The 57671-nt window shown below is 37.7% G+C and carries 41 protein-coding genes and 1 tRNA gene (2 of these 42 running past the window's edge); 19 read left to right on the top strand and 23 right to left on the bottom strand.

What is annotated here, in order from left to right; genetic code table 11:
* Positions 1-540: the final stretch of a glycine-rich protein gene (locus XYLOR_RS13360; protein WP_154655704.1), read on the top strand. Its footprint begins 2229 nt before the window's first position; the window shows 540 of its 2769 coding nt (coding positions 2230-2769); its start codon lies beyond the left edge, outside the window; it ends in the stop codon at positions 538-540.
* Positions 541-706: 166 nt separating this feature from the next.
* The gene (locus tag XYLOR_RS07875) at positions 707-1717 is read left to right on the top strand and encodes a tyrosine-type recombinase/integrase (protein ID WP_084608558.1); all 1011 of its coding nucleotides are present in this window, start codon (positions 707-709) and stop codon (positions 1715-1717) included.
* A 4-nt stretch (positions 1718-1721) separates the two neighbouring features.
* Here XYLOR_RS07875 and XYLOR_RS07870 read toward each other — a convergent pair whose 3' ends face one another.
* Positions 1722-2753, bottom strand: a complete 1032-nt coding sequence (locus tag XYLOR_RS07870) for a DUF4906 domain-containing protein (protein ID WP_154655703.1) — start codon at positions 2751-2753, stop codon at positions 1722-1724.
* A gap of 573 nt (positions 2754-3326) precedes the next feature.
* Between XYLOR_RS07870 and XYLOR_RS07865 the strand changes: the two genes are divergently transcribed.
* From XYLOR_RS07865 to XYLOR_RS07815, 11 genes are all read left to right on the top strand, one after another.
* A complete protein-coding gene (locus tag XYLOR_RS07865; protein WP_036880925.1) occupies positions 3327-3863 on the top strand; it encodes a DUF3575 domain-containing protein in 537 nt (178 codons plus the stop codon).
* A gap of 24 nt (positions 3864-3887) precedes the next feature.
* The gene (locus XYLOR_RS07860) at positions 3888-5351 is read left to right on the top strand and encodes a DUF3868 domain-containing protein (protein ID WP_084608557.1); all 1464 of its coding nucleotides are present in this window, start codon (positions 3888-3890) and stop codon (positions 5349-5351) included.
* A 20-nt stretch (positions 5352-5371) separates the two neighbouring features.
* Positions 5372-6481, top strand: coding sequence for a fimbrial protein (locus XYLOR_RS07855; RefSeq protein ID WP_036878276.1), 1110 nt, complete (start codon positions 5372-5374; stop codon positions 6479-6481).
* A 229-nt stretch (positions 6482-6710) separates the two neighbouring features.
* Positions 6711-7880, top strand: coding sequence for a fimbrial protein (locus XYLOR_RS07850; protein ID WP_084608556.1), 1170 nt, complete (start codon positions 6711-6713; stop codon positions 7878-7880).
* A 13-nt stretch (positions 7881-7893) separates the two neighbouring features.
* On the top strand, positions 7894-8769 hold the full coding sequence (locus XYLOR_RS07845) for a FimB/Mfa2 family fimbrial subunit (RefSeq protein ID WP_036878272.1): 876 nt from the start codon (positions 7894-7896) through the stop codon (positions 8767-8769).
* Between the two features lie 85 nt (positions 8770-8854).
* Positions 8855-10144, top strand: a complete 1290-nt coding sequence (locus XYLOR_RS07840; RefSeq protein WP_036878270.1) for a sensor histidine kinase — start codon at positions 8855-8857, stop codon at positions 10142-10144.
* An 82-nt stretch (positions 10145-10226) separates the two neighbouring features.
* On the top strand, positions 10227-13652 hold the full coding sequence (locus XYLOR_RS07835; protein WP_036878268.1) for a trifunctional glycoside hydrolase family 18/polysaccharide deacetylase/glycosyltransferase family 2 protein: 3426 nt from the start codon (positions 10227-10229) through the stop codon (positions 13650-13652).
* A gap of 117 nt (positions 13653-13769) precedes the next feature.
* A complete protein-coding gene (locus XYLOR_RS07830) occupies positions 13770-19289 on the top strand; it encodes an alpha-2-macroglobulin family protein (protein WP_036878266.1) in 5520 nt (1839 codons plus the stop codon).
* A gap of 49 nt (positions 19290-19338) precedes the next feature.
* A complete protein-coding gene (locus tag XYLOR_RS07825; RefSeq protein WP_051508935.1) occupies positions 19339-20400 on the top strand; it encodes a DUF1573 domain-containing protein in 1062 nt (353 codons plus the stop codon).
* A gap of 4 nt (positions 20401-20404) precedes the next feature.
* Positions 20405-21505, top strand: a complete 1101-nt coding sequence (gene meaB / locus XYLOR_RS07820; protein WP_036880921.1) for a methylmalonyl Co-A mutase-associated GTPase MeaB — start codon at positions 20405-20407, stop codon at positions 21503-21505.
* Positions 21502-22365 (top strand): 4-hydroxy-3-methylbut-2-enyl diphosphate reductase, encoded by an 864-nt coding sequence (locus XYLOR_RS07815; protein WP_036878262.1) that lies wholly within the window; start codon positions 21502-21504, stop codon positions 22363-22365. Before meaB ends, XYLOR_RS07815 begins: the two co-directional genes overlap by 4 nt.
* Here XYLOR_RS07815 and XYLOR_RS07810 read toward each other — a convergent pair.
* Both XYLOR_RS07810 and XYLOR_RS07805 read right to left on the bottom strand, forming a co-directional pair.
* A complete protein-coding gene (locus tag XYLOR_RS07810; protein ID WP_036878261.1) occupies positions 22343-23353 on the bottom strand; it encodes a YqiA/YcfP family alpha/beta fold hydrolase in 1011 nt (336 codons plus the stop codon). The two genes, XYLOR_RS07815 and XYLOR_RS07810, sit on opposite strands and share 23 nt — an antisense overlap.
* 9 nt (positions 23354-23362) lie before the next feature.
* Positions 23363-25342: an OPT family oligopeptide transporter gene (locus XYLOR_RS07805; RefSeq protein WP_036878259.1), complete on the bottom strand. Its 1980-nt coding sequence runs from the start codon at positions 25340-25342 to the stop codon at positions 23363-23365.
* A gap of 130 nt (positions 25343-25472) precedes the next feature.
* Between XYLOR_RS07805 and XYLOR_RS07800 the strand changes: the two genes are divergently transcribed.
* On the top strand, positions 25473-26645 hold the full coding sequence (locus XYLOR_RS07800) for an MFS transporter (protein ID WP_036878257.1): 1173 nt from the start codon (positions 25473-25475) through the stop codon (positions 26643-26645).
* A 617-nt stretch (positions 26646-27262) separates the two neighbouring features.
* Here XYLOR_RS07800 and XYLOR_RS07795 read toward each other — a convergent pair.
* The 3 genes from XYLOR_RS07795 to porQ form a co-directional block, all read right to left on the bottom strand.
* Positions 27263-29551: a TonB-dependent receptor family protein gene (locus XYLOR_RS07795; protein WP_169730561.1), complete on the bottom strand. Its 2289-nt coding sequence runs from the start codon at positions 29549-29551 to the stop codon at positions 27263-27265.
* Between the two features lie 74 nt (positions 29552-29625).
* Complete coding sequence (gene cmk, locus XYLOR_RS07790) at positions 29626-30315, bottom strand: (d)CMP kinase (protein ID WP_036878255.1); 690 nt, start codon at positions 30313-30315, stop codon at positions 29626-29628.
* Between the two features lie 11 nt (positions 30316-30326).
* Complete coding sequence (gene porQ, locus XYLOR_RS07785; RefSeq protein WP_036878253.1) at positions 30327-31274, bottom strand: type IX secretion system protein PorQ; 948 nt, start codon at positions 31272-31274, stop codon at positions 30327-30329.
* Positions 31275-31581: 307 nt separating this feature from the next.
* On the opposite strand from porQ, the gene XYLOR_RS07780 reads away from it, so the two are divergent.
* The 3 genes from XYLOR_RS07780 to XYLOR_RS07770 are packed head-to-tail and all read left to right on the top strand — an operon-like array spanning position 31582 to position 34043.
* Positions 31582-32556, top strand: coding sequence for a polyprenyl synthetase family protein (locus tag XYLOR_RS07780; protein ID WP_036880919.1), 975 nt, complete (start codon positions 31582-31584; stop codon positions 32554-32556).
* Between the two features lie 4 nt (positions 32557-32560).
* On the top strand, positions 32561-33262 hold the full coding sequence (locus XYLOR_RS07775) for a hypothetical protein (RefSeq protein WP_036878251.1): 702 nt from the start codon (positions 32561-32563) through the stop codon (positions 33260-33262).
* A gap of 1 nt (position 33263) precedes the next feature.
* Positions 33264-34043, top strand: coding sequence for a TatD family hydrolase (locus XYLOR_RS07770; RefSeq protein ID WP_036880917.1), 780 nt, complete (start codon positions 33264-33266; stop codon positions 34041-34043).
* A gap of 181 nt (positions 34044-34224) precedes the next feature.
* On the opposite strand, the gene XYLOR_RS07765 is transcribed toward XYLOR_RS07770, so the two are convergent.
* Entirely contained in the window at positions 34225-35421 is a 1197-nt protein-coding gene (locus XYLOR_RS07765) for a trans-sulfuration enzyme family protein (protein WP_036878249.1), read from the bottom strand.
* A 462-nt stretch (positions 35422-35883) separates the two neighbouring features.
* Here XYLOR_RS07765 and XYLOR_RS07760 point away from each other — a divergent pair.
* Positions 35884-35971: transfer RNA gene (locus tag XYLOR_RS07760), tRNA-Ser, on the top strand.
* Between the two features lie 116 nt (positions 35972-36087).
* On the opposite strand, the gene XYLOR_RS13355 is transcribed toward XYLOR_RS07760, so the two are convergent.
* From XYLOR_RS13355 to XYLOR_RS07705, 11 genes are all read right to left on the bottom strand, one after another.
* The gene (locus XYLOR_RS13355; protein WP_051508934.1) at positions 36088-36702 is read right to left on the bottom strand and encodes a hypothetical protein; all 615 of its coding nucleotides are present in this window, start codon (positions 36700-36702) and stop codon (positions 36088-36090) included.
* A gap of 233 nt (positions 36703-36935) precedes the next feature.
* Entirely contained in the window at positions 36936-38390 is a 1455-nt protein-coding gene (locus XYLOR_RS07750; protein WP_154655702.1) for a tetratricopeptide repeat protein, read from the bottom strand.
* Positions 38390-40522, bottom strand: coding sequence for a hypothetical protein (locus tag XYLOR_RS07745; RefSeq protein WP_036878245.1), 2133 nt, complete (start codon positions 40520-40522; stop codon positions 38390-38392). Before XYLOR_RS07745 ends, XYLOR_RS07750 begins: the two co-directional genes overlap by 1 nt.
* Entirely contained in the window at positions 40512-42965 is a 2454-nt protein-coding gene (locus tag XYLOR_RS07740) for an OmpA family protein (protein WP_036878243.1), read from the bottom strand. The genes XYLOR_RS07745 and XYLOR_RS07740 overlap by 11 nt, the downstream gene beginning before the upstream one ends.
* Before the next feature lie 5 nt (positions 42966-42970).
* Entirely contained in the window at positions 42971-43525 is a 555-nt protein-coding gene (locus tag XYLOR_RS07735) for a DUF3575 domain-containing protein (RefSeq protein ID WP_036880913.1), read from the bottom strand.
* A gap of 24 nt (positions 43526-43549) precedes the next feature.
* Positions 43550-44812, bottom strand: a complete 1263-nt coding sequence (locus tag XYLOR_RS07730; RefSeq protein WP_036878242.1) for a fimbrillin family protein — start codon at positions 44810-44812, stop codon at positions 43550-43552.
* Positions 44813-44856: 44 nt separating this feature from the next.
* Positions 44857-46047, bottom strand: a complete 1191-nt coding sequence (locus tag XYLOR_RS07725; protein ID WP_154655701.1) for a fimbrillin family protein — start codon at positions 46045-46047, stop codon at positions 44857-44859.
* A 10-nt stretch (positions 46048-46057) separates the two neighbouring features.
* Positions 46058-47272: a fimbrillin family protein gene (locus tag XYLOR_RS07720; protein WP_084608553.1), complete on the bottom strand. Its 1215-nt coding sequence runs from the start codon at positions 47270-47272 to the stop codon at positions 46058-46060.
* 15 nt (positions 47273-47287) lie between these two features.
* Positions 47288-48601: a fimbrillin family protein gene (locus XYLOR_RS07715; RefSeq protein ID WP_036878239.1), complete on the bottom strand. Its 1314-nt coding sequence runs from the start codon at positions 48599-48601 to the stop codon at positions 47288-47290.
* A gap of 11 nt (positions 48602-48612) precedes the next feature.
* Positions 48613-49746 (bottom strand): hypothetical protein, encoded by a 1134-nt coding sequence (locus XYLOR_RS07710; RefSeq protein ID WP_036878237.1) that lies wholly within the window; start codon positions 49744-49746, stop codon positions 48613-48615.
* Positions 49743-51101 carry a DUF3575 domain-containing protein gene (locus XYLOR_RS07705; protein ID WP_036878236.1) on the bottom strand — a complete coding sequence of 453 codons (1359 nt, stop codon included), beginning with the start codon at positions 51099-51101 and terminating at the stop codon, positions 49743-49745. The genes XYLOR_RS07710 and XYLOR_RS07705 overlap by 4 nt, the downstream gene beginning before the upstream one ends.
* Before the next feature lie 540 nt (positions 51102-51641).
* On the opposite strand from XYLOR_RS07705, the gene XYLOR_RS07700 reads away from it, so the two are divergent.
* Positions 51642-52154, top strand: coding sequence for an Lrp/AsnC family transcriptional regulator (locus XYLOR_RS07700; RefSeq protein ID WP_036878234.1), 513 nt, complete (start codon positions 51642-51644; stop codon positions 52152-52154).
* Positions 52155-52284: 130 nt separating this feature from the next.
* Here the strand turns inward: XYLOR_RS07700 and XYLOR_RS07695 are convergent, their stop codons facing one another.
* The 5 genes in view from XYLOR_RS07695 to XYLOR_RS07675 are tightly spaced (at most 56 nt apart) and all read right to left on the bottom strand, a layout consistent with a single transcriptional unit that may run on beyond the window.
* The gene (locus tag XYLOR_RS07695) at positions 52285-52764 is read right to left on the bottom strand and encodes a dihydrofolate reductase (protein ID WP_036878233.1); all 480 of its coding nucleotides are present in this window, start codon (positions 52762-52764) and stop codon (positions 52285-52287) included.
* A 10-nt stretch (positions 52765-52774) separates the two neighbouring features.
* Entirely contained in the window at positions 52775-53569 is a 795-nt protein-coding gene (locus tag XYLOR_RS07690; RefSeq protein WP_036878232.1) for a thymidylate synthase, read from the bottom strand.
* Positions 53570-53580: 11 nt separating this feature from the next.
* Positions 53581-55014 (bottom strand): methyltransferase RsmF C-terminal domain-like protein, encoded by a 1434-nt coding sequence (locus XYLOR_RS07685; RefSeq protein WP_036878231.1) that lies wholly within the window; start codon positions 55012-55014, stop codon positions 53581-53583.
* Positions 55015-55070: 56 nt separating this feature from the next.
* Positions 55071-57131: a PorE family type IX secretion system protein gene (gene porE / locus XYLOR_RS07680; RefSeq protein WP_036878229.1), complete on the bottom strand. Its 2061-nt coding sequence runs from the start codon at positions 57129-57131 to the stop codon at positions 55071-55073.
* Positions 57132-57180: 49 nt separating this feature from the next.
* Positions 57181-57671, bottom strand: partial view of a DNA topoisomerase 3 gene (locus XYLOR_RS07675; RefSeq protein ID WP_036878228.1) — the end only. It continues 1531 nt past the right edge of the window; 491 of the gene's 2022 nt are visible here — the last part of the coding sequence; its start codon lies off the right edge, out of view; its stop codon occupies positions 57181-57183.

Here is a 57671-nt window from a genome sequence, read left to right as displayed (position 1 = left end):
TGTTTGAGGAGTGAAGGCTATGGTGACGGAAATGGTGGTTATGGAGGAGGACTAACCGGAGGGACTGGACAGTCAATAAACCATACTCAGACTTATGGGTACTCAATATTGACAGGAGGTTCTCAAACATCAGGAGGAGTCGCGAGTTGGGTCGATCTCGGTCAAGGCGTATGGTCAAATGGTTATGTCTTTCAGCCTAATGCAGGTCAGTTTGGATATGCAACAACTGCTAGTAATGGAGCAAACTCTATAAATACGCAAGCAGGTGGGGGTGGCGGATATTATGCGGGTGCAGGTGGTGGTCACAGTGGTGCAGGTGGTGGATCTTCATTCGTTTCCGGATATACAGGATGTAATGCAATCTATTCATCATCAACGGCTAGTGACATTAGGTCTACAGGTACTCCTAATCATTATTCCCTATATGTTTTTAGTGGCCCAAATATGATCGCAGGTAATGCTTCTATGCCATCACCTGGAGGAACAACAGAAACAGGACATGATGGCAATGGTTATGCAAGAATAACATTTATTCCGTAATAGCGATTGGTTAAGGTATTATTGTATTAATGTTATTTAGTATTGGTTATTTGTTATTGTGATATGTAAAATGACTTTTTAATTATTTTTTTATCATAGAGTAAAGAACATATTAATATTTGCAATTTTTATCTTACCTTTGGGCCTTCAAAAATAAGGGTATTTTATGGTAAGGATTATTATTGATATTCCTGCTGCGGCTATTAAAGAAGGTAAGGACATTATTATAAAGGTTGATAACAATGGAAATGGGCGCATATCTAAAGAAAAAACACCATTAAAAGACGACAAGAACTCATTGTTCTCTTTTATGAAAAATGTTATTACCCAACTTTCCAAAAATGGACATAACCGTACAGCAGAAACATATACTAGCACATTGAGGAGCTTCAAAAAGTTTAGAAAAAGTAAGGATATAAAAATGCAAAACGTCGACTGCTCTATCATTGAAGCTTATGAGAAATATTTGAGGGACGAAGGGGTTTCAATGAACTCAAGTTCTTTCTATATGAGGATACTACGTGCTGTTTACAACAGAGCTGTTGACACGGAACTTATATATGATGGAAGACCTTTCAGGCATGTTTATACAGGAGTTGATAAAACTTTAAAGCGTGCAATCTCAATAAATGAGATAAAAATAATTAGGGAGATAAATACAAAAAACAAATCGATGCTATATGCTAAAGATATGTTTATGTTTAGCTTCTATACCAGGGGTATGTCTTTTGTTGATATGGCATTCCTTAGAAAGAGCGATATAAAATATGGATTTCTTACTTACAGACGAAAGAAAACGGGACAGTTATTATCAATAAAGTGGGAGGAATGTATGCAGGACATACTAATGCGAAATCCTTCAGACGATAGTGTTTACCTTCTACCTATAGTCAATTCTGCAAAGGAAAAGCAAAGAACGCAATATCGTAGTAGGCAGAGAGCTATAAACAATAACTTAAAGAAAATAGCTCGGGACTTAAATCTTGATTGTAATCTTACTATGTATGTTGCCAGACACTCATGGGCAAGCGCTGCTCTTGAGATGGAAGTACCTATTGATGTGATAAGCGATGGAATGGGGCATACATCAGAAAAAACGACCAGAATATATCTTAAGTCAATGGATACTAACAGAATAGATTATGCTAATGAGAAGATTATCAGTGCTGTGAAGTGATTCTTTACATTGGTACTTCTATTGGGGTAACTGGTGACCAAGGATTAACAGAAGGATCACTACTATAGTAAATATTTGCTTTGTAGCTTACTCTGGCGTCAGTTGCACCACTTCCTGTAATAGCAATATTATAGGTGAAATTGTAATCTCTTGGAATATTAAAAATCTTATAGTCATTAGTAGCATCTTTTCCACCCAAGTAAATATAATAGGTGGAATTCCATGTGCTAGTTTGGGCCGTTACTACAAGATAACTCGAATTTGATGGGGCATTAGTGCTGTTGCGACCTGTTACATCCGAGAAATCATTTTTGTTTAATCCTGGATAATTTTCATATATATAGTATGTAGGGGTAGTTACTGCGGCCTCGGCTGCTGCAGAGGTCGTAACACTAGCAAAACTAGGAAAATTACTTGAGGGGTTTACCATAGTAGTACCGAATGGATATAAATAACTGGTATTAGAGACATTACAAAGCTGGTAACTTGTTACGGTTATTCCTGAACCTGCTTTGGGAGTTATTACAAATGTATATTTGCTATAGAGGTGTAGTAATGTAACATTAATAGTAGCTCCAGATGTTATACCTGTTGATGAAGTCTCACCGTACATCCTTTCTGCTGATTTATTTGCGATATCGCTTGCTGATGTTATAGATGTCTGTATTTTACGTAATCCGTCTAATGTGTTTATTGTTGTTATATCACTACCATAATTTGCTACAACGCATATTGTACATGTACTTGTATTTATTAGTCTTGTAGGAACAGTTATTGATGATACGTTAGTTGTGTAACTATGTCCTATAAGAAAACCATCATTATCAAATATGAATGCATTAATATCATTAATTGTCGCATCACTTACTGTACGTGTAATATTAGTTTCCTCCGGTACATTAATATTTATTTTAAGATTTGTAATGCCATTATTTCCGTTTTCATCATTTATCGAATAATTAGCATTGCATGAAAATAAAATTAATATACAGGATAAAAAAAAGACCATTAGGCCTGAATTTTTTAAATTCACCATAAATTGTATATTTACTATCGATTCCTTTGAATGAGATTGATGTCTCAATTTGGATGCAAATATATAAACTTTTTATAAGTAAATAAAGTCAATGACAATTTTTAACAAAAAAAGAAGATATTTATTGTTACCTTTTTGATATTTCGATGATTGTTGTATGGTTTTATCAAATTAATGCTCTAAAAAGACAGTTTTTCTACATTATTTACATATTTATCTTATGATATATTTTTGCAGTATTTAGGAACTATTTATAGTGAAATCTTGTATTTAGGAATGTTTTATTATTCTAAAACACTGTATTATTGTTCAAAATAGGTACATGCGCAAATTTTCTGCGTAAAAATTTGTTTTAAGTTGAAAATAAATCTACCTTTGAATGACTAAAATTAAATATAGAAAGTTTTGAAAATGGTATATGTTAAATGTGTTAATTTGTTTGCGAAATTGAAAAATATTTCCAACGTACATACGTACATACACACACATACATACACGCGCGCATACAATTTTATTGGATATATGTATACATTATGTATATCTAGTAGGTCAAAACGCCTTCTTTTTTTCTTTATGTTGAGTTTCTTAGTTACAGCAAATGCTTTTGCACAGAAATTTGCTATAAAGAGCAATGTCTTATATGATGCTGCTGTCATTCCCAATTTAGGAATGGAAATTCGCATCGATACCGTTAAGACATTTGAATTGTCATGTATATATAATCCTATTGAATACCCAGGTAATCGAAAGTGGAAAGTATTGGCTTTTCAACCGGAACTCAGATTTTGGACTTATACAGCATTCTCTGGTTTTTATTGGGGATTCAATGCTTTGTGGGGTAAATATAACGTAAGCAGGATGCCTTTCTCTTTGTTTTGTAATAGCGACAAACGCTATCAAGGAAACTTTATAGGAGGAGGTCTTTCGTGTGGTTATCACTGGATACTTTCTCCACATTGGGGTATAGAGGCCAGTATGAGTGTAGACTATCTCCACTTTCATTATGACCGTTATAGATGTGGTTCATGTGGATATAGAGAGCAGCACGCTAACACCAATTATATTGGGCCTTCGCGTCTGAATCTTTCATTTGTCTATTTAATAAATTAAGAAAAGAAAAATAATAAATAATATATGAAAACGATTAATTGTAAATCATTACTGTTACTGCTTTTAGCTACACTCAGCATAACAGTATCCGCTCAGACTGCTTACAAAGGCCAACTTTACGTTTCTGAAGAGACCTTCCATCACGATGGAGATATGCTACGTGTGCATATGAAAGTAAGCTATGATGACACAGCTGTACCTTCTGGCGAATCACTTATCTTTACTCCGGTGCTTAAGAGCGATACTATTCAGTGTCGTCTTTCTTCTGTAGTAATAGACGGAGACCGTCTCGCTAAGACAATGCACCGTGCAGAAACATTGCGTCGTTTTCGTCGCTCTAATGTTGCAGTGGTTGTAAAAGACAAAAAAGCTGAGCGCCGTTATTTCGTATACGACACAACAATTCCATATGAATTCTGGATGAAAGGAAGCTCTCTATATGTACAGAGCGAAGAGAATACATCATATAATGTAACACCTCATCATTATGAAGATAGAGTATTGGTCACAATTCCATTCGATAACGAACCTATTTCTGTAGGAGACATACGCGTTACAAGCGCACAACTTCTTACATGGGTGCAGTATATAGACCCATCTGGAACAGACTGTGACGTTATGACTCATAAAGGAATAATATCTCTATATGGAATTAATTCTAAATTGAGTATTAATAAACAGAATAGAATGATTTATGATACATTGTATAAAGATATAAACACAACTATCCAGTTGTATGGTACAAGTTTAAATTCTGCAAAGGTAACCGGATACGGTTCTCCTATAGGTAACCACAATCTTAATGAATTGAAATCAATGAAGCGTGCCTTGTCTCTAAAACGATATCTTATGAACAATAAACTTACAGCCAGCAATATGCTTGATGTTAGTTGGATAGCAGAAGATTGGGACAGTATACAGACACTAACTTCAGAGAGTAGTATGAATCTTAAGGAAGCTGCATGTGATATCATGCACAATGTGCCTGTAACAGCAGGTCGTGAAACTGTATTGCAAGACTTGTATGATGGAATACCATACCAGTATATGCGTACTGTTCTTTTCCCTAAAGTACACCGTGTAGCATATACCTTAGTATACAACCGTAAGGGAGTGGATGCTGCAACAGGTCGTCTACTTATGAAACAGAGCCCACGTTCTATGACATTGACAGACTTCTGGAATGTAAGTCAGAGTTATGAAAAAGGTTCGCGCGAGTTTAATGATGTAATTGACTTGTCAGCCCGTATTTTCCATGATAATCCTGTAGCCAATATTAATGCAGCCGCAGTAGCGTTGACAAGAAAAGATGTTCGTTCAGCTCAGCATTACCTGAATGGACTTGATACAGATCCTAGAGCATATAACAACTATGGTTTACTATACTTGCTTGAAGGTAATACAGATAAGGCAGAAGTATATCTGCGTATGGCTAGAGCTGCTGGTGTAATGCAGTCTGAAGATGTATTGAAATATATAAAGAAATAAATAATAACGTCAATAGTTTAATGAAGTCTTTCTATTTAGCAACATTTCTGGTATTAATATCTGGTACAATTGTTTCGTGTACCAATGATAATTTAGTGGACGGTTATAAACCGGCTACAATCAGTTTGTCGTTAAAGTCAGACTCTGTTTCAGTAAATAAGGCTAAATCTAGAGCTAATATAACGGTACCTTCTGATGGTGGTAATACTATTGGTACGGATGAAGCAACTTTGCATAACGTTTGTGCAGCATTGTTTGATGCAAATGATAATTTGGTGACTTTACATGAATATACATATAATGGTGACGAAAAGTTCATTACTACTACTGATGCAAAAAAAATAATAGTAGTTGCTAATGCACCTACAAATGCATTTTTGGGAACAAAGAACTTAAATGGGTTTAAAACTATTGCTCAGGATTTAGGTTACACCACATCCTCTAATGGGTTGTCCAAAACAAATGTATCAACCGCTAATTCACAGACTACTACGGCCTTGCCTATGTCTTCTGATGTAATATCTATAGTATGGTCTGCTACAAATACTTGGGGAGGAACTTCTAATCCGGTAATACTTACTCGAAAAGTTGCACGTGTGGCTTTAACAAGCATTAAAACTGCTTTTAGTGGAGGCTATGCAGGTTGTACGTTTACTCCAACGGAGATCTTTATGTATAATGCAAATAATAATCTTTCTGATTGGGTAAGTAATACTGTTTCCGGTAATGTAAGTGGTGAATATTCATTAGGAAGTGTAACTAATTATCTTAGCAGTGGAGCTTCACCATCAGCGCCATCTGATACAAATCCATACTTCTTTTATGTATATCCACATAGTGCGATTAATCCTACAAAATTGGTTGTAAGAGGACTCTTTAAAACTGTATCAGATCCTACTGGTGTAACAAAATATTATCCTATAATAGTAAATCACTTACAAAATGGTTCTACCATAGGCGGCGTACAAGGTACGGATTCACAGATAGATGCAAATAGAATATATAATATAAAACTTACAATAGCAGGAATCGGAGTTGATAGTCCTGGTGATGATATAACACCAGTATTAATAACTGTTCAAACATCAGTTTCAACAATGAATAATGCAACAATGAATGTTGGCTTTTAGAAATATCAGAATTTTGTGTTCTGTAATATAATATAATTTAAAATAAAGGAATCGGGGTTTAATGGTCTGGTTATATTAATACCAGATTTCAGAATTTTAGCAGCAAATATTTTATGGCGTGTTATGATGCTAATTTGTATGCTAGTTTTATAGGAATCGAGAACTCGATGTTCTTGCATAACGAGAGTTGTGTGGAAATAAGAGAATTATTAACTAAAAAAAATAGATTATGAAAAGGGTTTATTTATTAATGTCAGTATTGTTGTCTATTGGACTACTGACATCTTGTTCGAGCAGTGATACTGTCGAAACAGCGGAAAATACAGGTCCGCACAAATTTCAGCTTACGTTGCAAGGAGCTCAGTATTCAATTGAAACAAAGACTCAGGCTGCTGATCCTTCTGATGAAACAAAAATAAATAATGTCATTGTTGGAGTCTTTAATAGTGATGGAACAATTGATAATATTACAATGCCTTCGTTGGATGGTTCAAATAAAACAACGGTAACAGCAACATCTTCAAATCCGGATATAATTGTTGTCGCAAATGTCCCTTCAACTACTTTTGCAGGTGTTACTAATAAAACAGATTTTCTTTCAAAAACAGAAAATTTAAGTATTACTGCATCTACAGGGTATAATGCAGGGACTTTTACTGCCGTATCAGAAACTGCAGGTACTCAAAACGTACAAAGTGCTTTATATATACCAATGGTTGGATCAAAATCGGTTACGGCAGGTAGTAATAGTGCAGTCGTTAGTTTATATCGTATGGTATCAAGAATTTCTATAAAGGGTATTTCTACAGAATTTGATGCGACTGGTGCGTATTCAGGCGCAACATTTGTTCCAACGGAAATTTTTATGTCAGGAGCCCCTTCTACGTCTACATTTCTTACACCATGGGAATCAGGTACTCCAGCAGCAGGTACCCCAACCGTATCAGCAACCTTATTGAATGGTGAAAATGCTCCTATTGGTGCAACATTTTTGACTTCAGGTACTATTGCATCAGCTTTAGTTCCTTATACAGCTAATCATTTTTTCTATGTGTATCCGAATACTGTCTATGATGGTACTACAATTGCTAAAAATAAAATAAGATTAATTATTAAAGGTACATTTACTCCAAAAGTAGGAAATGCAGTTACTGTTTATTATCCAATTGTAATAGGTCGTTCGCAAGCAGGAACTACAATTACAGGTGATGCTAGTGGTAAGGCAGGCACAAGTGCATTGGGTGGAGTATTACCGAACCAAACATATACACTTACTGCTAAAATAAAATCTGAAGGAATTACTGATCCAACGAAAGATATAAATCCTGCAAACATAGATGTTACAGTAAGCGTAGCTAGTTGGAGTAATACTCTGACTCAAGATGTTATCTTCAATTAATAAGAAGTAAAGAATGCCGAGATACGCTTTTAAATATTTGATACTTGTAGCAGTGACAATACTGCTACAGGTTTCATGTATAGATGAGAACAATGACAATTGTGTTCAGTGTTCTGTCGTTACATCACCTAAAGATAGTATTGGTAGAATTCTGCCAGATTCTGTTAAAGGTAATATGCAAGCATATCTCTTTATTAATGGTAAGTTTGATCGCATCGTAACGTCAGATGCTGATGGCAGTTACAAAATAAGCTATGATAGTGGTGCAGGTTCTGCTACACTAGTTACTATAGGATCTTCAAGCAAAGACAGTGCAATAGTTTATACTCCAAAGTATGGTGATGACATAAGTAAAATGTCATACAGCGTATTAAAAGATAAAACCGATGGCGGATATACGCTACCTTCGTCTCTTTATTATGGAAGATACGATTGCACTATGACAAGAGGAGGTACAACAGTTGATACAACAATAGTATTGAGTAACCAGCCGGCAATTTTAAGAGTAGTTATTAAGCAACTTAAGGAATCATTTGGTAATTATGATGATTACAAAGTTGTATTATCTGGTTTTCGTAGTAATTTGACGTTTTCTGGTGAGGTAACCGGTGACTCAATTATTTATACACCTCCAGCTCATTTTAATGATAATAATGAATTTGTAACTGCTCCAGTTCGAACTTTTCCAACGAAAAAGGGAGAGTATGTAACTGTATCAATTTACAGAGGCGATAAGCTAATACAGACATTGGACCGTGACATAAATGGTAAAAAATTGTCTGTTGGCGCTGGATCTGATGTAGTACTTGTTCTTGATTGTTTCCGTAATGATATGACAATGACAGTTATGCCATGGAAAGATTACATCCAAGATGTAGTTATTCCTTAACTATTAATGTGTTTCACAACACAATAAATATAAATGAGGTTGTGTTTGACACAACCTCATTTTTTTATAATAATAACTTAATACCATGAAAGCAAAAAAGAAATTTGAAATTAGTATATTTATTGTAATAATGATAGTTGCAGTATTAGGAATAATGCAACTTTATAATTTTTATTATGAGAATAAGATATCGCATGACACTCTTTTGGTGTTAGACTCGATTGTGATGGTTATATTTGTTTTCGTTTCTTTGTATTACTTCTACTCTGCAAGAAAATTCTATAGGAAATATAACCAGACACTTCGACTGCAGGAGAATATGACCGTAATATCAGAGAAAAACCAGATATCATATATGCAATATGATGTAAATAAATGTATGTTCTATAATTGGGACCCCAAAACTCTGGATCTGAAAGATGGTTATGAAGTAGAAGAATTCTACAAAAGCGTTCATCCTGATGATATCGATGTTGCAAAAAAAATGGTGAGATATACTACAAATCATGGAACTGGTTTGTATTCTTGCAAATTAAAATTCAAATTTCAAGGAAAGAATAACTACTCATGGCAGAATATAGATATATTCCCTTATGATACAGATAATGAAGGCTTTCCAATAAAGTATATTGCGGTATTAAAAAATACGGATTCTATACATAAATACATAGACGAACTGCACGAGATGTATTTGCATGCTGAATCTACTGACAAAATGGAAAAGGCTTTTATTCATAATATCAGTCATGATATACGAATACCACTTAATACAATAATTGGATTTATGCAGTTGCTTGATACAGATGTTACTAAAGAAGAACGCAAATTCTTTATGGACATAATGCAGAAAAACTCTGATCTGTTGATAAAAATAATTAATGATACCCTGTCTTTGTCATCATTAGAAAGCGGATATTATCTGTTTAATCGAAATGAGTTTGATATAAAATCGTTTATGCATGATTTAGTGGATAATATACGCCCAAATATTCATGATGGAGTGGAACTAAAACTTGTTGAACATGAATCTTGTCCTGTGCATCTTGACCCTCTGCATCTTGGTGAAGTGTTGAAGATCCTTGTGCTAAATGCTGATAAGTTTACACCCAGCGGTAGCATCACGGTGGATTATAAGATAGAAAAATCTTTACTGAAAGTATTGGTAATTGATACAGGAATAGGTATAGATAAATTGGACCAGAACAGAATATTTGAAAAGTTTGAAAAAATAGACAAGTCATCAATAGGTCCAGGGCTTGGGCTATATATATGTAAGGCAATATTGGATAAGGCAGGAGGCCAAATTGGAGTAAAATCTGAGTTGGGCAAGGGTTCTACATTCTGGTTTAGCGTAAAATATTCTGCAAATTCGTGATATTTTTTGTTAACATAGATGTTATATAACGATAATTGTGTACTTTTGCAGTGTCAGAATAAAGTTTGGCAGCAAAATTAATATGGGTAAACAGATTTTTCAAACTGATTCCACATCAAGATGGAATAAATTTAAGTGGAGTATCAGGCTTATTTCTTTTTTGGCAATACTGCTAATCTCGGTTTTTATCGTTATGTTTATTATAGACGGTATACCAAATATGCCGTTCAAGCAAGACTACCGTAGTGTGGTATCTGCTCAGAAACCTTATCTTAAGGATAATAAGATTGCACGCGAATACAAGGGTTTCAGAAGCTTCTTTCTAGAGAAAAAGGCACATAGCAATTATGCTAAGGAGGCCGAAAAACAAAGTAGGTTCATTGGTAATGGTGACAGCGTCACCATGAAATATATAGCTGACTGGAGTAGTAAAACAGCAGGAATTCGTTCGGCATACTATGTATCATGGGATCCTCAGTCGTTTCTATCACTGAAACGCAATATTAAAAAACTTAATCTGGTAATACCTGAGTGGTTCTTTATCAACCCTAAGACTGACAAGTTGGAGGTCAAAATTGATCATAAGGGATATGACCTTATGAAGAAGAACAGCATTCCTGTTATGCCTATGCTGACTAATAACTATAAAGAAAAATTCCATGGTGAGAGTATAGGACGTATAATGCATAATCCGGCTAAGCAGAAAGCATTTATTAATGATGCGCTTAAGCAGTGTATTAAATATAAATTTGCGGGTATAAATCTTGACCTTGAGGAATTGCAGGAGAATACCGATGAGTATGTCACTGAATTCGTCAAGGAGATGTCTGACGTTTTTCATGCACATGGTCTGTATGTAACACAAGACATTATGCCATTTAATACTGACTATAATGTAAAAGATCTGGCAAAATACGATGATTACCTCTTCGTTATGGCTTATGATGAACATGCATCCGACGGTACAGCCGGCCCAATCAGTTCGCAGAAGTGGATAGAGGCTGTAGTTGACGATCTTGCAAAGGATGTCCCAAGTGAAAAAATTGTGCTTGGTCTGGCTGCTTATGGCTATGACTGGACCGCCAAGGGGGATAATAATCAGAACGTTTCTTATAATGAAGCTTTATCGATAGCATCTGATACTGAAGCAGATATTTCGTTTGACGAGGATACTTATAACCTTAATTTTGCATATGCGGATGATGACCAGACTGTTCATCAAGTATACTTTACAGATGCTGCTACGACTTTTAATGTCATGAGATTTGGTGCAGAATATGGTATGGCTGGTTATGGCTTGTGGCGTCTTGGAAGTGAAGACGATCGTATATGGCAGTTCTATAATAAGGATATGATTCGTAGTAAGGCTGCGATCTTCCGCATTGGAGGACTTGAAGACCTTCCCGGTATTCATGATGTAAACTATCTTGGAACAGGTGAAGTACTTGATGTACTTTCTACCCCGCATCCGGGAAGTGTGAAGATAGAAATGGACAATGATAATATTCTGGTAGCTGACGAATATTACAAGGCCATACCTACCTCTTATCAGTTGAGAAAATACGGTAAGGCAGGACCAAAAGAATTGCTACTTACTTTTGATGATGGACCAGACAGTAGATGGACGCCACAAGTACTTAAAATACTGAAACATTATAAGTTGCATGCTGCATTCTTTATGGTGGGACTCCAGATGGAGAAGAATCTGCCTATGGTAAAGAAAGTACTCGATGCCGGTAATCTTATAGGTAATCATACTTTTACGCATCATAATGTTGCTGAAAATTCGCCTGAGAGAACATTTATGGAACTTAAACTGACACGTTTGCTGCTAGAGAGTATAACAGGCAACAGCACTATCTTGTTCAGAGCTCCATATAATGCAGATAGTGATCCGGCTGGTAATGATGAAATACTTCCTATTGTGCTGGCAAGTCAGAGGCACTATGTAGATATTGGTGAATCTATCGACCCAAACGACTGGGAACCAGGTGTTACAGCAGACCAGATATTTGATAGGGTAATAAGTGAAGTAAAACAAGGTAATGGTCATATAATACTGTTGCATGATGCCGGTGGAGAAACTCGTGAGGAGACAGTAAAAGCTCTGCCACGTATAATAGAATATCTGCAGAAACACGGATATAAATTTATTACACTTGACAAGTATTTAGGCAAGACGAAGGCACAGTTGATGCCGCCGGTAGACAAAGGTAGAGCCTACTATGCAATGCAGGCAAATCTTACACTCGCAACTATTATTTATGAGGCAAGCGATTTCATTACAGCTCTCTTCATAATATTCCTAATATTGGGAATGTGCCGTCTGATTTTCATGTTTACTCTTACCATAAAGGAAAAGAGAAAAGAAAAACGTGAAAAGGCAGAATTGAATATAGATATAGTTGACATGGATAAAGCTGAACTGCCTAAGGTGTCTATAATAGTACCTGCATATAATGAAGAAGTCAATGCAGTGTCGTCTCTCACAAACTTGCTTGAACAAGATTATCCTAATATGGATATAATATTTGTTGATGATGGTAGTACGGATGGAACATACAAATGTGTAAAAGATGCCCTCGAAGGAAATGATAAGGTTAAAATTCTAACAAAGGTTAATGGAGGTAAGGCATCTGCACTAAACTATGGTATTGAACATACTGATGCTGAATATGTAGTATGTATAGATGCGGATACAAAACTGTATCATGATGCTGTTTCTATATTGATGCGCCACTTCTTTTCTGACAAAGAATGCAAAGTCGGAGCTGTAGCTGGAAATGTGAAGGTTGGCAACAAGCGCAATATACTTACATTGTGGCAATCTATAGAATATACTACCAGTCAGAACTTTGACCGCATGGCTTACTCCAGCATAAATGCAATAACTGTTGTGCCAGGGGCTATTGGAGCATTCCGTAAGCAGGCCATTAAGGATGCCGGTGGACTTTCAATAGATACATTGGCAGAAGACTGCGACCTTACGATACGTGTCTTAAAAGCTGGTTATCTGGTCGAAAACGAGAACAGGGCTGTAGCTCTGACTGAGGCTCCTGAAAAGTTGAAACAGTTTGTAAAACAACGTACTAGATGGAGTTTTGGCGTCATGCAGACTTTCTGGAAACATCGTGGTGCTATATTTGATAAAAAATATAAAGGTCTTGGATTATGGGCGTTACCTAACATGCTTGTGTTCCAGTTTATAATACCGACATTCTCACCGATAGCCGATTTACTTATGATTTTGGGCCTATTCTCAGGGAATGCGAGTAAGATATTATCGTACTATTTGGTATTCCTAATTGTAGATGCAAGTGTTTCTATAATGGCTTATCTCTTTGAAAAAGAACGGTTCTGGGTTTTGCTATGGATAATACCACAGAGATTCTTCTACCGCTGGATAATGTATTTCGTGTTGTTCGAGAGTTACATTAAAGCTATTAAAGGAGAGCTGCAGACATGGGGTGTATTGAAACGTACTGGTAATGTTGGCGATGTAAAGTAGTTTTAGCTTTATTTGTTTTTTTGCGTGCAATTATTTCCACTTCTCAGATTTATATATTAAATTTGCAGCTAGAGTGGAAATTGGCCACTCCGTATCTGCACTAAAAAATGGAATAATATGAAAAAACTAGTTTTTGCTACTTTTTTGTTGTCGTTATTTGCGACCAATGTAATTGCCGATAATTACTCTTTGCTTTGGAAACAGGTAGAAGAGGCACATAATAAAGATTTACCTAAATCGGAAATAGCATTGTTAAGAGATATTTCTAGTCTCGCCAAAAAAGAGGGGAAATATGGTCAGTTGCTGTGTGCAGAACTAAAAAGTATTACAGTTATGACTTCTGTTTCACTTGATTCTTTGCAACCGGCTGTCTCCAGACTGGTAGAACAAGAAAAACAGGCTGAAAAATCAAATAGTGTTTTGGCTGCTGTGTACCAATCTATATTAGGGCGGATATATAAGCAGAATCTTATAATTGGAGAAAATAATAAGGTGTTGAGCCAAAATTATTTTATGAAGTCTCTTTCTAATCCTTCGTTGTTGGCTGCTCATAAAGAATATGAATATGTTCCATTTGTTCATACAGGCTACGATAGTAGGATATTCGACAATGATTTGCTAAGTCTCCTTGGTTTCGAAGCAGAAGATTATAAGGTAATGCACAAATATTATGCTGGCGTTAATAATCGTCCCGCTACTATGATGACAGCACTCAATATAGTTCGTGGAGGTAGAGTCGCACCTGAATGCAACGTCAATAAATCAAAATATATTGTATCTTTAGATTCGCTGATTAGTGAATATTCAGACCTTAAGGAATGCGGCGAATTGGCTATTGAACGTTATAACTATATGTTGCAATGCAATAAAGTTAGTGCTGAAGATAAAATAAGATATATTCATTACGCTTTAGGTAAATGGGGCAGTTGGCCAAGAATGAATATATTGCGTAATGAAGAAAAAAAATTAACTCAGCCACAGTTTAATGCAAACATAAAAAGTGAAGTTGCATTACCCGATAAACAGAATATTGTGAAGTTTACCGATATTCGTAATATCAATGAGTTAACAATGCATGTAAGCAGGTTGTCAATTGATGCAGACAATAGTCTTAATCCTGATGATGAATCTGGATATAAGCAGCTTAATAAATTTGTTACAGAAGCTAATGTTATAAATCAGACAAAGAGATACATCGGAGAACCTGTATATAAATTAATAGAAGATTCTATGGTAATAGGAAAATTACCTGTTGGCGCTTATCTTATTGAATTTTCTACAGACAATAAAAATATAAAAACAAAGAGATGTCTATATTTCGTTAGTGATTTGTTTGTCATTAATCAAGAACTTCCCGGTAAGAAAATCCGTATTGCAGTTGTTAGTGCTACAACAGGACAACCTATAGCAGGAACAAAAATCAAATTATTCTCTGATAACTTATCTGGAAATAAAAAGGATTCTGTTATGTTAGTTTGTAATACAAAAGGAGAAGTTATATATCAATACAGTAAGCATCGGCCTTACGAGATACTAGCATATACTGATACAGATAAGTATTATCCAAAAACAAATATGTGGAATCAGTTTAGTTACTACGAAGGTAGAACAGATGCTGATTATGTAAATGTCTATACAGATCGGGCAATATACAGACCAGGACAGATTGTGCATGCATCTGCCATCGCATTTAAGAATAAAGGTGGTATTGTTACTTTTGCGGAAGCAGGTAAAACTTTAAAACTTACTTTGTTTGATGCAGATGATAATAAAATCGAAAGTAAGACTGTAACTACAGATAAATTTGGTACAGCGTCGGCAGATTTCGTATTACCTCAGAATACACTCTCCAGACAATTTTCAATAAATAGTAATTATGGTAGTATGGTTAGTTCTTTTTTTAGAGTAGAAGAATATAAGCGTCCTACTTTTGAGATAAAGTTCCCTGAAATTAATACAGCGTATCATAATGGTGATACTCTTGAGATTACAGCTCATGCCTTATCATATGCAGGTTTGCCTGTGCAAGGGGCAAAGGTGAATTATAAAGTTACTCGTCGGCAGGCTTTTTGGTGGTGGAATTATGGAACCGGTAACCGTGGCGAGGATATGATGTATGAAGGCACTGCAATTACCGATAGTAAAGGCGGATTCAAAATAGAGATGCCTATGGTATTACCTGGTGATGTGAATGAAAAAAAGGAAACCGGGTATACTTTGGCACATTTCTTTAACTTCATAGCTAATGTAACTGTAACAGATTTAGGAGGTGAATCTCATGATGGAACAATGAGCTTGCCATTAGGTAGCAAACAGACAGCTTTTGATTGTGACCTTCCGGATAAGATAGAAAGAGACAGTCTGAAGAATATAACATTCTATCTTAAAAATCAAGCAGGGATTAATATAGATGGTAATGTAAAGTATTATATTGATGGTAGTTACGTTCCGTCAGAAGCAAAAACTAATAAAGAAACGCTCTTTAATCTTAATGGGATAATGTTGAATTCCGGGCTTCATAAACTTACTGCTATATGTGAAAATGATACGATAGAGAAAAAGTTTATAGTTTTTAGTCTTGACGATACTAAGCCGTGTGTAAATACACATGAATGGTTTTATAAAACATCCGATAAATTTAGTACAGACAGTAATCCCGTATCTGTCCAAATTGGATCTTCTGATGAACACACACACATATTATACAATATAATATCTGGGGATACTATTTTGGAGAATGGCGTAATAGACTTGAGTAATGCGCTTAATACAAGAAAGTTTACTTATAAAAATGAATATGGAACAGGACTACTTGTTACATATGCATGGGTCAAGGACGGTAAAATGTACAGTTATTCAACGACAATAGAGCGTCCATTGCCTGATAAAAGTCTTGTGTTGAAATGGATTACTTTCCGTGATCGTCTTAGTCCGGGTCAGAAAGAGGAATGGACCCTTCATGTATCCGGACCAGACGGAAAGGCTTCTTCCGCGCAATTGATGGCTTCTATGTATGATAAATCATTAGATCAGTTTACAAATCATACATGGTCTTTTAATCCTTATACATACCAATATATGCCTGAAGGTTCATGGAGATGTGGATATTTTGATGGTATTGATATTGGTGGTTCTGCCTATTATAATAATTTGCAGGTTCGAAATTTGAATTTTAGCAAATTTGATGATGATTGTTTCCAATTTTGGGTAGAACCGTACAAGACTGGTATTGTAGGATCTGTAGTAGGACCTATGAAATCAAGAGCTTTTAATGCAAAAGGCGTAAGTAAAACTATGATGGCTGAAAATGTGGAAATGGGATCAGCTTATAAGCCTATTAACGAAGTTAGTCTTAAGAGTGTTGATAGTAATAAATCAGAATCAAGCAAAGACAATACTAATCAAATAAGAGAAAATTTCAATGAGACAGCATTTTTCTATCCGGCTTTAATGACAGATAAAAAAGGCAATGTATCAATAAAGTTTACTCTTCCTGAAAGTGTAACAACTTGGAAATTTATGGCTTTGGCTCACGACACGTTAATGAACTATGGTATGATTGGTGGTGAGACTGTAGCCAAGAAAATAGTTATGGTACAACCTAATATGCCACGATTTATACGTGAGGGTGATATGGCTTCTATCGCATCAAAAATATTTAATACTTCACAAAAGAAAGTTAGTGGCTCGGCAAAACTTGAATTGCTAGATCCTGAAACATATAAGGTCGTCTATGCTCAGAACAAGCCATTTGCTGTTGAAGCAGACAAAACGGTAAGCGTAAATTTTGAATTATCAGCTTCGGCTCTTAAGTCTGCGGATGGCGTTTTTATTTGTCGTGTAACTGTTGATGGTAAAGGTTTTAGTGACGGGGAACAACATTACCTGCCTGTACTTCCTGCAAAAGAAATGGTTACAAAAACTGTTGCGTTTAACCAATATGGTCCTGGAGTAAAAAATATAGACCTTGCTAAATTGTTTACGGTAAAGGACGCAAGCAATAAACTTACTGTAGAATATACTAATAATCCTGTCTGGATGATGATACAGACGCTGCCTTTTATCGGACAGCAGAAAGATGACAATGCCATTAGTTTAGTTTCAGCTTATTATGCTAATAAGTTAGGGCAAGAAATAATGAATCAGTCACCAAAGATAAAGACAACTATAGATCTATGGAAGCATGAAAAAAATGTGGAAAGTAATCTAATGAGTAGTCTGATGAAAAATCAAGAACTGAAGGATCTCATTCTTAATGAGACTCCATGGGTTAATGATGCAGATAATGAAACAAAACAGAAACAGTTGTTGTCTTCTTTCTTTGATGAATCCGGTATGCAATATAATATATCTGCAGTTCTTGATAAACTTAAAAAGTTGCAGAATGAAGATGGCTCTTGGAGCTGGTGGCCGGATATGGAAGGAAGTGAATGTATAACAGCATATGTTATCAAGACCATAGTTCGTCTAAATAAGATGGCAGGTATGCAACAGGATACTAAAGAAATGCTCAAATATGCATTCAACTATATGGGAAGACATATAGTGAAAGACGTGGAAAATATTAAAGAGGATGAAAAAAAAGGAATTCATCATAATAGTATAAACAATACACAACTTAATTTTCTTTATTCTTGCGCTCTTGATGGTAGAACATTGAAAAATAATGTAAGAGAGGCAAATGATTATCTTATTAATATACTTCAAAAAATGACAAAAGAACAAAGTCTTTATGAAAAGGCTATGGCTGCTGTTATTTTTTCTAAGGATAATACATCTAAAGCTAAGGAATACATAAATAGTTTGAAAGAATATTCTGTTTATAAAGAGGATATGGGCCGATATTATGATACACCAAGAGCAGAATACTCATGGTTTGATTATCGTATACCAACAGAGGTTGCTGCGATTGAAGCAATAAAAATGGTAACTCCCGAAGATAAACAAACTATAGGAGAAATGCAATGTTGGCTTTTGCAGCAGAAACGTACACAGTGCTGGGATACACCAATAAATAGTGTTAATGCTGTCTATGCTTTTCTAAATGGTGACAATAATGTATTTAATGCACAAGATAAAACTGCTATTTATTTGAATGGAAAGAAAATGGATTCACAAGAGTCTGTAGCAGGTCTTGGCTATGTTAAGGCAGTAAAAATAGGTGATGATATGCGTACATTCTCAGCAAATAAAACATCAGAAGGTACTTCATGGGGCGCCGTATATGCTCAGTTCATGCAGAATTCAAAAGATATAGAAAACTATAGTAGTGGTATTAGCGTAAAACGGGATATAATAGGTGATATTAAATCTCTAAAGGTTGGAGATAAGATAAAGGTTCGTATAACAATAAAAGCAGACCGTGACTATGATTTTATTCAAGTCTCAGACAGGCGTGCCGGATGTATGGAACCCGTAAATCAATTAAGTGGATATCGCTTTGGTTATTATAGTACTCCAAAAGATAATGCGACAAATTATTATTTTGATCATATGAGTAAAGGTATACATGTTATTGATACAGAATACTATATAGACCGTATCGGACAATATGAAACAGGTACGTGCACAGTACAATCAGCTTACTCGCCTGAATATCGTGCTACGGCTAAGACTCTGGTGCTGAAGGTGAATTAAAATGATAGAGTAATAGGAATATTAAGTTAGAATATAAAAAGAAAATATAATGAAGAAATTATTAATGTTATCACTTTTTTCTCTTGCAGTGTTGACAGCATCTGCGCAGAGAATAACTGTAACAAAAGGTGAGGTGGATTGTGGCAAAATACTATTCCGCCATCCTGTTACTGCCCAGTTTGAACTTCGTAATAGAGGCTTGAGGCGTCTTAAGATAAATAATGTGGAATCTAGTTGCGGATGTACAACAGTTGATTATCCTCAAAATGAGATATCTGCTAATGTTCGATTTACTATTACTGCTGTATACGATGCAGAAACTCTTGGACACTTCGAGAAGGAAATTGCTGTATATAGTAATGGATCTAAAGAACCTGTTTATCTTAAGATGAAGGGTATTATTGTTTCTGAACTGAAAGATTATTCAGGTACTTATCCTATTGATATGGGTACAATACGTGTAGACAAAAATGATATTGAATTTGATAATGTAAACCTTGGCGATAAACCAATACAGCAGTTGCAAATATTGAATAACAGTCATCGAAACTATAAACCTACAGTGATGCACCTTCCTGCTTATCTTAAAGCTGAGGCTGTACCTGCTGAGATAGCTCCGGGACATAACGGAACTATTGTTATCAGTCTTGACTCAAAGCAAATTAGAGATTACGGCCTTACACAGACTTCTGTATATTTGGCGCGTTATCCAGGCGATAAAGTATGTGACTCTACTGCAATCAATGTTTCAAGTGTTCTGTTGCCTGACTTTAAGAGTATGACAAATGCCCAAAGAGCAATTGCCCCTCAAATAAAGTTATCTGACGAGAATATAAATTTGGGCAAATTTGATTCGAAAGAAAAATTGAGCGGTACTATAGACATCACAAATATAGGTAAGAGTCAGTTAGAAATCTCATCATTACAGATGTTTTCGTCTGGCATTGAAGTTACATTAGGTAAGCGTTCTCTTAAACCAGGAGAGACTACAAAGTTAAAAGTAATAGCACATAAACAGCAACTTAAGTCAGATAAACGTAGTCCACGCGTGCTTATGATAACTAATGACCCGGCAATGGGCAAAGTAGTAATAAAAATAAATGTAAAATAGAATGATGGAACATCCTGAAAACAGTAAAGAGTATAAAGGTCTGCAAGTAAACGGTGGAGTAGAGCAACCGTCTATAGTGAATCCTTATCTTAAACGTGGGCGTTTTCATCATAATGAACTGTCTGCTGCTGATATGGTAGATGGTATACTGAAAGGTAATGTTACAATTCTAAGTCAGGCAGTTACTCTTGTGGAGAGTGTTAATCCTGATCATCATGCTAAGGCACAGGAGGTTATAGAGAAGTGCCTCCCTTATAGTGGCAATTCGATACGTGTAGGTATCAGTGGTGTGCCGGGGGCAGGTAAGAGCACTTCTATAGATGAGTTCGGTATACATGTACTCAAAGGGCATGGAGGTAAACTTGCCGTGCTTGCTATAGACCCTAGTTCGGAAAGGACTAAAGGTAGCATATTGGGTGATAAGACACGTATGGAAAAGCTGGCGCAACATCCGGATTCGTTTATTCGTCCCAGTCCAACGGCAGGTTCGCTAGGCGGGGTCGCACGTAAGACAAGAGAGACGATAATACTGTGTGAGGCAGGCGGATTCGATAAAATATTTGTCGAAACGGTAGGAGTGGGACAGAGTGAGACAGCATGTCATTCGATGGTTGATTTCTTCCTTTTAATACAGTTGGCAGGAACCGGTGACGAACTTCAGGGTATTAAGCGTGGAATTATGGAAATCAGTGATGGTATAGTCATCAATAAATGTGATGGCAATAATGTAGATAAATGCCACATGGCAGCTAGCAATTTCCGTAATGCTCTACACTTCTTTCCTAGGTCTGAAAGTGGATGGATGCCTAAAGTGTTATGCTATTCCGGATTTTATGGAAAAGGTATTAAGGAAATCTGGGATATGGTATATGAATATGTTGATTTCGTAAAAGATAACGGATATTTTCAATATAGAAGGAATGAGCAAAATAAGTATTGGATGTATGAGAGTATAAACGAACACCTGCGTGATAGTTTCTACAATAGTGATGTTATTCAGCGACAGTTAAAAATGGCTGAAAAATCTGTTCTTGGCGGTGAAAAAACATCATTTGCTGCTGCAAATGACTTGGTGGAGACTTATTTTCAAGAAATTAAAAAATGATACAAATAGAGATAGATAATGGCAGTGGATTCTGTTTTGGAGTGACCACGGCCATAAAGAAGGCTGAGGAAGAACTATCTGACGGTAAGACGTTGTATTGTCTAGGTGATATTGTACACAACAGTATGGAGTGCGAGCGGTTACGTAAGATGGGACTGATAACAATAAATCACAATGATTTAAGGAAGTTGAATGGTGTTAAGGTCTTACTTCGTGCTCATGGTGAACCTCCTGAGACATATCGGATAGCAGAAGAGAACAATATTGAGATAATAGATGCTACATGTCCTGTTGTACTTCAACTACAGAGACGAATTAAGCGGCAGTTTGATGCCAATCAGAATGCTCAGACAGTGATATTTGGGAAGAACGGTCATGCAGAAGTATTAGGATTGGTGGGACAGACCGATAGTTGCGCTATTGTGATAGAAAAATTCGATGATGTCAAGAAGCTGGATTTCAATCGTGATGTGTATCTATATTCACAGACTACTAAATCTCTTGACGAATTTCATAAGATAATAGATTATATACAGTCGCATATATCTGCAAATGCTACTTTCAAAAGTTTTGATACTATATGCAGACAAGTAGCCAACCGAATGCCAAACATAAGTGCTTTTGCTGCCAAACATGATATGATACTATTTGTATGCGGACGTAAGAGTAGCAACGGAAAGGTGCTTTATCATGAAAGTATACGTGTTAACCCAAACACTCATCTTATTGAGAGTGCAAGCGAAATAGACTTTAATTGGTTGGATGGAATTAAAACAATAGGAATATGTGGCGCGACATCTACACCAAAATGGTTAATGGAGGAATGTCGCGACTGTATTATTGCCCACCAAGACGACTGAAATATTCTATTGTGTCATCCCAAGTTTTGAACGGGTCTTCACCAAACTGTAATAATGTGCCGATGAAATTCTCTGCACCGTCCACCTTGTAAGGATCTATCAAATAATCTCCATAAAGGAGATTTTTCTGATTAGTGAGTATAAGACGGTTGTATGCAGGCACATTAATATATTCTTCTACCCATATGTTGGCTTCTTCGGCATATTTATGATTATTGGTAGGAGCAGATGCTACAATGTAGAGGTCATAATTTTCAAGCAGATATCTGAAAGCTTTCTGAGCACTAGCTTTTGCTCTTCCGTCATCAGAACGTAAAGCATCTATACTTACATATATAATATGCCTTTCGCGTGACTCTTGTTTGTCATCAATCCATCTGACTACAGGTATAATAGAGTGGTATAATATGTCATCATTCATACGATGCTCTCCGTGAAAATGTATGGCATTGAGATAGTGCTCGCAGAATAGTTCGAAGGTATGTACTGTTGGGTCAGCATCACCGAAAAGTCCGTATACATGATTACGACTTTCCTCCTCATTAACACCTTTGAAGCATTGGTCGGTCATATATTTATATTCTTCCATCATCGCTTTAGTCATAATGAATTCCTGCACGCCGTCTTTACGTGGGTTGAGAATCGTATTCTTGCCAAGCATATTATTCTTTAGAATAGTCTCACCCATCTGAAAAGCCGGGTTAACAAGTATACGGTCAAATCCATACAGCATCTCTGCATACATTCCTCCCATTGAAGTACCAATTATAAGATCCGGATTCTCTTCATCACAAGTCTTATGCAATAGATCTATAGCTTCCTGCGGATGTAATGGCAGGTCTGGAGCAATAAATACAGCTCCAGGTAAAAACTCCTTCAATTTTGTAACTGTACCTGATTGTCCTGAAGAGCAGAATCCATGAACGTAAAGTATTTTTTTCCCCGACATGATATCGGGATATTGTTTTATATAATTGTTTTCAGCCATGACAGCAAATTATTTTGTAGCCTTTATGAAATATAGAATAAGTAGGATGTAAGCAATAAGTGAACATAATTCAGAAAGCGGGTTGGCTATCCATGCATCATTGATCAGGTTGATGCCACCGAAACGTAATAGAGCACTTACAACTCCCATCAAGGCTCCACCGGCAATAAAGCCACTCGCAATAAGTGTACCTTTTTCACCACGGTTCTTGTTTACTTCAGAATCTTTAGAGCGTGTGGTTACAAACCAGTTGATTGCACCTCCTACCAGTAGAGGAATATTAAGTTCAAGAGGGATGAACATGCCCAAAGCAAAAGCTAGCGCAGGAACGTTACACAGTGTTAGTATTATAGCTATTGCAGCACCAATGGCGTATAATATCCATGGAGCACCTACACCATTCATCAGTGGGTCGATAACAGCGGCCATAGCATTAGCCTGAGGTGCAGCCAACTGCCCGCTTGCAAATCCGTAAGTATGGTTTAATAATATCATAACACCACCTACAGTGGCAGCCGAAACAAGAGTGCCAAGGAATTTCCATGTCTCCTGTTTTGCAGGAGTTGTTCCCATCCAATAACCTATTTTAAGGTCGGTAATAAAACTTCCCGACATTGAGAGCGCTGTGCAAACTACACCACCCATGATGAGTGCGGCAAGCATTCCGCCCGGACCTTTCAGTCCTACGGCTACCATTACTACCGATGCTAGTATAAGCGTCATCAGTGTCATTCCGGATACCGGGTTGCTGCCAACAATAGCAATGGCATTGGCTGCAACGGTTGTGAAAAGGAATGCAATCACTGTAACTAATACGATGCCGACAACAGCAAACAATAAGTTTCCACCCATAACACCTGTAAAGAAAAATATGAATGTAAGAAGTATAGTTACTATTGAACCTATAGCTATAATTTTGAACGATATGTCACGGCGTGTGCGCAGAGTCTCTTTATTTATATCTTTTTTGCCTTTCATCTCTTTGGCAGCAAGGCCTACTGCACTCTTTATTATTCCCCACGATTTGATTATGCCTATTATGCCAGCCATAGCTATACCACCGATACCGATACTTTTGCCATAAGCCTTGAATATCATTTCAGGACTCATGCTACCTACAGTCTGTGTGATAGATGGATCCCACATATTTAATATTTGATCGTGAAATATAATAGACATTCCCGGAACTATCAGCCACCATACAGCAACAGAACCAAGACAGATGATAAAAGCATATTTCAGTCCTACTATATATCCGAGTCCCAATACAGCAGCACCGGTATTAACCTTGAATACTAGTTTTGCCTTATCAGCAATAATTGTACCCCATTCAACAACGCGGGTCGTAAAATTCTCATTCCACCATCCGAAAGTGGCAACAATAAAGTCGTATAGGCCACCTACAAGTCCTGCTATGAGTAGAGGTTTTGCTTGGTTGCCGCCTTTTGCGCCAGATACCAATACCTGTGTAGTAGCAGTAGCCTCAGGGAAAGGATACTTGCCATGCATATCGCTAACGAAATATTTACGGAACGGGATAAGGAATAATATACCTATGATGCCGCCTAGAAGCGAACTGATGAATATCTTAAGAAAAGAAGCACTCATCTCAGGGTATTTGGCCTGCAGAATATATATAGCTGGTAATGTGAATATTGCACCTGCTACAACAGCACCTGAACAAGCACCGATACTCTGGATTATTACATTTTCGCCAAGGGCATTGTTGCGATGGGTAGCTGTTGATACGCCAACAGCTATAATAGCTATAGGTATGGCAGCTTCGAAAACCTGTCCTACTTTCAGTCCAAGGTATGCAGCCGCTGCTGAAAACAGCATCGCCATTATTATACCCCATGTCACAGACCAAGCATTGACTTCCGGATATACCTTGGCAGGGTCCATGATAGGCTTGTATTCTTCACCATCTTTTAACTCTCGGAACGCGTTCTCAGGAAGTTTAACCGCTTCTTTTTCGTTGTCTGTCATAATTATATATTTTATTTGCAAAGTTAATGCATAAATTTTAAATTAAGTAATGTAAAAAAGAAAAATTAAAGAATAAACTCCTCTATTGTCTTATAAAAAGGCTAACTTTGTGTGTAAAATAGAAAATGTTATGATAAAGTTAGAAGAGAACAAAGGTATTCCTCGCCATATATTGGTTATGATGGCTGTTATTGCAGGTTTTTCAGTGGCAAACCTTTATTATAATCAACCTCTTTTGGAGTTGATGCGTGAGGATGTAAATGCTACAGAAGTTGAAGCTAATCTTATTACAGTTATTTCGCAGATAGGTTATGCATCTGGTCTGCTATTTATAATACCTATGGGCGATTTGTACAATCGTCGTCGTATAATACTGGTCTGTATGATCACTGCAGCTATTATGGCTACTGTTATAGGTCTAGCACCACAAATTAGTGTGATATGGTCTGCTTCACTGATATTGGGCGCTTGCTCGGTTATTCCCCAACTGTTCATACCTGTTGCGGGACAGTTTTCACGTCCAGAAAACAAAAGTAGAAATATGGGATATGTGCTCTCCGGTTTACTAATAGGTATACTTGCTTCGCGTGTTATCAGTGGTTTTGTAGGTGAATGGTTGGGATGGCGCTATATGTTTATTATTGCAGGAATATTAATGATAATATGTTGTGTGATAACATTGCGAATGTTTCCTGAGATGAAGCAGAATTTCTCAGGCAATTATGCAAAATTAATGAAGTCGGTAGTACATATTTTTGCTACACATCCTAATATACGTCTTAATTCGGTAAGAGGCGCATTTGGTTTTGGTTCTTTTCTTGCAATATGGGCATGCCTGGCCTTTCATTTAGCCAAATCACCTTTCTATGCAGGCAGTAACATGGTAGGAATGTTGGGCGCATGTGGAATGGCCGGAGCACTTGTCTCTATGGGGATTGGCAAGTATGTGCCACGATTCGGAGTGTTGAAATTCAGTTTGGTAGGAGCTTCTTTACAGATCATTTCATGGTGTATAGCCTTGATCTTTAATGACAGTTATTGGGGATTGATTATTGCTATTGTTTTATGTGATATTGGGTTACAGTGTCAACAATTGAGCAATCAGAGCGGCTGTATACAGGAATTGCCAGAAGCGGCAAATAGGGTTAATACTATCTTTATGACAACTTACTTTATTGGTGGTTCTTTGGGTACTTTTGCGGCAGGTATTGGTTGGAATATGTATGGTTGGACAGGAGTATGTGCCGTAGGATGTTTCTTTGCAGTATGTTCGTTAGCCATATCCATCTATAAAACTTTCTAATTTTTATTTTCACCTCCCCGAAGCTTATTTCTTTGTAATTGTCTTAATAACAATGCTTTAACTACGGGGAGGTGAAAAATCCACCTCCCCGAATAGTTTCCTATCCATTAAAGCCATTCGGATGATTGCAAATAGAATAAAAATGGCTTTGCAATTCAACTTGAATTGGTATGCAATCTAAATTGAATTGCTGTCTAATTTAATTTGAATTGGTATACAATTTAATTTGAATCAGTAGTTGAAAACTATATATTCAGGGCATCATATGATATGATTTATTCGCATTTTATGTCTATTTCGTGTTAATATATTGATGGACATAAACCGTTTTTTGTTAAATGTTATTATTGTAATATTCTGCAGCGAACAAATAATAAAGGTATTATTAATCAAAAAGGATCGGCAAAATAAACGGGGAGGTGAAAATTTCACCTCCCCGTGATTAAATATTTGTTATTCAATACTTTATGCTATTTCGTACCAGTGGAAGTGAAAATTGTATTTAAAATATTTTTTTTAGGTTCATCCGCAAGGGAAATGGAGAAATCGCCATGACAGAGGCTGAACACGTGAGCTTCTTAGGTGTTACTTGGATGAACCTTTTCTCATAATAATCACTAAAATCTTTTCATTTCTTCTACAGCTGCGCTCTTACCCTTGAACGATTTCTTGTTCTTGAAGGTATAAGTTACAGACAACTGAACGAAAGATGAAGCACCTTTTCGATTTTCACCATACGACACGCCATTAGTATTGACAATATCTTTTTGCCGGTAAGTATTAGCAAAATCATTGAAGAGAAAATTAAATGACCAGTTCTTCATATTTTTGTTCAACATAAAGTATAAGGTACAGTTTCCTTCTGAGTACAACGTTACCTGATTTCCTTTGCTTGTCCATGCACCACTAATATAGGCATACATACTCCATGGCAAATCAAAACGATTGCTCATAGTAACTTGTCCAAGAAGTTTATTATAAGAATTGACAGGAGAACCATATTTGAAATTTTGAATGTATAATAGCCCTTGCAGCATCGGATGCCAAAATCCAACGTTAAGGTTCTGTGAAGCTATTAATGTTAAGCTGTTAAAATTCGGAAGATTTATCTCCTTGCGTACATTGATATTGTCAGACGGTAAGTATGTGTACACTGTATTGATATTACGCATATTATGGCTGTATATAGCCTCAAATATTGATTGTTTCCATGAAACGCTCAAATCCAGTGAGTGTGTCAGAGAGGATCTCAGCAGAGGATTACCGGTTTCCCAAGATGTATGTGATACGTATGTATAATTATTGTTGAGTTCACTATAGCTTGGGCGATCAATGTTGGAGTTGTATGTCAAACCAAGATTCAAGTTACCTTTCTGAAAGTTTATGCCCAATATAGGGAGCCGGTCAGTGAATGTTTTAGACTGAGCATCTATCTTTTTATCATTCTCTGTGTAATCGAACGCAGCATTTTCAAATCTCAATCCACCATTCAGACTCCAGTTATCATTCAAAGTATAAGCCAGATTTACGTATCCAGCATATAGATGCTGTTTTTCCAAATCATTTGACGAAGTTAGGAAAGAAGTGCCGACATTGTCAGAACCGTCGAAATCCATTTTATTTCTCGTAAATGAATATTGGGCTCCAACATCTGTAGTAAGTTTCTTTAGTTTAAAATTGAGATTGGTCTTAGCTGCCAGAATATAGTATGCGGTATGTGATGCTGTTGTCATATTCCGTAGTGCCATACTTTCTGATTCTTTTGTATTTGAACGATTCCCGTTGTCTCCATAAACATAGTCAGCGTCAGTAGTGAGCTCAATATTCTTTTTAGAACCTAATTTTAAGTCAGAATAAGCGTTTACAGAATGCTGATAACTTTGAGAATTTATTTCAGACAATGATTCAGCGGTACCTTCTCCCTCAGCGGGTAAGATGTCAATATCGGTTTGTGCCTTGTAATGGCTGGTCGGAAGTCTGTTAAACTCGTATCTCAGACCAATAGAATTACTTGAAGAAAAGTCGTAGCTGATGCCCATATTGGCTTTTATAGTCTTTGAGCGAGAACGATAATCACCTTGTGTTAAGGTCTTAGACGCATTGTTATTGAATATCTCGGTGTATGTTCTCTTCTGCTTGTAACCATCATTAGAGAAAGTAGTGCCGCAGTAGAGCCCAATACCATTATGAAACATATAAGTAAGGTCAGCATTGACATTACCGGAAAGTACTTCGGCGGCAGTACCTGTACCGGTCACGACTCCCGCTAGTTCTTGGTCAAGTTTCTTAGTATGAATAATCAGCACAGATTTTACATTTGAATCGTATTTTGCCCCAGGACGGGTGATAATCTCCACGTCAAGTACCTTGCTAGGTGAGAGTTGCTTGAGTTCACTATCATCTATAACCTTTCTATTGTTAATATAAATTTCAGGAGTGCCCTTTCCCAAGACAGTTCCATCGATAGGGTTGATCATCGGCATCTGTTTGATGGCATCTGCCACAGAAGACAATTTGGACAACGGGTTGTTATCCATCTTTACAATCAGGCCATTGTTTGTCGCTTTAACATATTTCCTTGAGGCCTTTATCGTCACTTCTTTTAAAATTACAGATGACGGACTCAATTGAATCTTATCAGGAAGAGGCATATGGATATATCGCGTCTCATATCCAATCATACTTATTCTTATGATAGCATTATCGTCATCGCATTCAATACAAAAGTGCCCTTTGTCATCAGTTATGCATCCTGTTTCAAGTACGGAGTCTGCAACATGGAGTACAGCTATATTTACAAATTCTAGTGCGATACTATCTTCATTAACAACAAAACTTTGAATTTTGTGTGCTGACAATGTGAATGAGCAGCATAACCCCAGTAAAATAAAAAATAACTTTTTCATACTCTTAGCGATACTATAACTTAGAATGTATATTAGGGGCATAGATACCTTTTTACTTTTTTGATAGAGAAAAACTATTCAGCCGCTTCTCTATATTTATCTAATAGCCATTGTTTCTGTTCGGCTATAGTCATGTTACTGTTATCCAGAAGAATAGCATCTTCTGCTTTGCATAGAGGAGATATATCGCGATGTGTGTCTATATAATCACGTTCATTGACATTCTTAAGAATATCATCGAAATTGGCAGTTATGCCTTTGGCCTTTAATTCATCAAAACGGCGCTTAGCACGTATCTCTGCACTTGCAGTAACATAAATTTTAAGTTCTGCTGAAGGGAATACGGTAGTTCCAATATCACGGCCGTCCATTACCAAACCTTTTTTATCGCCCATTTTTTGCTGCTGCGCTACCATAGCCTTGCGTACAAATGGTACTGTTGCTATCGGACTTACATGACTGGATACATCCATAGAACGTATCTCCTTTTCAACATTCTCGGCATTAAGATATGTGTCAGGGCGTCCTGTCTCTTTATTGATGGCAAAAGTTATGCTTATTTCATTCATTTTGCGTTCAAGTTTTTCTACATTTACTTCGCTGTCATTTATAAAACAGTCATTGCGTAATGCGAATAGTGTTACAGCTCTATACATTGCCCCAGTATCTACATATATATAACCTATCTCTTTAGCTAAATCCTTTGCCATTGTACTCTTTCCGCATGATGAGAAACCATCAATGGCGATTATTATTTTCTTCATTGTTCTTTATTTTATAATGAGTATGATACGTTTACTAATATTGACGAAGACGATACATGATATTTGCCGTATGACAATTGCAATTTGAATCTTTCAAGTTCGATGCCACCTCCAAAAGAGAATCCGGCACCGTGAGAACTAGACTCGTTGTCACTGTCTGTTATTTTCATTTCGTGTGCACGGCGGAAATTATATCCACACGACAGATATATGTTGTCTGATAAAATAAGGTCAAGTCCTGCAACCATATGATTTATAAAACTATAATCCCAATGGTTTAAGTCTACAATTGTTGCAGAAAATCTGAATGGACTATTTATCACACGTTTGCTAGCACCAATTTGAAGATCAAGTGGTATACCCTCATATGTCTCGTCATAAGCTTTCAATTGTCCACCCAAATTCTTTGCTACAGCCGATACTGAAAGATCGCGCTCGTCATCATAATAGTTTAATCCCAGGTCAACGCCCATCGCCAGCGAATTATATCCGGCAATATGTGATGATATGCATTTCGCAGTTATGCCGCCAACAATTTTATTGGATAGTGTGTATGCAAAATATCCTGCTATAGATATATCCTTTGCAGAGAATGTTCCTTGTTCTATATTATCTTCTGTAACCTCTTTGATGTTACCATAATCTATATATTGAGCAGATACAGCCCAAGTAGCTTTGTCATTAATGATTTTAGTGAATGAAGCACTTGCCAGTTTCGTTCCTTCCATGTATGACATAAAGTTCAGGTTTATGGTCTTATCACTTACAGAAGAGATTAGTGCTGGGTTATTGAACATCAATGTAGCGTCGTCTTTAATAATTGAAATGTTGTCACCTCCTAAAGCTGCCGCATGTGCACTAACCGGCAATCTCAGAAAGTTATAATCATTTTGGCTCTCCTGTGACACAATTTGTACAGTAAAAAGCGTGAATAGGAGACAAAAGACAGCTTTTTTCATTTATTTTCTCAATTTATCCGCAAAGATACACCTTTTTTCAAATATCTACACTATTTTTGCATTGTGAAATAATGTAGTAGCGTTCTAATATTAGGTTATAACGCAAAAAACAGAAAAATGAGGTACTGCGTATATTAAAATATAATAAAAGTTGAAAGGATTTATCTTTATAGTCATGTTGTTGATATTTTAATAATTGGAATGTCATAATAATATTGCAATATGAAATATGATTGTCCTGAGGTTGCGGCTATATATATAAGCCGAATAAAAATTATACAATTCTTGAAATCTAAATATAATGATTATGTTAACAGCTAGTGAAATTCAGAATACAGTGAACGAATACCTGAATAAGTTGTCTTACAATCGTAAGCCGGCATCTCTTTATGCTCCTATACAATATGTGTTGTCTATGGGCGGAAAACGTATCAGACCGGTACTGATGTTGCTGTCTTATAATCTATACAAGAATGATCCTGAAACGATTCTATCAACGGCATGTGCTCTTGAAACATACCATAACTATACGTTATTACATGATGATCTTATGGACAATGCAGATGTAAGGCGTGGTCATGATACGGTACATAAAAAATGGAATGCTAATACAGCAATCCTATCAGGAGACTCTATGCTGGTTATGGCTTACGAGCGTATTATGCAGTGTGATGAAGATAAGTTGCGTCCTGTATTGTCTTTGTTTACTGAGACAGCCTTGGAGATAGGTGAGGGGCAACAGTATGATATGGATTTCGAGACACGTAATGACGTTACAGAAGACGAATATATAGAGATGATAAGGCTGAAAACAAGTGTATTGTTGGCTTGTGCTATGAAAATGGGCGCAATATTAGCAGATGCTCCTGCCGAAGATGCTGAAAATCTTTATAAATTTGGTGAGCAGATGGGACTCGCTTTTCAGTTACAAGATGATTTTCTTGATGTTTATGGAGATCCGAAAGTATTCGGAAAGGCTATTGGTGGAGATATTACATCAAATAAGAAAACATATATGCTTATCAATGCTTATCAGAGAGCCGATGCTGATCAGCGCGTTGAGCTGGATAAATGGCTAGGACTTGACAAATTTGACAAGCAGGAAAAGATAAAGGCCGTGACGCACTTGTATGATACTATAGGAATAAAGCATCTCTGTGAGGAAAAAATAGCCTACTATTTCAGTGAAGCTAATAGATATCTTAATAAAGTTAATGTGGCAGAGAATTCTAAATATAATTTAAAATATTTTGCCGAATCACTGATGAAACGTAATTATTAGAGCTATGCCTTACAGAAGACTTCCAAAAACAGATGCAGCTAGATTAAAAGCCCTTAAGACTGTAATAGATAATAACGAAATCTATACAGTTAAAAACCGCTTTATAGACTGGAAAACTCTCAATGAAGTTCAACAGGTCTATCAGAAATTGCTAACGGCTAATCAGCAGTACAATATGTGTTATAATGCACAGATAAGGAATAGTGGAAAAATAGATAAGTTACAACGTAACGCTGAGATGTATATAAGCCACTTCATTCAGGTACTATATCTGGCGATGCAGAGAGGGGAAATAAAAGAGAGTAATAAAAAATTGTATTCTCTTAGCGAAGGAGATTACTCTTTGCCTAATATCAAAACTTATGATGGCATTTTGAAAAGTGGCATAAATATAATTAAAGGTGAGAAGGCGCGTATAAAGAATGGCGGCAGACCTATATATAATCCTACAATAAGTATGGTTGCCACTCATTATGATATATTCAAGGAGGCTTATGATAAACATAAAATGTTACAGGATAAAACTAATAAATCATTTGAAATCTTGAAAGTTATACGTCCTGATGTTGACCGTGTGCTACTTGATCTTTGGAATCAGATTGAAAAACATTTTGAGGAGGAACCTCTTGAGATTAAACTAGATGAATGCCGTAAATTTGGCATTGTATATTATTATCGAAGCACTGAAAAAATAAAGGTTGAATAGCATGCATTTTATAGATACACATGCCCATCTTGATGGTGAAGAATATAAGAATGATTTGTCTGACGTGGTAGCTAGGGCTAAACAGGCAGGAGCCCAAAAAATCTTTATACCTGCGATAGATCTGAAATCCGTTACTGCGATAATTAATTTGTGTAGGTCATATCCGGATTTTGCTTTTCCAATGATTGGTCTTCATCCTGAAGAGGTGAAAAGCGACTATGATAGTGTTCTGACAGAAATGAAAAAGATGCTTGTCAGAGATAATCCTTTCATTGCAATAGGTGAAGTAGGATTGGACTATTATTGGAGTCGGGAATTTGAAAAAGAACAGTTGGATGCTTTTGAGAAGCAGGTAATCTGGTCTGTCGAATATCATAAACCCCTTATGATACATTGCAGGAAGGGGCAAAATGAGATGGTAAAGATATTACGAATTTACGAAAAAGAACTTCCAGGAGGCGTTTTTCATTGTTTTACAGGTAATGAGAAAGAAGCTGCTGAATTATTGTTGTTTGATAAATTTGCATTAGGTATTGGTGGAGTTCTTACTTTTAAAAAGTCTCATCTGCCAGAAGTTCTTCCCAATATCCCATTAGCTAGGATTGTACTTGAGACAGATGCTCCGTATATGGCTCCCACTCCCAAGCGTGGGGAGCGTAATGAGAGTTCTTTTATAGTTTATATTATAAAGAAAATGGCAGAATGTTATAGTGTAACAGAAGATGAAATATGCGAGAGGACAAATGCAAATGTAAGTCGTATATTCGGAGTAACTACTTAGTACCCCCTATACAACATTTTGTACACAAAGTTGACTTTTGTGCCAAGGTTGTCCATTCGTCTTTCTGTCGCTTTTCTTCCGTAAGGGCTGCATACAGCGGATAACTTGAAAAATAACGAAAAGCAGGAGCACTTTACAGTATCTTTGCATAATAGATATAGTGGTACAGTTACGTCGTATCCTAAATCCCAATGTCCTTCAATGCCTGATCAAGATCGAGGATGATGTCATTAGGATCTTCAAGGCCAACGCTGAAGCGAATGAAACCACGGTGGAATTTTTCGGGATATAGATTGATGCGCTCATCATAACTCGGCTGCGGAAAGATGAGGCTCTCGTCGTGTCCAAGCGACACGGCAAAGGTAACGATTTTCAGAGCAGCACAGAAACGCTCCACGCTCTTATCGTCGGCATTAACTCCAAATGAAATCACTCCTCCGAAGCCATTCTTCATTTGCTTTTTGGCTATTTTATAGCCGGGATTGCTCTTCAGCCCGGGATACGATACGAAGGTGACGTTCTCCCTCTGCTCCAGCCATTTGGCAATAGTCAGCGAGGACTTGTTTATTCTTTCCATTCGTAAGGGGAAAGTTACCGAGCCACGAAATATCTGCCACGCGTTGAACGGACTTATTACAGCACCGACATTTACCTGTGCCTCGTATCGTATGCGGTCCATTGCTTCAAGGTCGTTGGATATAATAGCACCGCCCTGAGCATCACCATGTCCGTTGATAAACTTTGTCATAGATTCTACCACGAAGTCGGCACCAAGGTCCAGCGGATTTTGATTTAGTGGGGATGCGAACGTATTGTCGACAGAAAGCAAAGCACCATTCTGATGGGCAATCTCCGCAATAGCAGCTATATCGGTAACACAGCACGTGGGATTGTCGGGTGTCTCGATATGTACGAGTCGTGTGTCAGATTTAATTGTTCGTCTTACGGCATCAAGATTAGTCATGTCAACCATATCCGTTTCAACACCAAACTTGCGGTTGAACAATTCATGGAACATTCTGTATACGGCCATATAACTCACCTTTGGATAAACCACATGGTCGCCAGTCTTCAATAATGTCCAGAAGAGCGCATGAAGTGCTCCAACGCCACTTGCCAGTACGATGGCATCATCCGCACCATGCAGGGATGCAATTTTCTCCTCTAACCATTGTTGATTAGGATTGCCGTTGCGTGCATACATCAACAGGTCGGTTGAAGAATAGTTTACTTTACTCAGGTCATCGGGCAGGCGAAAGCTGTTCGCCATGTGCAATGGTCTGCGCACAGCACCCGTCTCCTGATCGTAGTCTGTACCTGTATGAATTGCCCTTGTAGTTATGTCGTAACCACTGAATTTATCTTGTTTTCTTGCCATAATATTTATATATATCGAAAGAGATTATTGCCATGCTTCGACATTGATCACAATGGCCGTCTGCTCTTTCAAAACAGCCTCTTTTCTTAATAGTCCGTTAATGACTATTCGGACAAACCCATGATAAATAAAACCTTTGTCATAAGCATATTTTTAATTTTTGCAAAAATACGAAGACTCTTTGTAATTAGCAATACCAAACACGTGGTATTTTTTATTTGCTCCAACTACAAACATGCTGGGGGAAAGTTTTAAATTGCTTATATTGCCTTGCGGCTTTATGTATTCAAACAAATTCCACGGGGTCTGTTACGTAAAAGATAAAGGGCGTTGAGTTGTTATTATTCGGAATATAAATACTAATTTTATTTAAAAATCTTATAGTAAAAGCATTTTAACCGCAAAAAATGTGTTTAGTAAATATAAAAAGGATAATTTTGCAAGCCGAAATAGAAGTTAAAAGGAAAGATGCTCGAGTGGTTGAAGAGGCACGCCTGGAAAGCGTGTAAACTCCTAAAGGGTTTCGCGGGTTCGAATCCCGCTCTTTCCGCAGGATATAGTTATATTACTTTTCTATTACATTAGCATACAATGTCATACTCTATTTGAATTATTAAAAACAAAGAACTTAAGGCTGAATGCTAAATATTAAAAACCTCTTAAAATTTATTTATCAATGAATGACCTCAAAGGAGATTTAATATAATTACCCTTATGAATACCGATCCTTTCTGTATTAGAAATCGAATTAATGATCCGTTTATCATTATTGTCTGTTTCTACTAGTACAACAACTTTATCTTCTATTTGATTAAGTGTCGAAGAGTTTTCTTCTGATAATTTCTGAATGTTATCTTCTTTGCAAACCAAATCAACAGTTTTCCATAAGAGTCTACAAGGTCCTGAAATAGGTTTTTCATCTGAATTTATTATAGCACTTCTGATTAGAATACTCAAATAATAACTATTGTTATTTGAGATGCAAACGTCAATGCCTCCATAATTCCAAAAAAGAATTTTATTTTCTTTCGTTTCCCCTTTTCGATGAAAGTAAAGTTTTCCAAAATGATTTTTTTGAAGTTCATTCTTATGAACACACATATCTGAAAATTTAGTCGCATTATTATAATATGCTTCTACTTCTGTTGGATATAAAACCAAAGTGTCATTTATACGAATCATTAGTTTGGTAAGAAAAAGTTTATTTATTCTCTGCAGAATAGTAATCTCATTTTCATTTGATGTTTCTAGTTCGCAAATTAATTTTTTTAGTTCATTCATTGTTTATCATGTTTAAATTATTAATTGCAAATATATAAAAAAAGAGAAAAATTTAATAATAAAATGATGTTAAATATAAATAATTGTTACATCTAATTGGTATTGATTTATTTGCTTTTTATTTTTTGCATTTGCATTAAACGAATCTTCGAGCGTCACAAAAAATCCACCATTGACTCTATTCTTTGTCAATGGTGGATTTTTTCTATTTTTATGACTTGCGCCTGATGTGTTTATTGTCCCAGTATACGCTTCGCATCGACATTCGTCGGGTCGACAATAAGAAGTTTGCGCATGTATTCTTTTGCCAATGCTGACTTTTTTATTGAGTTATAATAATATCCCACATACATATAGGTAGTCTTCAGCATTCTTTTTTCACGGTCTGTCAACTGCTTTGGTTCCTCTATTTTTATCAATTGGAGATATAAAGGAAGTGCATTGCCGTTTGAAGCCTGAGGATCTAATACTTCGGTGCAATAAGATGCATGGTAATAATATACTAAATCAAGTTGATTCCATGTAGGGTATTTTTTCTCAAAGGTTGTATACACACTATCCAATTGTTTGTAGGCCTGCAATTCATCCTTTCCCTCTTTGATAGCCTTGTCCATGCGGTCTTTGTATATTTCTGAGTATATATATTCGTCATAGGCCGTAGTATGCTTTTTACTTGATAGGAAATGCTGATATAAGGTAGAGGCTTCATCGTATTTGTCTGCAGATTTCAGATTGGAGATGATATCATTGATATGTGATTGAGCATCTTTGAGGTCATCCATGGTCAGCGATGCACAATAGGTGGTATCTCCATTGATGATGTCTGTGAAGGTATCTACTGCCTTCAGATGATTTCCCGTCAAATCGTTTACTACCGCATAATACATTACATCTCTGTAACTTGCCTTCCCCGTACCGCGTAATTCAGCCATGAGTTTTTCACCATAATCCATGGATTCTTTATAGTTCTTCAATTCTGCAAGATTGTAGAAAGCCATACGGTTGAGTGGCATACTCTTGGTGAAGCGTGCCAAACCTTCGTATGTGATATTCAGACTGTTTTGGAATTGCTGCTGAAAATACAGAGAAGCAGCGTATTTTGCAATGTCATCTTCTGACAATATATTTTTATTCATACTGCTATATATGTCTGATGCCTTCGCAAAATTGCCACTGGAATAAAGTACAGTGGCTTGAGCTAGATTTACAGGATAATCAGGACAGCCTATTTTCATACTGTCAAGCATTGCGATAGCGGCGAGGGTATTCGTAGGAGCGACGACCTCCACGTATTTTAAGTATCCCGATGATTCATGAGGATTGGCCTTTACCGCAGTTTTATACCATTCTGCCGCTTTTGTAGTGTCGCGTGCAAAGAGTGCCATATCCCCCTTCAGTACATAGGCTGGTGCGAACAGGGTGTCAATGTGTAGTGCAACCGCAATATACTTTTCTGCTTTACTCTTACTCTGATTGCGAAAATAAGCTCTAGCGATGCCTACATATACAGTCGGTTGCTTTTGATACTTCTTTACCATGCGATATGCTACCGAGTCGGCTTGAAAAGGATACTTATGCAGTATCATTGTAAAGGCTTGTTCCATCGCTTTATAATTCACTTGTGCTTTCGTCGTTGAAATATTCGTGACGAGCACGACTAGTAATATGATATATCTTATTTTTTTCATTACTTAAATACTTGAAAACGATACTGTACTCCGAGATTTATGGTCTCAATCAATGAGAAATTGCCTGCTTTGGCGAAGGTGTCAAATTGTGGAAGACTCAAATTTCTGATGGCATACAATGCAGGTGTCACGGTGATGGAAACATTTTTGTTGATATTACCCATAAGTTTGAAACCTCCATTTAGTCCCCATTTGTTGCCTTTTGAAATCAAATTTGGATAATAGACCTGATGCCCTTTGTCCAATTGCACCGAACTGTCTATCTTGCCTCCTTCATTGAAAATGCGTACGAATGATGGACCGACAAAAAATTCCAGTTCAAAAACTCTGTTCTGCTTATGTCCGCTGAAGAGAGAGGTAAGATTGACATCGTAATCTAGTGATGCGATGCCGAATCTATATTGATGGTTCCATAGCCCAGTCTTCACTAGACCTTCGTTCTGCTGCGTGCTTTCGTCAAAGTGTACATCGTAATATTGTGTAGGACCGGCCACATGGCGGGAGATAAATTCGCCTGAAATGCGTACGGCATGAATGTAATTGAAATGAAACTCGGCATAAGCGCCTGCATTCCAACTCAAGTTGTTGTCTGATTGGTATGTAGGTCCTTTGCATTGCATGATGTTCAGTCCGCCCATGGTTCCGAAAGCGATGTGCTTGATGTGACGCAGGAATAAGTCATAATCTCCGAGACGTCGGTATTTCATCGATCTAACAAGCATCGTCAGTCCGAAATTCACACCGAAGGAGTGCTCTGAACAGCGATTGTACCAGTCTACATTGTTATACGGCACTCTGTACTTGTCGTAACTGTAACGTGGTTCTACAAACACTTGCAAGTCGTCTGATAAACGGCCCCATAGATGCAGACCGGTTGTATAGCCGTGAACTTTGCATGATAATTCTTTATCTTGGCTATCCTGATATTTCTTCAGTTGACCGTATTCCATCCCAAAGAGTAAATAAAACCCGAAATTACTGTTCCAGTCATAGTCGCGACTGAAACCGAGAGGGTTAAACATCGCTTCTATCCTTGTTCCATAAAGAATGCTGTTATAACGTTGGCTATAAGCTGACTCTGTTTCTGTTGCAGCCACCTCGTTCTTCATCCAGACCTTAGATTGCGAGAAAAATCCCAATTTCGCACCGATGACAGGTGAAAACCATTTTCCAACTGTAAAATTAATTGAACTGCCTAGGGATGAACCTGTACTGAAGTCTCCATTTTTTTTACTGTTGAAGTTCAGTCCATTGGAAATCTCAATAAACCATGGCATCCGCCATGTATCAAGCAATGAATCTTCCGTGAGATAATTGTCTCTAGACCTGCTGTCGAGCAATCTTATTCTGGCTTCTTTAGACAAGTTGCTGTTGATATAATAAATATAATTCAGGTTGACGCCATAAAAAACATCATAGCTCCGCCAATTCCGTTCGCCTGATACATCCATCTGGTCAGACCCCAGACCGACATAAGGTTCGATAGCCAAATAACCTTGTGGACCAGTGTAAAATTTGATTTGTGCCCCGACATGAATTTCCGGTTTGAAAGAATGACTCTGGTCCTTCGTGGCTTTCGCATACTGATATCCGATGCCAAGTATTGATGATACATTGAAAAATCGGGTAGGGTTGTATCCGTTAAAGTAGTCGGAAATACTGAAAAGATAATCGGCTTTCAATCCCATTTTATAAAAGGAATAGTCGAAGTATCTCTGATACCCGTATTCACCATGCAGGAGCAGACGTACAGTACCGTATTTGTTGATCTGCTTGCCTATACCCAATTGGATGGCGCTCAAAGCGTCATATTTGTATTTGCTTGTAGGTGGAACTATACGCTCTGCACCACCGCCTGCCTGTAAGAAGACATGATCGAGCAATCTGTTGAAAAAGGAATCTCCAACCTTTTGGTATCGTCCTTCCAACTTGTATTTGGATATATCTTTTCCTTTGGCAAAGTTGCGGTGCGTTCTGCCCGAAGAGTCTGACCGCATTTCTACCTCGTCATAATCATAATTGTCTATCACCGAATCGGGTGAAAGTACTATTTGTCTGGCTGACACTTTGGTTGGTAGCATATACATCACCAAAGTTGATAAAACGAATATGTATCTAATATTATTTTTCATTCTTATCTGTAATAGTCTGTGTCTCTGCTGGAACTTGTTGCTTGTTGGTTGACGCCTCGTTGCGCTCTTCCATCAACGATAGAAATGCCTTACGGTATTTTTCAATATCCTTGCGGCGGTACGGATGTACCTTACGTACATCGTCGCTTACATTTCCTTCGTTGAAATAGTATCGTTTGAATCGGGGCTGCAAATCAAAACTGTGCTGGAAGTATGCCAAATGGTTGGGTACTTCTTCACTTCCACTTTCTTTGGAGGCTTCTCCACTCCAAAGAATGCCTTCCAAATACCATTTACGGGCATCCTTGTCATCCATCTTGTTAACCCATTCTTCAGCTTCTTGACGGGTCTTAGGCAGTTGAGAATGCAACTCTGAATACAATACAGCTTTGTTGATATCATTAGAGTTGAATACAAAGTCGGAAGCTTTTTTGAATGTAGCTTCCTCTTCTTCTGTCCTGTCAGTCTGGAAGAAACCGTGCACGAATGTGATAAGCATGGAGAGGTTATCTATTCTGGCATCTTCTCCTTTCCCTTTCAGCCAATCTACGATATACTGTGCTGTGTCGAGCTTTGATTCCTGGAAATAGTTTATTGCCTGGTTGATCAGAATCTCTTTACGGTTACGTATCATTCCCGTACCCTTATCTTCCGAATTGATGAGTTGAAGTGAGAAATCAACAAACGGACGAAGCACATTGGTGTCATAAATACCATTACGCATATTCTTCAGAGCTTTACGGTTTGCTACATAAGGAGACAGTCTTAATACTTCATAAGCGGGTTGTCTTACCGTATGACGATATGCCACATCGGTGAGAATATCCAGTTGTGTGCTATCTGTAATGGACGAGAACAGATTGTAGTAATCTCCATCTGAGAGGTCGCGTGTACCTTTGATGTAGTCATCCTTGTGATCGGAATATTCCGACATGACTTCTGCATTATTCATCACATGGTCTACTTCGTATTGATATGAACATTTCATCACACGTTGACTTTCCAAAACGGGTTCTATGTCAGAGTCATAATATAGTAGATTTTTTATTTTATTGTAAGCGTCGGTTTCACCATATTGTGAGATAATATTCCTTATTTCTCTTACTTTCCATAACTTGGATGTATCACCACAGTTCTCAAGGGCGGCTGCTACATCGGCCCATGTGTGCACAGTCACGGTAGGTGAAGGCAGACGCACATTATCGGCTTTTGCCCCAAGACGGTTTTTCAACATCTGTTGAGCCCTGATTGCACGTTTTTGAGCAAGCATCCTGTTGGTCTGCATGCTGCCTTCGGGAGATGCGGCACCTTCTATACGTATCTGAGTTAGTCTGTCTCCATAAGAACTCATCTCTTTTGTGAGGTTGCGCAGTTCTACTTCATTGATACTGTCTTTGGTCAGTTCGTCTGTCCCGACCAGAAAGCGGAGTTGCAAGTTACGGGGAACATCTCTCACTCTTGATTCCGCTTGGTCATAAAACTCGGATGTAAGCGGCAATTCAGCTGCACCGACATTAAAATCCAGAAATTTGAAGGGCTTAAAACTAAGACATGAACCAGTCCCTTCACCTCCGTTGTCGTACATGATGTGCTCGTAATCCTCCACGGTCACGAAATATGCACACTTATAACTCTTGTCTTTATCCGGTTTACGGAACACCACATTGGTATCCAATTCAAAAACTTCATCTTTCTTTAGCGCTATCTCTGGATGATAACCATAAGCTACAGGGTCATTTCGATGGTAATTAAAAGACATCCTTCTGTTTTGTAGTGAATGATATTTTCGTCCTTCGTATACCATAGGCTTCATATAAGCTACCGTGTCGTCAGTCTGACAATCTGTTATCATTGGTTGGATCATCAGTCTAGAATTCTCGTTAGTATAGCCTGCAGCCAGATGGGCATTGATGTTAAAACGTATCTCGTAGCCTGTATCTACAGAAGGCATCTTCTTAAATTTCGGTTGCTTCTTTTTGGCGTATACACTTACTTCACTTATTTCAAGAGCCGCATGACCTTCTATCAGCGTCTGATAATCAGTCTTACCGGTTTCTATCTCTATAGCTACTGCACCATCGTCTCCCAATACGAGAAGCCCCATCCCTTGTTCTACATGTGTAGAAATAGTACCATTGTTGCGTGAGTATGCAAACTGGAAATTCATCCTTGCAATTTCTGTTTCCAGCGCATTGCCAAGAGTTCCTGGTTCGTCATCGCGCTTGATGGCATTCAGCAGTCTGTCACGATAGTCTTGAGCCATCTTGTATGTGTTGCACAAATGATACCTCACTTTGGTGTATTTTTGTTTGGAATTCTTACCAAATGTCTTCTGTGCAATTGTAAAGTTGGCATCAAATCGTTCACTTTGTCCCTGAGCAATAAGAGTCTCAGGAATGAGAAACAACAAAACGGCGAGAGTCATAAACGCTTTTCTGATCATAATCTTTATTTTAATATATAGCTGAGCGACACACCTATTTTTGTAGGAAGCAGCCAGTAACCACTGGCATTGGCTTTCACATTGCCGTTAACGGTATATTCTTCGTCATAATAGTCACCCTCATAATATTCTTTTTGACGGTATGCTATACAACCGAGCCCGCCATGAATGTCAAGGCTAAGACTTTTTGTGAGATTCCATACATAACCAAAGGTTATTCCTATTCCTGCACCATACCCGTCACGTACTTTTCCTTTGTTAGTGAAGTCGTATGTACCGCCTATGGCACACAGTCCCACAAAGTGGCTGTGCATAGGACGGCCTGAGAAATAGAACCTCCATTCTGGTTGAACAAGAGCAAATTTTATGGCTTTGTTGTATGGCTTGTTGGCATAAAGTACAGACACACCGATAGTGGAACTGTTGCCTGTGGTCATCTCCAACCCTAAGTTTTGGACTGCCATCGCGTCAAAGGCCACATCTGTATTCACCGCCAGCATTTGTGCTTTGCCGTGGATGAAAAACAGGCACATTGTTAAAGCCAGAAAAAATCTCTTCATCACCATCATCAGTTGTTCTCCTTGTTAGTTTATCTCTGTACTGTTATCGTCAAATGCTGTGTTAACATCAACCCAAGGAACGAGTGTCGCACTGTTGGCTATCCATTGCAGACCGTAAACTTTAAGATTGACATTATATGATTTGCCTGTTTCGTATGTATAGTCCTTCTTCAGTGAAAGAGGCCATTTGATGATACTCTTGATAGCTTTCGGTGTACCATCTTCGTTTAGGTATCCTTTCTTGTAGAGAGTAATAGACATTTCGTAATAGTCATTCGATGGTGATGGTGGAACAGGAACCATGATGCTCTGACCTAAGTCCTGTTGCTCGTCGGTGACCCAATATTCCTTTTTCAGAGCACCTACGTTGTCAGAATCTTCTAGTTCTATGGTTTGCATTTTTGTTTCGTCAGTCCAGTCGCATACTACAGAACCTGCTTTGTGTACACCATCATTAGAAGCAATGTAGAGATGACCCGTTGTAGGCACTTTGTATATTTCAACAGCACCGATGCGGAGCTGTTTCGCAGAGTCTGTATTGCCTATTGCGTCAGGACCTGAAACAAAAGTAAAATGCAGACGCATCAGGGCATGCTTGAATGTCATGGTAGGGCACTCACCGTATTTTCCGTTCTGGTGAAAATATTTGGAGCAATAGGCGAGGGTATCTACACCAGTGGGGTTGGAACTCTGTTTGTCGGCAGAACCCCAGATGACGTCTGTGGCGCCATTATACATGTCCACACGACCGTAGATATAGTTTGATGCGTAAGAGATATCTTGAGGTTTGGGGTAGATGGCATAGAAACTATATGCATGACCGTTACCGATAGGATAATAGCGGCTGTGACCGTCTGCCCATTGCAGTATGGTTGTATCTTTTTCGTTGATTAATGTGTCTTTTGCATTTACGATAACATCGTCCAACCATACAGAATAGCTTTGAACGCCAGCAGAGGTGATACCGCGGATAGACCAGTCTATCGGATATTTGAGTCCGTTATGCAATTGTCTTGTGGCAAGACAGAAGAGATGGATGCCGTTCAGTGTGAAATTTCCTTTAGCATCTGAATTGATAGTGCTTCGTGTCATAAACTGCTTGGCACTGCTTACAGTACCTTCAGCAAAGGCATCCTGCCCAGAGCCAAGTTGGATAGCGTCTTTGCTCTCTGTAATTTCAGTTGGAGAAAATGAGTCTCCGTCAGAATCCTGACTCGTTGTATCTGTCGTACAACCTGTCATCAAGGCAGCAAGTGCCATACCTGTGATTAATAATGTCTTGTTCATATCGTTTAAAGTTTTATTTTATCGTTTAATATTGATTCCTTTTGTTATTTGGAACTGGGGTCTACGAATGTCTGTTGATCTTCTATCCATGAACTCATCTTGGCTTGGAGGTGCATATTGGACAATCCGTAAATGAGGAACTTTACCTGATAGGTATGTCCTGCTTCATAATTATAACCGTTCTTTAGTGTGAGGGGCCAGCTTATTGCGTTGTTATATACATTCCCGTTTGCATCCGCTAAATCTACTGATATCGTATAGTAGTCATTAGATGGTGGTACTGGTACGACAAGTCTCTGCCCAATGTTTGTAGTGGTCGTCGGTATCCAGTGATTCTTCGTTAACTTGTGTACGCCGGTTGTATCCTCTACATTGATTGTGGCCAATTTAGTTGTATTGTTCCAATCGCAGACAATACTGCCAGCTTGGTGCTCTCCATCATTTGAAGCGATGTATATACGACCTTCCTTTGGAACTTTATTCACTCGGATAGCCGTAATTTTCAACTTTTCGGCTGCTGCCGTACTGCCTTCTGCATCTGCGCCGGCTACAGCGGCAAACTGAAAAGCCATCAGTTTATGATAGAATGTCAGCATCGGTATCTCTGTGGTCTTGCCTACCTGACGGAAATATTTAGCACAGTAAGCAAGCGTATCTGTACCTGTAGGACTATTGGATTGTTTGTCGCATTCGCCCCAGAGTACATCCATTTCACCGTCAGCAAGATTTACATACGAGGTTATCGCATTTTTACTGAACTGTAAATCCTGTGGGGCAGGCCATAGCGCATAGAAACTATAAGCATGACCATTACCGGAAGGATAATAACGCGATTTTCCGTCTACCCATGTAAACTTGGTGTATGGATTGTTATAGTCATCAATGGTAGATTTCGCATTAATCATTACGTTCTGAAACCATACTGAATAAGTCCCGGGTACCGTGTTATCCGAGTTGTAGTCGGTCCAGTTGATGGGATAATCCCTTCCGTTAGCCAATTGTGCTGTTGCGAGACAGAATAGACCGATATTGTCAGCTGCGAACACACCGCTTGCATCATTTACCAATGCTCTGGTGTCTGTCTGGAACATTACCGACTCACTTTGCAGATTGATCACTTCATCACTATTGTTTATCATTAATGCAGAGTTGCTGGCAGTGTCAGTGCCATTCTCTGTAGAACAGGCTGTGAAGCTGGTCGCAAGTGTTATTCCGATTAATATATTCTTGTTCATATTCTCTTTTTTAATTGTCAGGGTCCATATTGATATCTTCACCGCTCTTCCAAAAGTCAAGAAGAGTAGCATACAGCTTAATAGGCATTAGACGATATACCTTTATGATTACATTGTATGAATAACCTTCCTTGAACGCTTCACCACTAGGTAACCACATTTCCGTTTCCCATTGTTGGGTGATGGCATCCGACACATGATTAGGATCGTCAGCTACAGGTGGTTGACGGTAACTGATGATAATATCATATTTTTGTCGAGGTTCGACTATGATGGCTTCACCGATATTTGTAATTAATGCCGAGTCTCCTTTCAATGAATCTGCCCATAATGGGTGTTGCCATGCCAGAGTATCAGATAGAACACCATTCGTTCTGTTTTTTACGGTGAGGGCTTTGACACCTGTATTATCAAAGACAGCAGTCTGTTTTACGGCAGATTGTGAATTGTATGCCACAATGAGTTTCCCTGTAGTACGTGACTTCAGTACAATTTTCGTTACCTGCATCAGCGTGTCTCGCTTTGACCATGGTACCAACGAGAATTGTAGCCTTGTCAACTTATGACTGAAAAGAAGGTTTGGCTGCACACCGCGTCGGGCAGAATAGGCAGAATAGAAATTAGCACGGTCAGCACTTCCTTTTGAACCTAAAAGAGAAGAGTCGGGTGCTGTGGTTGTGGCTGTCATCAGGTCCTGAGAACCGTCAATGGAGAACGGCACATAATAATAAGTACCATCATCCGAAAGAACCGGTTTCGTATTTGATGTCGCGTTATCAGTGTAATAACCCCAGAAATCAAATGTTCCTTGTACCGGATAATATTTCAGTTTACCGTCATTTGAGGATGCAGTTCCTGTACTTACACCTTTTGGCGCTGTAAAAGCAGTTCCATCGTATATCACATCCCCTTCACTAGCTGTAGATCCTATTTCTGGATAATATCTAGCATAATCGATAGTTCCATGTTTGGTCATGATGACGTGCAGTGTCTCACCGTTCCATTGATTATGAAGGATCTCCGTCGAATTGTTCATCACACCACCCACTGTACCGGCACCTCGTGTAATCACGTTTTGCGCTATCTGTGATGTAAAGATGGATATAGAGTTATTGTCGGAACTGCTATTTCCATCATTGTCTCCGGTCGAAGAACAAGCTGTGAGCATCATTGCTGCTGCGAATGTAATAATAAGTCTCTTGTCCATATTTTTAGTCAAATTCATAAGTCCTTTGTTATATTATAGATGTTGCTCCGGGTCTAATATGATTGTGTCACCGGATTTCCATGTATCTACAGTGGTGCTGATTCGTATCATTGCTTGTCCGAAGACACCCAGTTTAATGGTGTATTCATAACCGGCTTTAAATACATATTTTCCTGTCGTACTATCGTAGCTGATTGTATTCTCGGGTGGCGTGATGGTATAAGAAGATTTTACCAGATAAGTCTTACCCGTCAACTTGTTAATGACGTTGCTCTCTACACATAACTTATAACTCGTTGCAGGGACAGGCATGATACATCCTCCTACATTCACTCCCGTGATGTCTTCCAGATTTTTGTTGGCATAACTGTCGTCCCACTTTACGTTATAGCCGTTTCCTGCACTGACTAATGTTAGTGTGGTCTTTCCGTCGGTAGACGGCTCGTGCAACTGCAGCGTATCTGTATTGTCATAAGCCGAAAGTCCTATATCTTCCATATTCCTTGCGGCAACAACCATTTTACCGCTGTTCTTTCCTATAATAGAAATGTTACGGATGGTCACATTGTCGGCTGTAGAGTCGGCAGGTACAATCTCGAATTTCAGTTTGGTAAGCACATGCTTCAAGTTCAGCACAGGGTTTATTCCATATTGTGCTGCATAAGTACTGTATCCCTTGATTGACAGTATTTTCTCGCGCTCTGTGGCGGTCAATTCTATATTGTCATATTTTGATTTCAGTAAACTGGACGTTATATCTGGTGCATAACCGCAAAGTACATCCTGTGTGCCGTCTATCTTGAGGTCGTAATAGATTCCTTCTGCATTACGATGATATGTAGAGGCTGTCGGGACATAGTCATCAACATAATAACCTGTAAAATGATAGGGCGTGGAACTGTTCGTCTGACTGTAATACATCTTCGTCTTGTTAACGAGATTCTCATCCTCCACGAAAGACAAGGTGCCAGTGCTGTCTTTTTCCAGCCGTGACGCTTTTCCGAAATATGGAATATCACTGTCTACAAGACAGTTGCTGTGTGCAGTGTCTGACTTTACCGTCTGCGAGAGGTCTGCATCCGTTCCGTCACGGAAAGCGAAAATATAGAACAGACCATTCTCACATTTTTGGGATATGTTACCAGTCTCAAAAGAACCAGATCCGCGTGTTGCCACCAGAGAGAACATGTTCTGTTTGTTCAGTGATACCGTGATAGGTGTGGAAAATGTGTGTTCGGTGTTACCATTCCCGTCAGGATACTCCATATCCGGATAGTGAGAGGAACAAGACAGAACCATCATCATTGCCCCGAACATCATTGCCTCTATATATCTTAAATGTCTCATATCCTTATTGTTTACTCCATTGGTACTACAACCTGTGTCTCGCATGGAATCCAAGAAGGGATGCCCCAGTTACCATCTGAGTCCCGTACGATGTTTTTACTGTCAAGCACCAGAGTTGCATTAATGTTTATGAATGCATATTTGGTGGCTTGCGTAGCAAATTCGGTCCCATATTCATAATCCAGAAGATGTGCATCATGTATGGAATGGAAAATATTTATCTTCCCTTCAATCCTTCTGTGCTGTATTTTTCCGTCTTGTCCGGTCGCTGTTGTGAACAGTATAACTTGTAAGATGCCCGGACCAGATGCTTCATTTTCAGATGTACCATAGATAATGCCGTTGACATCCACACCGATACGACATAGCAAATTTTCATTGCTGTATTCGTCTCCGGTATTTAATGTCGTTGCGTTTATCAGTCGTGCTTTGGTCAGCATTTTACAGGTTTTTGTCACGTTCACGGTGTTGTCGTAAGGATATATCACTGTAGGAATGCCCGCCACTTCCACAAACATAGAGTCTATACGAAATGTTTTCGTATCCGTTATCAGTTTCTTTACAGGGAACTGCATCACCACTTTCTGAGTGAGTCTCTCAGGGGTGAACACAACTTTGTTATTTGAGCCTGAGTCGATTTTTACAATGTCTTGTATGTCTACAAACACCTGCTTGCTGCTGTTTTGCGCAAATGAAGCATAAACATTATAATCTGTCCAACTCTGTAATACCTTTTTTATCGGTTCACTGTCTTTCGAATAAGCAACATAATTGAGTGCCATCTTATCCAGATTCCATCTTGTAGAGTCACTGTTAGCAACAGAATCCAGTGTTTCATAATTGTAGGTGCTGTCACACCTGTTGAGCACCATCATCTTGTATTCACCTTGGCGGATGACGTAACTTGCAGTGTCATTGCTGGAACTGGCAGTCATGCCGCATTTCCATTTGTTTACGACTCTGTCAGCAAAGACCATCATAGAATCCGGTTGTGCGAGAGAATCGCCCAGCACCTGCCAGTCAAATGCAATTTTCGTTTTTGTATGATGAGGATGCTCTGAATAACAAAGGTCTACCTCTGTATTGCAGGCACTAATCAAAGTTATAGCAAACGATAATAATATATAAATATATTTTTTCATCATTGCGCAGCCTCCTTTTCCTCTTTCTGCTTTTGTTGTGCATCTTCTAGTGCCTTAGCTCTCTTGTGCCTTGCTTCTTCGTCACGCTGATCTTGTATCTTACGTGCCTTTTTGGCTTCGACAGCTTCTTGCTTGCGCGCTTTTTTAGCTGCCGCAGCTTCCTCCTGCCGTTTCTTTTTAGCTGTTTTTTCTTCCAGCGCTTTTTGCTTGTCTATGACAGCCTGTTTTTCCTTGCGTTCTTTTTCCGCTTTGCGATTGGTTGCTTTCTGTTCTTTGGCAAGTTTATTCTCTGCAGCTTGCTGTATCTTATCGTTCTTCTTTTGTACAGCGTCCATTTGTCGTTCTGTCTTCAGAGCAGTTTTCTCGTCAGCTTTTACATTTTGTTGCTGTATGTCGGTTATACCACGATTGGCGAATGCGATAGAGTCTTTGATGACAAGTTGGGCTCTTGAGATGGAATCATAAAGATGTTCAAACTCATTAAACATTACATTATAAACACTGTCTTTATAGTGCTTCTCGAATCCAAGGCGCTGGCGCATCTGATTGATGCTGTCAATGTAAGCTTGATATTTGAGATCCACGTCATAACGTCTGCGGTATTTCTTGGTAACTGGATAGTTGCCAAAGCGATATACGAATCCCGCCCTAATTTCGTTGACGACTGGATGGTTGATGAAATGCCAATTTTCATGACCTGTTACCGGATAACAGTTGTTTTCTCTATCATGAGTATATTTGTCATATTTTGCATAGGCTACACCTACACTTATGCCGAGGTCCATGTCAAGACTGTTGCCGTTGGCAAACTGATACAGCGGTCGCACAATACCATAAGTTACACCAGCCTGAAAGACTTGTCCTTGTCTGCCAGTTCTACCTAGCAGTAAAGAGAAATCTGTATAGGAAAGGTAAAAACCACGATAATATGCGGTTACTGGATGTTTGCTGGTACTGCGGCGCTGAGAAACGGATTTGTCTATCCATTTCTTATGCTTTGATAAGCGGATGTGCGAAGGGTCGCTAAGGTCCATCGTACGCCAATAGTTTCTCACTTCGGCTTTCACTTCGCCTATATTATACACAAGGCCTGGGGAAAATGTATGAGTGCTGCTCCATCGATATCTGAAATTCAGTCCTACAGCCCATCTGCTCCAGTTCGTACTTTTAAGGTCAAATTCGACTCCTATATTAGGTGTAAGCAATGACCAGTCGACCATATTCGTTTTGACAGATAACCTTTCTGCAAGAGTTAATGTATCAACTTTTACAGCATCATCTATTACTTGGGCGTTTGTCTTAGTCGCAAAAACAAACAAAAATACCAGACATACTATCTTTATGTTTCTCGAATACATGCTACAAATTTAATATCGTTTGTGAAATTTAAAATAATTTTGTTTTATTTTTTTAGATTATTAACCATAAAAGGACTATTATTGTATAAATATGCGATTTATAATCGATAGATTATTTTAATTTTAATAATAATTTTTTTTATTTTTCTATTGATGAAATGTGCACAGACATCAATGTACTTCTATTTGAATGATTTCAATTCAGACAAGGCGGATTCAGCTTTGATTTTTTAATGCAAAGTTGTTGTAACTCCTGTCTTTGTTTGATGGAGTAATAAAATAGAACAGCTAAATCAACAAAATAATGTTTAAAAATGTATTAAAATTTAGTTGGTTATAATAATTAACGAGTTGATTTAATTGCTAATAAAAATTCATTTTGTTGTTATATTTTATAAAATTAGGCAGACTTGTTTTTTATAAGAAAGTACTTAAAAACTTCAATTTCGTAACATTTTATTATAATAATGTGATATTTACTTATATTTTTCTTGTAAAAATCATATTTTTGTAATATCTTTGCACCCAAAATAAAAAATAATGACACAACATCGTTTAGATTCACTTGACAAACAGATACTTCGCCTTATAGCCGAAGATGCACGAATTCCATTCTTAGAGGTGGCTCGTGCCTGCAATGTGAGTGGTGCAGCTATTCATCAGCGCATTCAAAAGTTAACTAATCTTGGAATTCTTAAAGGTTCTCAGTTTATTATTGATCCGGAGAAGATCGGATATGAGACTTGTGCATACATTGGATTGTATCTTAAGAACCCTGAAAAATTTGATAATGTAGTAAGTGCATTAAAGAGAATCCCGGAAGTAGTGGAATGCCATTATACAACAGGTGGGTTCGATCTTTTTATTAAGATTTATGCCATTAACAATCACCACTTACTTAACATCATACATGATAAATTGCAGCCTTTAGGTTTATCTCGTAGCGAGACAATTATTTCATTTAACGCTGCTATAGATAGGCAGTTACCTATCGTTGACTTACCAGGAGCTGATGACAGTGATGATGAAGAGGAAAATGAAGTCGTAGAATAGTAATCTCTGTCTTTCGTGCAGAGTTATAATATTATCATTATTAGAATAAAGGCTGATTAGTCAACCTTTATTCTAATAATGTTTTTTTACAAAAAAATATTGCTTATAAATAATGTTGATTGCATAAGTATTATCTTATATAATCAACAAAAGCATATTCAAATTCGTGCTTATCGTCTATTCCGTGATTTTCTTTCGTTTCTATTTTCCAATCATCGTATTGCGGAAAGAATGTATCTGCATTATTAGGTGAATCGTTAACCTCTGTAAGGCAAAGACGATCTGCCATCTTGATAGCCTGATTGTATATGCTGGCACCACCTATTACATATACATCTTCATCTTTAGAGCAATTATCAATAGCTTCTTCTAATGATTTATAGCAGTCACATCCAGGTATTTCTGTGATAGTTTTGCTGATAACGATGTTTCTTCGATTGGGAAGTGCACCTTTAGGAAGAGATTCAAAAGTCTTGCGACCCATAATAATGGTATGACCCGTAGTTAATGCTTTAAAGCGTTTGAGATCATTAGGCAACCAATATATCAGTTTATTTTGATAACCGATGGCTCTGTTTTTTGCTACTGCGGCAATTATATTAATTCTCATTTATCAATTATTATATGGCTACAGCACCTGATATATGTGGCCATGGGTTATAATCTTCTAATTCGAAATCTTCATACTTGAAGTCGAATATATTCTTTACATCCGGATTTATCTTCATAGTTGGCAATTTCCTTGGTTCTCTGGAGAGCTGCAACTTAACTTGTTCTATATGATTAAGATATATATGTGTATCTCCTGTGGTATGTATGAAGTCACCGACTTTAAGTCCTGTTACTTGGGCCATCATCATTAGTAATAGCGAATAAGATGCTATGTTGAATGGCACTCCGAGGAATGTATCAGCAGACCTTTGATATAGTTGAAGGCTTAGTCGGCCATCAGCAACATAAAATTGGAATAGACAATGGCATGGAGGTAATTTCATTTCGTCGATGTCTGCAACATTCCATGCACTGACAATCATACGACGTGAATCTGGATTTTTTTTTATTTGATTGATAACATTTTGAATCTGATCAATAGAACCTCCTTTATAGTCAGGCCATGAACGCCATTGATGTCCATATATAGGACCGAGCTCACCATCCTCGTCAGCCCATTCATTCCATATCCTTACTCCGTTGTCTTGCAGATACTTAACATTTGTGTCGCCTTTTAAAAACCAAAGTAGTTCATAAATTATTGATTTTAGGTGCAGCTTCTTTGTCGTCAGCAGAGGGAAACCTTCATCAAGGTTAAATCTCATCTGATTTCCGAATATGCTTATTGTGCCTGTACCTGTTCTGTCTTCTTTCTTTTCGCCCTCTGTTAGGATGCGATTTAGTAAATCTAAGTACTGTTTCATATTTTCATATTTTAATTATCAAACATCAAAACTTCTCTATCTTCGTTTGGGGTATGAGAGCTTTTTATTTTCCATTCCATCGGATAAAGATTATTGGCGCGGTTGCCTATATTCTTCTCAAATCCTAAAGGCACACTGCAATATGTTATAAGTACATATCCTTTAGGAGTATCAAAAGGAAGAGGTACTGCCTCTTTACGCAAGAAAGCTATCGCATCATCGTATATAAGTTCGGCAACTGGGAAGATGGCTCTATTAAGTTCTGTCGACAATGCAAGTTGCTGACTTGGTACCATATCTTTTCCTTTTATAGTTCCTAATGTTATGCCTGCAGAAATAACTTTCAGATTTTTCTCGGCTAAATCGAAGTCCTTTTTCCACTTTTGGGGTATTGCTATTATTTCATCCCGATTAGAGGTTATGTCAAAATCATCTCTGTTGAGTAAAACATTTGCGTATCGCATTATTTCGTTATTACCTTTCGGTATTTTGTAACGTTTATCTTTCTTTATCTTAGAATTCCTATCGTTATCTATTGAATCTGCATTTTTTCTTAATACAGCCATGAATAGTCCTTCGCCTTTAGTCTTTCCGGGTATAAATCTGTAAACAGGTTCTGTAAATCCATTAAGTAGTGAACCTGTTATGCACCAGTCATCGTTTATGTCAACAGATAAAAATGAAGCACCTAGTTCTTCTGATATCCATTTTACATTTTCTTCATTTTCTTTTGTGTTGAATGTGCATGTTGAATAAATAAGAATTCCACCTGGTTTAAGACAGCTCCATATGTCGCTCACAATCTCACGTTGCTTTTGCCAGCAGTTTTCAACATTTTGTTTGCTCCATTCTTTTATTGCTACCTCATCTTTCCTGAACATACCTTCTCCAGAACATGGTACGTCTGTTAGAATCACATCAAACATTAGTCCTGATTTTTTGTATTCGGAAGGAAAATTATTTGTGACAATTATATCTTTATCTCCAAATTTTGCAATGTTCTCAGATAGAATATTGGCCCTATTGCGCATAGGTTCGTTACTGAAAAGCAGACTGCCGGCAGGCAGTACAGATTTTGCAGCAGTAGATTTACCACCTGGAGCGGCACACAAATCCAGCATTTTTACAGGGGTGTTAACCCATTGAGACAATACCTTGGTGATAAACATAGATGAGGCTTCCTGTACGTAGTATAAACCTGCATGTAGTAGAGGATCGAATGTGAAATTAGGCCTATGTTTCAGATAAACACCATGTATGCTATTTTTGCACCATGGTATGCACCCTCCTTCTAATGGAATGTTTATACGAGATGTATCGCATTTAAGTGGATTCACTCTAATGCTGCTTGTTGCCTCTTCTTTGATAGCCTTTTCAAAGATATTGAATAGTTCTTCGCCCATCAAACGTTTTGTATAGCTAATAAAATCTGCCGGTAATACCATCCTCTTAAATGTTTGTCTGCAAAATTAAGAAAAAATATTGTTGTTTGCAACTATATTCAGAACAAGTCTTTATTGTTCTGTTTATTATCTTCTTTCAGTGTATGTGCCTGAGGTAAATTTTTAAAATTTCCGTATTTGTCAAATATCCCGTAGGTAGTACGTAGCACGATGAACTCAGTGCGTCTGTTAATTTGGTTGCATATCTCTTGCTTGTCCTTATCAAGATGACTTATGAAGTCTGCCGAAAGAACATCACTCTCTTTAAGCCAAGGATATTTCTCTGTAAGTCTCTTCCTTATTATTTTGGGTCTATCCTTGCCATAACCTACAGGCGACAGGCGATCTTTAGCTATACCTTTACTTATAAGATAATTAGCTACAGATTCGGCTCTTTTTTGTGATAGAATCTTATTGTATGCTGACGAACCACGGTAATCGCAGTGAGCTCTAAGTTCAATAGTGATATTGGGGTTTTCATTAAGCAAATTTGTAAGTTCATCAAGCGCCTTGGTCGATTCTGAAGTAAGTGTAGCTTTATTAAAGTCGTAAAATATATTGTCTATGAGTACCGGCGCTGTTATAGATGCCAATGGAAACTGAAGAACGTATTCTGTCGATTCTTTTACTGGTGCTACTCTTAATTGTTCCTTATGGTTAAGGAATCCCTTGCATGTAGCCAGAAATACATAATCTACGTTTGGATGGATCTCTTGAGTGAATGAACCGTCGCCTTTGACATTTAACTTAAGATTAGTACCGTCATTACCAACCATACGTACCATTGCACTTGATAGTTCGTAGGCCTCCTTTTCATACACCCAGCCCTTTACCGTTTGAATTACTTCTGGCTTTTCAAAACTGTATATGTGATCCCAACCATGGGCATCACCTCTGTTGGAAGAGAAATATCCACGGTTGTGTAAACCTTCGAATGTCATTCCGAAATCATCTCCTTGAGAGTTTAACGGGTATCCGGGATGTTCAATTTTCCATTTATTAGAGTCTGTGTCTTGTCTTGCGATATATATATCAAGGCCTCCAAGTCCAACATGCCCGTTAGATGAGAAGTACAAATCACCGTTAGGTCTAAACGTAGGGAATTCTTCATCCCCTGGTGTGTTAATTGGTGAACCGAGATTTTCTACTCCTCCAAGTCCATTTGTGGTGAGTCTTACCCTCCATATATCTAGTCCGCCTAAGCCTCCGGGCATATCTGATGTGAAGTATAGCCATTTTCCATCAGGAGAAATAGCCGGGTGTGCATAACTTGATAGTGTATCTTTTGTTATTTCTAGATTTGTTGGTTTACCCCATGATGCATCAGAACGGTTTGAAGAACATATGGTTGCATACCTGGGATATTGCGGGTCATTATCACATTTTGTAAGATACATTGTGTGACAGTCTGGCGTAAACGAGCAAGCTCCCTCATCCTGAACAGAATTAAGTCCTGACTCAATAGTCTGAATCTTTCCCCAATTGCCTTTATCATCTTTCTGACAAAAAAATATATCACCGTTTTTAGTCCCGGTTATGCCGCTAAGTTCATCACCCTGAGCTTGGTTTCTTGTTGAAGTAAAATATAACTGGTTGTATTCTTCTCCATAGAACATTGGAGAGTAATCAGCCCTTCTTGAATTTAGTTCATCAGTACGTTTAATTATATATGAGGAAGGACTCATCTTTTTCAGAGGTGCTTCTTTTGCTGATTCAAGTCCTTCTTTGGCAAGATCATTGTTGTGGTTGTACTTAAGTATATCATTGAATGTCTTTTCAGCCTCCTTATAATTTCCATCTTTAAGATAAAGCATTCCTAAATTAAGACTTGTAAGCGAATCGGTTTGTTTGTATCTTATAGCATTGAGATAAGCTGCAATGGCTCTTTGCGTAAAATTTATCTTACGATAGCATCCTGCCATTTTTAATGCCCGTTTTCCTCTCAATGATCTTTCGTTTAAAGGTGTTCTGGAGTATGCTGTCTTGTATTGGTTCGCTGCGTCATAATATTCACCTAGAGCAAAGAATTTATCCCCCTTCTTTACATTCTGCTCAGCACCGCAGGATGACATAATGACGGATAATATGAACATGAAGACTATGGAATACTTATTGGGCATCAGCAATTATATTTTGGATATAACTGATTTATTATCGTTTTATTGTTCTTTATTTTTTGAATGGCAATACAAATTTGCATCCTTCTTTCCATCTGTTGCATCCATAAGCATTTTTCCCTTTGATTATAATACCTTTTCCACAGATAGGACATGTTTTTCCTATGATAGAATCGTCAGGGACTAACTGCTGTTCTTTAGGCTTCTCAATATTTTTTTTAGAAGGCTTCTTGCTCACAGTTTTATTGATTTTTCTCTTTATGTCAGCATCAGTGGTTATAGTTACGTGTCTGTTGCTATTGTCTGTAAGCACACCATTCACTATGTCTGTTATCTGTGTCTTAAGTTCATCAATAAATCGGACTGCATCATATTTTTTATGCTCAATATCACGTAGCTTCTTCTCCCATATACCAGTCAATTCACAACTTTTCAAAAGTTCTTCGTGTATGGTATCTATAAGTTCTGTACCGGTGGGGGTCGCAACAAGGTTTTTCCTTTCTCGTCTTACGTAATGTCTTTTAAATAGAGTCTCTATGATGC

Origin of the sequence: Xylanibacter oryzae DSM 17970 (assembly GCF_000585355.1) — a bacterium.
Classification (GTDB): Bacteria; Bacteroidota; Bacteroidia; order Bacteroidales; family Bacteroidaceae; genus Prevotella; species Prevotella oryzae.
This window is presented reverse-complemented; position numbering and strand designations above follow the sequence as displayed.

Coding starts and splice junctions, on each gene's coding strand:
- XYLOR_RS07875 (WP_084608558.1), top strand. CDS start 707: ATGGTAAGGATTATTATTGATATTCCTGCTGCGGCTATTAAAGAAGGT.
- XYLOR_RS07870 (WP_154655703.1), bottom strand. CDS start 2,753: ATGGTGAATTTAAAAAATTCAGGCCTAATGGTCTTTTTTTTATCCTGT.
- XYLOR_RS07865 (WP_036880925.1), top strand. CDS start 3,327: ATGTTGAGTTTCTTAGTTACAGCAAATGCTTTTGCACAGAAATTTGCT.
- XYLOR_RS07860 (WP_084608557.1), top strand. CDS start 3,888: ATGAAAACGATTAATTGTAAATCATTACTGTTACTGCTTTTAGCTACA.
- XYLOR_RS07855 (WP_036878276.1), top strand. CDS start 5,372: ATGAAGTCTTTCTATTTAGCAACATTTCTGGTATTAATATCTGGTACA.
- XYLOR_RS07850 (WP_084608556.1), top strand. CDS start 6,711: ATGAAAAGGGTTTATTTATTAATGTCAGTATTGTTGTCTATTGGACTA.
- XYLOR_RS07845 (WP_036878272.1), top strand. CDS start 7,894: ATGCCGAGATACGCTTTTAAATATTTGATACTTGTAGCAGTGACAATA.
- XYLOR_RS07840 (WP_036878270.1), top strand. CDS start 8,855: ATGAAAGCAAAAAAGAAATTTGAAATTAGTATATTTATTGTAATAATG.
- XYLOR_RS07835 (WP_036878268.1), top strand. CDS start 10,227: ATGGGTAAACAGATTTTTCAAACTGATTCCACATCAAGATGGAATAAA.
- XYLOR_RS07830 (WP_036878266.1), top strand. CDS start 13,770: ATGAAAAAACTAGTTTTTGCTACTTTTTTGTTGTCGTTATTTGCGACC.
- XYLOR_RS07825 (WP_051508935.1), top strand. CDS start 19,339: ATGAAGAAATTATTAATGTTATCACTTTTTTCTCTTGCAGTGTTGACA.
- meaB (WP_036880921.1), top strand. CDS start 20,405: ATGGAACATCCTGAAAACAGTAAAGAGTATAAAGGTCTGCAAGTAAAC.
- XYLOR_RS07815 (WP_036878262.1), top strand. CDS start 21,502: ATGATACAAATAGAGATAGATAATGGCAGTGGATTCTGTTTTGGAGTG.
- XYLOR_RS07810 (WP_036878261.1), bottom strand. CDS start 23,353: ATGGCTGAAAACAATTATATAAAACAATATCCCGATATCATGTCGGGG.
- XYLOR_RS07805 (WP_036878259.1), bottom strand. CDS start 25,342: ATGACAGACAACGAAAAAGAAGCGGTTAAACTTCCTGAGAACGCGTTC.
- XYLOR_RS07800 (WP_036878257.1), top strand. CDS start 25,473: ATGATAAAGTTAGAAGAGAACAAAGGTATTCCTCGCCATATATTGGTT.
- XYLOR_RS07795 (WP_169730561.1), bottom strand. CDS start 29,551: ATGAAAAAGTTATTTTTTATTTTACTGGGGTTATGCTGCTCATTCACA.
- cmk (WP_036878255.1), bottom strand. CDS start 30,315: ATGAAGAAAATAATAATCGCCATTGATGGTTTCTCATCATGCGGAAAG.
- porQ (WP_036878253.1), bottom strand. CDS start 31,274: ATGAAAAAAGCTGTCTTTTGTCTCCTATTCACGCTTTTTACTGTACAA.
- XYLOR_RS07780 (WP_036880919.1), top strand. CDS start 31,582: ATGTTAACAGCTAGTGAAATTCAGAATACAGTGAACGAATACCTGAAT.
- XYLOR_RS07775 (WP_036878251.1), top strand. CDS start 32,561: ATGCCTTACAGAAGACTTCCAAAAACAGATGCAGCTAGATTAAAAGCC.
- XYLOR_RS07770 (WP_036880917.1), top strand. CDS start 33,264: ATGCATTTTATAGATACACATGCCCATCTTGATGGTGAAGAATATAAG.
- XYLOR_RS07765 (WP_036878249.1), bottom strand. CDS start 35,421: ATGGCAAGAAAACAAGATAAATTCAGTGGTTACGACATAACTACAAGG.
- XYLOR_RS13355 (WP_051508934.1), bottom strand. CDS start 36,702: ATGAATGAACTAAAAAAATTAATTTGCGAACTAGAAACATCAAATGAA.
- XYLOR_RS07750 (WP_154655702.1), bottom strand. CDS start 38,390: ATGAAAAAAATAAGATATATCATATTACTAGTCGTGCTCGTCACGAAT.
- XYLOR_RS07745 (WP_036878245.1), bottom strand. CDS start 40,522: ATGAAAAATAATATTAGATACATATTCGTTTTATCAACTTTGGTGATG.
- XYLOR_RS07740 (WP_036878243.1), bottom strand. CDS start 42,965: ATGATCAGAAAAGCGTTTATGACTCTCGCCGTTTTGTTGTTTCTCATT.
- XYLOR_RS07735 (WP_036880913.1), bottom strand. CDS start 43,525: ATGAAGAGATTTTTTCTGGCTTTAACAATGTGCCTGTTTTTCATCCAC.
- XYLOR_RS07730 (WP_036878242.1), bottom strand. CDS start 44,812: ATGAACAAGACATTATTAATCACAGGTATGGCACTTGCTGCCTTGATG.
- XYLOR_RS07725 (WP_154655701.1), bottom strand. CDS start 46,047: ATGAACAAGAATATATTAATCGGAATAACACTTGCGACCAGCTTCACA.
- XYLOR_RS07720 (WP_084608553.1), bottom strand. CDS start 47,272: ATGAATTTGACTAAAAATATGGACAAGAGACTTATTATTACATTCGCA.
- XYLOR_RS07715 (WP_036878239.1), bottom strand. CDS start 48,601: ATGAGACATTTAAGATATATAGAGGCAATGATGTTCGGGGCAATGATG.
- XYLOR_RS07710 (WP_036878237.1), bottom strand. CDS start 49,746: ATGATGAAAAAATATATTTATATATTATTATCGTTTGCTATAACTTTG.
- XYLOR_RS07705 (WP_036878236.1), bottom strand. CDS start 51,101: ATGTATTCGAGAAACATAAAGATAGTATGTCTGGTATTTTTGTTTGTT.
- XYLOR_RS07700 (WP_036878234.1), top strand. CDS start 51,642: ATGACACAACATCGTTTAGATTCACTTGACAAACAGATACTTCGCCTT.
- XYLOR_RS07695 (WP_036878233.1), bottom strand. CDS start 52,764: ATGAGAATTAATATAATTGCCGCAGTAGCAAAAAACAGAGCCATCGGT.
- XYLOR_RS07690 (WP_036878232.1), bottom strand. CDS start 53,569: ATGAAACAGTACTTAGATTTACTAAATCGCATCCTAACAGAGGGCGAA.
- XYLOR_RS07685 (WP_036878231.1), bottom strand. CDS start 55,014: ATGGTATTACCGGCAGATTTTATTAGCTATACAAAACGTTTGATGGGC.
- porE (WP_036878229.1), bottom strand. CDS start 57,131: ATGCCCAATAAGTATTCCATAGTCTTCATGTTCATATTATCCGTCATT.